30 protein-coding genes and 5 tRNA genes are annotated in these 48,566 nt (G+C 42.2%); 16 read left to right on the top strand and 19 right to left on the bottom strand.

The window, feature by feature from the left end:
- The first annotated feature begins 144 nt into the window (after positions 1–144).
- A complete protein-coding gene (gene yghU, locus AAEY99_RS18405; RefSeq protein WP_101087069.1) occupies positions 145–1,014 on the top strand; it encodes a glutathione-dependent disulfide-bond oxidoreductase in 870 nt (289 codons plus the stop codon).
- Between the two features lie 172 nt (positions 1,015–1,186).
- On the opposite strand, the gene AAEY99_RS18400 is transcribed toward yghU, so the two are convergent.
- The gene (locus AAEY99_RS18400; protein ID WP_335692002.1) at positions 1,187–3,202 is read right to left on the bottom strand and encodes an oxidoreductase; all 2,016 of its coding nucleotides are present in this window, start codon (positions 3,200–3,202) and stop codon (positions 1,187–1,189) included.
- A gap of 163 nt (positions 3,203–3,365) precedes the next feature.
- On the opposite strand from AAEY99_RS18400, the gene sppA reads away from it, so the two are divergent.
- Both sppA and ansA read left to right on the top strand, forming a co-directional pair.
- On the top strand, positions 3,366–5,210 hold the full coding sequence (gene sppA, locus AAEY99_RS18395) for a signal peptide peptidase SppA (protein WP_351011521.1): 1,845 nt from the start codon (positions 3,366–3,368) through the stop codon (positions 5,208–5,210).
- Positions 5,211–5,341: 131 nt separating this feature from the next.
- Positions 5,342–6,355 carry an asparaginase gene (gene ansA / locus AAEY99_RS18390; RefSeq protein ID WP_101087066.1) on the top strand — a complete coding sequence of 338 codons (1,014 nt, stop codon included), beginning with the start codon at positions 5,342–5,344 and terminating at the stop codon, positions 6,353–6,355.
- Positions 6,356–6,491: 136 nt separating this feature from the next.
- Here ansA and AAEY99_RS18385 read toward each other — a convergent pair whose 3' ends face one another.
- The 5 genes from AAEY99_RS18385 to AAEY99_RS18365 all read right to left on the bottom strand — a co-directional run bounded on the left by AAEY99_RS18385 (position 6,492) and on the right by AAEY99_RS18365 (position 10,985).
- Positions 6,492–6,773, bottom strand: a complete 282-nt coding sequence (locus AAEY99_RS18385; RefSeq protein WP_101087065.1) for a YeaC family protein — start codon at positions 6,771–6,773, stop codon at positions 6,492–6,494.
- Positions 6,770–7,087 (bottom strand): zinc ribbon domain-containing protein, encoded by a 318-nt coding sequence (locus tag AAEY99_RS18380; protein WP_162023230.1) that lies wholly within the window; start codon positions 7,085–7,087, stop codon positions 6,770–6,772. The genes AAEY99_RS18385 and AAEY99_RS18380 overlap by 4 nt, the downstream gene beginning before the upstream one ends.
- Before the next feature lie 56 nt (positions 7,088–7,143).
- Positions 7,144–8,268 carry a M14 family metallopeptidase gene (locus AAEY99_RS18375; RefSeq protein ID WP_162023231.1) on the bottom strand — a complete coding sequence of 375 codons (1,125 nt, stop codon included), beginning with the start codon at positions 8,266–8,268 and terminating at the stop codon, positions 7,144–7,146.
- Positions 8,269–8,374: 106 nt separating this feature from the next.
- The gene (locus tag AAEY99_RS18370; RefSeq protein WP_351011519.1) at positions 8,375–9,037 is read right to left on the bottom strand and encodes a response regulator transcription factor; all 663 of its coding nucleotides are present in this window, start codon (positions 9,035–9,037) and stop codon (positions 8,375–8,377) included.
- 157 nt (positions 9,038–9,194) lie between these two features.
- Complete coding sequence (locus tag AAEY99_RS18365; protein WP_351011517.1) at positions 9,195–10,985, bottom strand: DUF885 domain-containing protein; 1,791 nt, start codon at positions 10,983–10,985, stop codon at positions 9,195–9,197.
- Positions 10,986–11,337: 352 nt separating this feature from the next.
- Between AAEY99_RS18365 and yegS the strand changes: the two genes are divergently transcribed.
- Positions 11,338–12,267 (top strand): lipid kinase YegS, encoded by a 930-nt coding sequence (yegS, locus tag AAEY99_RS18360; protein ID WP_351011515.1) that lies wholly within the window; start codon positions 11,338–11,340, stop codon positions 12,265–12,267.
- Between the two features lie 53 nt (positions 12,268–12,320).
- On the opposite strand, the gene AAEY99_RS18355 is transcribed toward yegS, so the two are convergent.
- The 5 genes from AAEY99_RS18355 to AAEY99_RS18335 all read right to left on the bottom strand — a co-directional run bounded on the left by AAEY99_RS18355 (position 12,321) and on the right by AAEY99_RS18335 (position 19,466).
- Positions 12,321–13,640 (bottom strand): DEAD/DEAH box helicase, encoded by a 1,320-nt coding sequence (locus AAEY99_RS18355; RefSeq protein ID WP_351011513.1) that lies wholly within the window; start codon positions 13,638–13,640, stop codon positions 12,321–12,323.
- Positions 13,641–13,823: 183 nt separating this feature from the next.
- Positions 13,824–13,913: transfer RNA gene (locus AAEY99_RS18350), tRNA-Ser, on the bottom strand.
- A 231-nt stretch (positions 13,914–14,144) separates the two neighbouring features.
- Positions 14,145–14,768: a YchE family NAAT transporter gene (locus tag AAEY99_RS18345; protein ID WP_194956085.1), complete on the bottom strand. Its 624-nt coding sequence runs from the start codon at positions 14,766–14,768 to the stop codon at positions 14,145–14,147.
- An 862-nt stretch (positions 14,769–15,630) separates the two neighbouring features.
- Positions 15,631–17,691, bottom strand: coding sequence for a dipeptidyl-peptidase 5 (locus AAEY99_RS18340; RefSeq protein ID WP_502959513.1), 2,061 nt, complete (start codon positions 17,689–17,691; stop codon positions 15,631–15,633).
- 197 nt (positions 17,692–17,888) lie between these two features.
- On the bottom strand, positions 17,889–19,466 hold the full coding sequence (locus AAEY99_RS18335) for a fumarate hydratase (RefSeq protein WP_101087056.1): 1,578 nt from the start codon (positions 19,464–19,466) through the stop codon (positions 17,889–17,891).
- 138 nt (positions 19,467–19,604) lie between these two features.
- Here AAEY99_RS18335 and pabB point away from each other — a divergent pair, with 138 nt between their 5' ends.
- The 4 genes from pabB (at position 19,605) to AAEY99_RS18315 (ending at position 26,958) form a co-directional block, all read left to right on the top strand.
- Positions 19,605–21,050 carry an aminodeoxychorismate synthase component I gene (gene pabB, locus AAEY99_RS18330; protein ID WP_351011509.1) on the top strand — a complete coding sequence of 482 codons (1,446 nt, stop codon included), beginning with the start codon at positions 19,605–19,607 and terminating at the stop codon, positions 21,048–21,050.
- 479 nt (positions 21,051–21,529) lie between these two features.
- Positions 21,530–22,204 carry a glutathione S-transferase family protein gene (locus AAEY99_RS18325; protein ID WP_351011507.1) on the top strand — a complete coding sequence of 225 codons (675 nt, stop codon included), beginning with the start codon at positions 21,530–21,532 and terminating at the stop codon, positions 22,202–22,204.
- Positions 22,205–22,575: 371 nt separating this feature from the next.
- Complete coding sequence (locus AAEY99_RS18320) at positions 22,576–24,297, top strand: phospho-sugar mutase (protein WP_351011505.1); 1,722 nt, start codon at positions 22,576–22,578, stop codon at positions 24,295–24,297.
- 267 nt (positions 24,298–24,564) lie between these two features.
- A complete protein-coding gene (locus AAEY99_RS18315; protein WP_351011503.1) occupies positions 24,565–26,958 on the top strand; it encodes a TonB-dependent receptor plug domain-containing protein in 2,394 nt (797 codons plus the stop codon).
- 219 nt (positions 26,959–27,177) lie between these two features.
- Here AAEY99_RS18315 and AAEY99_RS18310 read toward each other — a convergent pair whose 3' ends face one another.
- The 6 genes from AAEY99_RS18310 to malQ all read right to left on the bottom strand — a co-directional run bounded on the left by AAEY99_RS18310 (position 27,178) and on the right by malQ (position 39,491).
- The gene (locus tag AAEY99_RS18310) at positions 27,178–28,905 is read right to left on the bottom strand and encodes a glycogen synthase (protein WP_351011501.1); all 1,728 of its coding nucleotides are present in this window, start codon (positions 28,903–28,905) and stop codon (positions 27,178–27,180) included.
- 9 nt (positions 28,906–28,914) lie between these two features.
- The gene (gene glgC, locus AAEY99_RS18305; protein WP_101087050.1) at positions 28,915–30,177 is read right to left on the bottom strand and encodes a glucose-1-phosphate adenylyltransferase; all 1,263 of its coding nucleotides are present in this window, start codon (positions 30,175–30,177) and stop codon (positions 28,915–28,917) included.
- A 99-nt stretch (positions 30,178–30,276) separates the two neighbouring features.
- The gene (locus AAEY99_RS18300) at positions 30,277–32,835 is read right to left on the bottom strand and encodes a glycogen/starch/alpha-glucan phosphorylase (protein WP_351011499.1); all 2,559 of its coding nucleotides are present in this window, start codon (positions 32,833–32,835) and stop codon (positions 30,277–30,279) included.
- The gene (gene glgX, locus AAEY99_RS18295; RefSeq protein ID WP_243756174.1) at positions 32,835–34,934 is read right to left on the bottom strand and encodes a glycogen debranching protein GlgX; all 2,100 of its coding nucleotides are present in this window, start codon (positions 34,932–34,934) and stop codon (positions 32,835–32,837) included. The genes AAEY99_RS18300 and glgX overlap by 1 nt, the downstream gene beginning before the upstream one ends.
- 59 nt (positions 34,935–34,993) lie before the next feature.
- Positions 34,994–37,231 (bottom strand): 1,4-alpha-glucan branching protein GlgB, encoded by a 2,238-nt coding sequence (gene glgB / locus AAEY99_RS18290; protein WP_192115011.1) that lies wholly within the window; start codon positions 37,229–37,231, stop codon positions 34,994–34,996.
- Positions 37,232–37,268: 37 nt separating this feature from the next.
- The gene (malQ, locus tag AAEY99_RS18285; RefSeq protein WP_351011497.1) at positions 37,269–39,491 is read right to left on the bottom strand and encodes a 4-alpha-glucanotransferase; all 2,223 of its coding nucleotides are present in this window, start codon (positions 39,489–39,491) and stop codon (positions 37,269–37,271) included.
- Between the two features lie 539 nt (positions 39,492–40,030).
- Between malQ and AAEY99_RS18280 the strand changes: the two genes are divergently transcribed.
- Positions 40,031–40,606: a CoA pyrophosphatase gene (locus AAEY99_RS18280; protein WP_192115013.1), complete on the top strand. Its 576-nt coding sequence runs from the start codon at positions 40,031–40,033 to the stop codon at positions 40,604–40,606.
- Positions 40,607–40,687: 81 nt separating this feature from the next.
- Here AAEY99_RS18280 and AAEY99_RS18275 read toward each other — a convergent pair whose 3' ends face one another.
- A complete protein-coding gene (locus AAEY99_RS18275) occupies positions 40,688–41,023 on the bottom strand; it encodes a hypothetical protein (RefSeq protein WP_011637624.1) in 336 nt (111 codons plus the stop codon).
- A gap of 181 nt (positions 41,024–41,204) precedes the next feature.
- Here AAEY99_RS18275 and asnS point away from each other — a divergent pair, with 181 nt between their 5' ends.
- From asnS to AAEY99_RS18260, 3 genes are all read left to right on the top strand, one after another.
- Positions 41,205–42,605, top strand: a complete 1,401-nt coding sequence (gene asnS / locus AAEY99_RS18270) for an asparagine--tRNA ligase (RefSeq protein WP_351011494.1) — start codon at positions 41,205–41,207, stop codon at positions 42,603–42,605.
- Between the two features lie 241 nt (positions 42,606–42,846).
- Entirely contained in the window at positions 42,847–43,311 is a 465-nt protein-coding gene (locus tag AAEY99_RS18265; RefSeq protein ID WP_351011492.1) for a hypothetical protein, read from the top strand.
- Complete coding sequence (locus tag AAEY99_RS18260; protein WP_351011490.1) at positions 43,286–44,464, top strand: methyl-accepting chemotaxis protein; 1,179 nt, start codon at positions 43,286–43,288, stop codon at positions 44,462–44,464. The genes AAEY99_RS18265 and AAEY99_RS18260 overlap by 26 nt, the downstream gene beginning before the upstream one ends.
- Positions 44,465–44,567: 103 nt before the next feature.
- On the opposite strand, the gene uvrB is transcribed toward AAEY99_RS18260, so the two are convergent.
- Positions 44,568–46,589, bottom strand: coding sequence for an excinuclease ABC subunit UvrB (gene uvrB, locus AAEY99_RS18255; protein ID WP_101087040.1), 2,022 nt, complete (start codon positions 46,587–46,589; stop codon positions 44,568–44,570).
- 1,588 nt (positions 46,590–48,177) lie between these two features.
- Here uvrB and AAEY99_RS18250 point away from each other — a divergent pair.
- From AAEY99_RS18250 to AAEY99_RS18235, 4 genes are all read left to right on the top strand, one after another.
- A tRNA-Asn gene (locus AAEY99_RS18250) sits at positions 48,178–48,253 on the top strand.
- A 33-nt stretch (positions 48,254–48,286) separates the two neighbouring features.
- Positions 48,287–48,362, top strand: a tRNA-Asn gene (locus tag AAEY99_RS18245).
- A 23-nt stretch (positions 48,363–48,385) separates the two neighbouring features.
- Positions 48,386–48,461 (top strand) — tRNA-Asn (locus tag AAEY99_RS18240).
- Between the two features lie 29 nt (positions 48,462–48,490).
- A tRNA-Asn gene (locus AAEY99_RS18235) sits at positions 48,491–48,566 on the top strand.

The raw sequence follows: 48,566 nt of genomic DNA, 5'->3' as shown, positions 1-48,566 counted from the left end.
GCGCTGTGGCGTTAAATCCAGAGCAACATAAAGAAGCTGCTTAACAATTTAGGCGACAACTGTCTTGAAAAACGCCGTAACCACATTGTGCTAAGCGCATTATCAATTTACTTAACCTGCTAACAGGTTGTACAAGGATATTTTATGACTAACCAATATACCCCGCCTAAAGTGTGGCAAAATAATAACAATGGCGCTAATAAGTGGGCGAACATTAATAGCCCTGAGTCAGGTGCAAGATTTGATAAAGTGCTGCCTGTCGGAGAGCATGCTTTGCAACTCTACTCTCTTGGCACACCAAACGGGCAAAAAGTAACTATCATGTTAGAAGAGCTACTGGCCTTAGGCATTAAAGAAGCTGAATATGATGCTTATCTGATTAACATCGGGGAAAAGGATCAATTCTCGTCAGGGTTCGTTGCCGTTAATCCAAACTCAAAAATTCCTGCTTTATTGGATAAATCAGCTAATGAAGACGAAAACGTGTTTGAATCTGCTTCAATTTTGGTTCATCTAGCAGAGAAGTTTAACCAATTCCTCCCTAAAGATGGCAAAGCCAGAACGCAAACATTTAACTGGTTGTTCTGGGCCCAAGGTTCAGCGCCATTCCTCGGTGGCGGCTTCGGTCACTTCTATGCTTATGCCGATGAAAAGCAGGAATATCCAATTAATCGCTTTGCTATGGAAGTTAAACGCCAGTTAGATGTGCTAGATAAACAACTGGCAAAAAACACCTTTATTGCTGGTGAAGAATATAGCATTGCAGATATTGCTATTTGGCCTTGGTATGGCAACTTAGTCTTGGGCAATTTATATGAGGCTGCCGAATTCCTAGAAGTAGAGACTTATACCAATGTTGTTCGTTGGGCTAAATTGCTTGAAACTCGTGAAGGGGTCCAACGTGGTCGTATCATCAATCGCTCTTGGGGCGAAGAATGGGAACAAGTTCCTGAGCGTCATTGCGCTGAAGATATTGATAAGGTTCTAAAACTGCGTCCTAGCACAGTAAAATAACTTAGTCGTCAACGTTTGGCGCTATTGTTTCACTGACTTATTTTGTTGCCATACTAAAAAGCCTTCTGCATTACAGAAGGCTTTTTTTGTTTCCGTATTTCAGTTCGAAACAACGACAGTTCGAAACAACGCAAATTGTGGACGTTATTTCACACTAGAAACTCTGTGACAATTAAATACTCATCGCGAGTTCTGCACCTTGGCGAATAGCGCGTTTGGCATCTAATTCAGCCGCCACATCTACCCCACCAATTAAATGTACAGGTAATCCTGTGGCTTTCATTTCATCAACCAAACTGCGATTCGACATTTGTCCGGCACACAACACCACATTATCTACAGCAAGAATTTCAGATTGTTCACCTATTTTAATGTGAAGGCCTTGTTCATCAAACTTTTCGTAGCTTACGCCGGTTTTCATATGCACTTGATGTTGCTTCAACACGCTGCGATGGATCCAGCCAGTAGTTTTACCTAAACCTTTGCCCATTTTGGTGGTTTTACGTTGCAGTAAATACACTTCACGACCAGGAATATGTTCGGCTTCTTCAGTTAACCCGCCAGCATTCTGATAGGTTTTATCAATGCCCCACTGTTTTAACCATTTATCGGGTTGCAAAGTGCTCGATTCTAATTCGCATAAGAAATGCGCCATATCAAAACCAATACCGCCAGCACCAATTAATGCTACCGTTTTACCCATTTCAACTTGGCCCGTTAATACTTGTTGGTAATCGACCACTTTAGGATTATCAAAACCCGGTAAATCCAACGCTCGTGGTACCACACCAGCGGCGATGACCACTTCATCAAATTTCTCATTGGCCAGCACTGCCGCATCCAATTTAGTGTTTAGACGCAGTTCAACGTTATGCAGTTTAATTTGGTTAATGAAATATCGAATAGTTTCACTAAACTCTTCTTTACCCGGGATTTTACGCGCTAAATTAAACTGACCACCGACTTCAGACTTGGCTTCAAACAATACCACTTCATGTCCACGAGACGCTGCGTATACCGAGAACGCCATTCCCGCAGGACCGGCGCCCATAACAGCGATACGTTTTTTACTGGTTGTTGGGGTAAAATTAATTTCGGTTTCATAACAAGCACGAGGATTAACTAAACAGGTTGCCCGCTTCATCGCAAAAGTATGGTCCAAACAAGCTTGATTACAACCAATGCAGGTATTAATCAACTCTGGGGTATTAGCTGCCGCTTTATTCACAAACTCTGCATCTGCTAAAAATGGCCGAGCCATCGATACCATATCAGCTTGACCTGATGCAATAATCGCCTCGCCAATTTCTGGGGTATTAATTCGGTTGGTGGCAATTAACGGAATCTTGACTTCTTTTTTGAGTTTTTCTGTTACCCAAGAAAAAGCACCACGCGGTACACTGGTCGAAATCGTCGGTACACGTGCTTCATGCCAACCAATACCGGTATTAATAATACTCACACCGGCTTGTTCAAGCGATTTTGCCAGCTGAACCACTTCATCCCACGTTGAGCCATTGTCGACTAAGTCGAGCATCGACAAACGGAACACAATAATAAAGTCACTGCCTACTTTCTGACGAATAGCGTTAACGATTTCAATCGGAAACTTAACCCGATTGTCATAACTGCCGCCCCATTCATCGGTGCGTTTATTGGTGCGCGAACTGATAAATTGGTTGATCAAATAGCCTTCAGAGCCCATGACTTCAACGCCATCATAACCGGCTCTTTTCGCCAATGCCGCGCTGGTAGCATAATCTTTAATTGTCGAACGCACTTGACGAGCAGACATCGCTGAAGGGGTAAACGGGGTAATTGGCGATTTTACTTTGCTCGGCGCTAAGCTAAAAGGATGATAGCTATAACGGCCCGCATGCAAGATTTGCATACAGATTTTACCGCCCGCGTCATGCACAGCATCGGTCACTATTTTATGTTTACCCACTTGCCAAGAAAAGCTTAATTGGCAGGCATGTGGCGCTAAACGGCCACGTAAATTAGGTGCGATACCGCCAGTAACGATTAACCCCACGCCACCTTGAGCACGCTCTTTATAAAAAGCTGCCAGTTTCTCAAATCCGCCTTTTTCTTCTTCTAACCCCGTGTGCATTGAGCCCATCAACACGCGGTTTTTCAGCTGTGTAAAGCCGAGATCTAAAGGTTCTAATAAGTGTGGAAACGACATTCAAACATCCTTTTTAAACAAGTGATTTAAACCAGCATACCCCGACAGTAAAGTTTGCTCAATCATTTAAACGCTCGTTTGTTAAAAACCTTTACAATTGAATTTCACATTTTTATTGATTTTCAGTTAGGATGACTACATTAGACTGATAAAGGAGTGGCAAATGTCCGCTAAACCCTCGTTTTTAAAAAGGATGTTTTTACTGTTATGGAATACAGTAAACGGTATCCGTAAGTTCATCATCAACGTTATATTTTTTGGTTTGTTGGCTGTCATCGCTGTAGTACTTCTCAACAGCGAAGATGAAATTGTCGTCGAAGATCAATCAGCATTAGTGCTGAACTTGTCTGGGAGCATAGTGGACCAAAAACATTATGTAGACCCAATAGAAATGGCATTTAGCCAAGGGCAAGCTAATGATCCAGAAGGTGAAATTCTATTAGCCGATGTACTTTATACTATTAATAATGCGACTCAAGACGCCCGCATTAACAGTATAGTACTGGACTTAGCGGATCTTCGTGATGCCGGTATTAGTAAAATGACCGCTATAGGTGAAGCATTAACCCAATTTAAAGCCGCCAATAAGTCAGTTATCGCTATGGCCAATGGTTATGATCAAAACCAATATTTTTTAGCCAGCTTTGCAGACAAAATATACCTTAATAATCAAGGTATGGTAGCGCTTGATGGCTTAAGCCGTTATCGCTTATATTACAAAGCTGCACTCGAAAAACTCAAAATTACCACTCACGTATTTCGAGTGGGTACCTTTAAATCAGCTGTAGAGCCCTTTATTCGCGACGATATGTCTGATGCCGATAAAGTCGCCAGTAAAGTATTGTTAAACGATATTTGGCAAAGTTATTCAACTATTGTGGCCAGTAACCGTCAAATAGCCCCAGATCAATTAGTGTTAACTCCAGATGAATTCCTTGCTCAGCTTGATAAAGCTGAAGGTGACAGTGCTCAAATGGCTGTCAACATGAAATGGGTTGACGAACTGGTTTCGGCTGATGCGTTCCGTGTCGCGATGATTGAACGTGTTGGCAGTGATAAAGAAGGTAAAAACTTTAAGCAAATTAGCTTTAATGATTACCGAGCGTTAACCGCACCTATGCCTAGCTTTGTTGAAAAAGACGCAGTGGCCGTTATCGTTGCTAAAGGCACGATTCTTAACGGTAAACAACCTGCTGGACAAATTGGCGGTGAAAGTACCTCTGCATTGCTAATGAAAGCACGCTTTGACGATAAGGTGAAAGCCGTCGTGCTTCGCGTTGATAGCCCTGGTGGTAGTGCATTTGCGTCAGAACAAATTCGTCAAGAAGTGTTAGCCCTAAAAGCAGCAGGTAAGCCTGTGGTTGTTAGCATGGGTAGTCTTGCTGCATCTGGCGGATATTGGATATCAGCCAGTGCCGACTATATTGTTGCAACACCAACAACCCTAACGGGTTCTATCGGTATATTCGGTATGTTTGCTACGTTTGAGCAAGCACTGAATCATTTTGGTGTGACCTCTGATGGTGTCGCAACATCTGATTGGGCCGGATTATCGCCTGCACGCGAATTAAATCCGCAAGTGGCTGCTGTTGTACAACGCCATATTGAACGTGGTTATCATGAGTTTATTTCTCTGGTAGCAAAAGAACGTCATATGACACTAGAGCAAGTTGACAACATTGCTCAAGGCCGAGTATGGACTGGTAAACGCGCATTAACCTTAGGTCTAGTTGATGAACTAGGTGATATGGATGTGGCCTTAGCCAAAGCAGCTGATTTAGCTAAAATGGACAAGTTCGACGTTAAATTGATTGAACAAGAGCTTAGCGCTGAACAACAACTGATGCAGCAAATCATGGGTGCGACTGCCGCTTATGTTCCAGACAGTGTTCGTCAAACCAGTTTCATTGAGCGCTTTGTTAAGCAGTGGGCTGGCGCATTTGAAACATTGTCGATGTTTGATGACCCTAATCATGTCTATATGTATTGCGAAAACTGTAATTACTAATTAATTATACGACCTCAATATGAATATTCTTCAAAAAAAGCCTGCTTAGCAGGCTTTTTTATTGGGGATCGACAAATAAACTCGTATAATTTCCACAATCTGCAATCGCTGTTAAAGAAGAGCCTACATACATGACAAAACGTTCCATTTACGTTGCCTATACTGGCGGTACCATCGGGATGCAAAAGACCGATAATGGTTTTGTGCCAGTATCTGGGTTCTTAACCGATTGTGTTCAGTCAATGCCTGAGTTTTATCATGAAGAAATGCCTGAATTCGTTATTCATGAATACAGCCCATTAATTGACTCATCCAATATGGCACCGCCGGATTGGCAATTGATTGCTAATGATATTCAAGCCAACTATGAAAAGTATGACGGTTTCGTTATTTTGCATGGTACAGACACCATGGCTTATACCGCATCTGCATTGTCATTTATGCTGCAAGGTCTATCAAAACCTGTCATTGTTACTGGTTCACAAATTCCGTTAGCTCAATTACGTTCAGACGGTCAAACCAACTTGCTCAATTCGCTGTATATTGCAGCCAACTACCCCGTTGCAGAAGTCTGTTTATTTTTTAATAACAAACTGTTTCGTGGTAACCGCTCAACCAAAGCCCATGCTGACGGATTCGATGCGTTTGCATCGCCTAATTTTCCTATGTTGCTCGAGGCAGGCATTAAAATAAACCTTAAAGCAGGGAAAATAACCAAACCAACAGGTGAGCCTTTAGAAGTGGTGACAATTAGTCCACAACCTGTTGGTGTGGTGACACTTTATCCAGGGATCTCCACTGACATTTTTAATAATATTTTACAGCAACCGGTAAAAGCACTGATTTTATTGACCTTTGGCGTGGGGAATGCACCACAAGATAAGAAGCTACTTGATACACTTAAACAAGCCGATGAACGCGGTATTATATTGGTTAATTTGACCCAATGTTTCCAGGGTAAGGTCAATATGCGCGGTTATGCTACAGGTAATGCTTTAGCACAAGCTGGGGTAATAAGTGGTGCTGATATGACCATTGAAGCGGCGTTAGCCAAATTGCATTATTTGTTGTCTATTGGATTAACGTCGGCGCAAATTAAGCAACGTATGCAGCAAAACCTTGTTGGTGAACTGACAACGGACTAGTTTAGGTTATTGATACTGTTACGGGGTTATTGTATTAACAGATAACAGCTAAATAAAAATGCGAGCTAATGAGCTCGCATTTTTTGATGTTATAATATCCATTATCTGATAACAAATATTATTTATTATCAGATAATTACAAATCAGCTTCTTTAAACTCGGCGATGGGCTCACCTTTAAACTGTTTTTTCAGCTCTGATTTAGACAGCTCATTAATGTTACCACCGGCTGCGATGGTAAAATGTTCGGTTTGCTGCAGCTTACGTGCTTGATACAACATCACTACTTGCAAAGTCGATTCACGCTGTGGCTGAGTTAATACTGTACCATCATCCCACTTACCTAACTCAGACGCAGACAATAAGCGCAGGTATACTTCTTCAGGCATTTCATCAATGACTTTATTGATATCGTTCATACTGATTTCCGTTTATGTAACACTATTCTGACTCGGGTAACAAGATAACCCGTAAAACCAATAACAAAACTTGCGATCGCGATATAAGAAGTTAACCCCTGTGCAGGCTCTCCTCCCCAAAACCACACCACAACTCCTGCGATAAATAATGTCAAAAAAATAAAGCTTTGAGTCATTAAGCTATTTGAACGCTCAATGTGACTGATAATCTTTAATGACTCAGTATTACCACTCAAATCGGTTTTACAATGCTCACATTGCTTAGCCAGACTTGAAATTCGCTTTTGACATTTAGGACATGCAACTAAGGCCATAATTCATTCTACCTGCTTGATTATCTGAAGATAAAAATTACCGCGTACTGTCGCGATTATAAATTATCAACCACCGCTAACATCGCAACTAAAGACGCTTCACCTAAATATACGCAACGCTCTGGAGACCAGCCCACAAATGGATCGGCTAAATTGGCATTGTCTTTAAATGGCATTTCTAAGGTGTTCGATAAACAACTGAACGTATTAGCAACCCAATTAGAACCTACCGTTAAATTAGCTTTACCTGGCTCATCTTTATCGTAACCAAACTCTGTTTGGAAATCCGCACTGGCAATGGTCAATGCACTGAGAAATTGCTGCTGTAATTGAGCCATCTTATCGTTGTAGCTTGGCACCCCTTCACAACCGGCAAGGAACACATAAGGCAGGCCTTCATCGCCGTGCACATCGTAAAATAAATCAACACCAGTTTGATGCATTTTATTAACGACATAATACACTTCAGGGCTTTTCTCTAAGCTCGGTGTTTGCCATTCACGATTTAAGTTAGTACCAACAGCATTAGTCCGTAAATGGCCGCGTGCGCTGCCATCAGGATTCATGTTTGGCACAATATAAAAATTGGCTTTGTCTAATAAGGCTTTAGATGTTGGACAATCACTATCAAGCAATTGATTTAACAAACCTTCAACTAGCCATTCAGCCATCGTTTCACCCGGATGTTGACGCGCAGTAATCCAAATATTCTTTTTATCTGGGTTAGCATCACCAATTTTTAGTAAGGTCATGTCGCGACCATCAAGGGTTAACCCAAGGTGCTCAAGACTCACAGCAGGATGTAATTGCACTTCACTGATCAAATCTAAATGACGTTCGTAGCTGTACGGTGCAAAATAAGCAATTTGAATGGCTTCACAATCTAGCTCAGCCTGGATGGTTAATTTTCCGTCGACATACTGAGTCGGTAATCTGAACCACGATTGGCGGTCATAACTGGCCACTGCTTGATAATCGTCCCAGCCAGCTGGATAAGAGGCACTACCTGCATTGAGGATGTTAAGGGTATATGTCTGGCCGACTTCCCCTTCTAAACGGAAATTAAACCATTGATAAAACTCACCACCAAAATCGGGACGAATGGCGAGTTGTATATCGTCATGTTTGTCTAGGTTAATGACGTCAATATTGCCGCCGTCAAAGTTTGCTGTAATCCGCATTAGATTATCCTTTATGTGCTTGCGCTTATTTTGGGCTTAATAACGATTGGTATCAGCCTTATTTTATGCGCCATAGCTTATCAAATGCGGCAATAGGTGTGAACCATTAAAAGCTAAAGCTGTAACCTTGACCGCGAACGGTATTAATCAATTCGCGTGGTAAATTGCGTTTAACTAATTTACGGCGTGTATTACTGATATGCATGTCTAAATTACGGTCAAAACGTCCAAGTTCCTTATGCAATACCCGTAGTTGCAGCTCTTCTTTGGTGACAACTTCACCTTGTCTATCAAATAAATATTTAAATAACCGATATTCCGTTTGGGTCAACACTAGCGACTTTTCTGCAAAACTAATGGTATAGCAGGTATCATCAAAGCCAATATAGTCATTAACCGCCTCATTAATTGGTGCTTGGGTGCGTCGATGGAGTACATTAAGACGTAACTGCAATTCGCGGATATTAATCGGTCGAGTGAGATAATCGTCGGCGCCTAACTCTAGCGCATTAATGCGCTCCAGTTCGCTGTTACTTTCTGCTAATACAATAATAGGCGTTCGGGTTTGTCGTGCAACGAGCAGCCAAAATGACTCCATTTTGGGAACCGAAAAATCTAATAATATGGCTTCAAGCTGCTCAGTTTCCATTTGGATCAACGCATCAAAGGCATTATTAACCCGATGAACACTGTAGCCCTGCTCATTTAGCTGTCGAGTTACGTCACTTTTATCGGAAAGGGTATGTTCAATGAATAGGATATTCTTCATGCTCAGCTACTTAATGATAACGATTACCATTAAGATTATCATACTGATTTAGCCAAAACCAGATTTAATCGACCCTGTAGCCCTTTTCATTAACAAAAAGGCCTGAAACTTCAGGCCTTGAGACATTTGTCACAATAATGAATGAGACATCATTGGTCTATTTATCTGTCATCAACTGTTTAATAAATTTAACCGGCGCACTACCGTAACTTAAAAACTGTTCATGAAACTGCTTTAAATCAAAGTTTTCACCCTGCTTAGCTTTAAGTTGTTCGCGGAAATCATAGATCTCACGATAGCCAGCGTAATAGCTAGTCAGTTGCACTTGACTTAAGGTCGCTCGACGCCACTTTCCTTCAGCTTCAGCGCGTTGTTGGAATGCTTCATTCTCGAGCAAGTCAATCACCTCTTGCTCACCCATTCCGTTAACCTGAATGCTGTAATCTAAAATAGTGTTACAAATGACCCGTAAATTCCATTTGTAATACATCAACCACATTTCAGGTTCAAAATTACCATAACCTTCTTCCAGCATCATACGCTCGGTATACACTGCCCAACCTTCAATCATGGCACCGTTACCAAATAAGCTTTTCACTAAACTAGGAGATTGGTTAGAAAAGACTAATTGTGTGTAATGTCCTGGGATAGCCTCATGAATATTCAGTACCTGTAAAATCCAGTGATTGTATTCACGTAAATAGCTTTCGGCTGACTCATCACTCATGTCATCGAGGGGCGAAACGTTGTAGTAAGTATTACCGCCTTTGTCATAAGGCCCTGGTGCACTGATAGAAGCACCCGCAAAACCGCGCATGTATTCAGGGGTTTCACGCACAATTAACGGTTTGTTAGGATCAAGAGTCACCAGTTGTTTATCATTGACAAATTTAATCAGTTCTGGAATTTGCTTACGCACTTCAGCAACAAAGTTTTCTCGTTTAACATGTTTGGTTGATAACACATCAATTAACTGCCGAATAGCTTGTCTCTCATCGTCTGGTTTTGGGGTATCGATATACTTTGACCAAATGGTATCGGTAATCTTAGCCATTTCTTGCTGAACATGATTTTTATCCGCTACGGCTTTGTCGTATAACTGTTTAGCGGTCATACCAGACTGAATATCGAAGGCGAATTTTTCTTCGTATAAGGTTTCACCAATACGGAAATCGCGGCCTCCATTTTCGGTTAGCTTAGTTTCAAGCGCGGTTAACCACTCAATGTGCTGTTTAATTGCTGCAGTTGCTGCATCAAAACGCTCAGCAAATAACGCTTTCTGCTCTGCGCTTAAGCCTGAATCAGTGACTTGCTGGGCTAACTCGGCAGACAATACTGAAAATGCGCCTTGATTTTGCATAATCGCTAATTGGGTATGCTCAAGTGTCGGCTCACTAATATTTTGTCGCGCGGCTTCATAATAAGCGGGCACATTTTCAAGACGTGCAATAACAGAGCCTAAGCGCTCATCTAACGGGGCAAAGTCTTCATTGATGATTTGCGCAAAACCACCGGCAACATTGTAATTAGATGGATCCCATTGCCAACCTTTAAAGCGTGTAATTTCCCATTGCATTGACTCAACTAAATTACTCAGTAATTTATAATCAATTAACTCGTTAGCAGATAATAACTGCGGATCGAATTGGGCTAGTGCCGCTTGCTGTTGCTTAACAAATTGCAGCGTTTTGTCGCGGCTAGCTTGATTAGGGATATCTAAATAGCCATCATTAACATGTTTGCCACTGTACAGAGCCCACGTTGGTGATAATGCCCACAGCTCATCAATAAACTGTTGTGAATATTTGTTAAAGGTTAATTCTGTCACGGTTGTAGTTGTGCTAGCCTCTGCAGTAACGGTCTTGGTTTGTGGACTTGGCTTAACCGAGTCATCGCCACAGCCGACCATGGCAAAAGTAACCGCCAAAGCAAGTAAAGATTTTTTCATGAGTTATCCCTTACATTGTTATTATTTTTTAGTGTGTTTACACTTATTTTTTATCGGTATCGCTTTCGCGAGTATAGATTTTGGCTGCCTATATATTTTGTGCTTAAATAATTTTTGGAACTTAACTATTTTGGAAACTTAACGGTTTTTGGAACGTATACTTTTTCTACATAGTGATGAGTAAAAAATCATCTTTAGACAATTATAATTAGTTAATCATGTTCGTCACGGTTTTGCAGCATGCAGACACCTTTTGTGACATAAAAATAGTGAATCGATCAACTACTTGTAGCCTAGAAACCGATTTTTAGTTACATAGCCGTGTCCATAATAATCAACAGAGGTCTTAACGATGCCTTCAACACATATCCGACTACTGCTTAATGGTAAAAAAGCCGCCAATGTCGACATCAGACAATCGGTTATCGCTTTACGTGAAAAAGGCCATACTGTTGATGTGCGGGTCTCTTGGGAAAGTGCCGATATGTTGCGTTTTATGACGGAAGCAATAGCCGATAATGTCGGCAGAGTGGTTATTGGTGGCGGTGATGGCTCACTTAATGAGGCTGTTAATGCCCTGATGCAACTGCCACAACAGGATCATATGCTCGAAATAGCCGTGCTGCCATTAGGCACGGCAAATGATTTCGCCACTGCGTGTGGCATTAGCAATAATATTCACTCCACTTTGGAACTGGCGATTCATGGTGACAGCTACCCTATTGATATCATCAGAGCCAACAATAATTATTTTATTAATGCGGCAGTCGCCGGTTTTGGCGCGCAAGTGACTGCAGAAACCCCAACAGAGTTAAAAGATTTTCTGGGCGGCGGGGCTTATACCTTAATAGGATTGGCAAAAGCATTAGGCTTTAAGCCTTATCAAGGCAGTATTACCACCGATAAAGGCACGCTCGATGGCGATATTCTGGTAGGCGCCATTTGCAATAATAAGCAAGCTGGCGGCGGACAAATGCTGGCGCCCAATGCGTTAATTGATGATGGCTTGATGGATATCACCCTGCTGAAGTCATTTTCAACCTTTGATATCCCGGTGGTGATAGATGAAATACAAGCCATGAGTCATGAAGCCAGGTTTTGTTATCATTTTCAAACCCGTTGGCTAGAAATTGATTTCCCTATCAAGTTACCGCTTAATTTAGATGGCGAACCCTATCCAACAGAGCAAATGCGTTTTGAAGTACTCCCAAAAGCCATTCAGTTTGTGTTACCGCCAGACTGTCCATGCCTTGAGAAATCCACACAAAAAAGCGGAAAGTAAATTCCGCTTTAATCGCCGATACAACAACTGAGTTAATCGTTTATCTAATCAGTTTAGATATTCCAGGGATTAGGTTTATTACCTTTCGACGAGGCTGGCGCTTTAGCTGTTTTGGTTTTTCTAAAGTCAGCTGAAGCCGTTTTCGATTTGCCTAAACTCAGCGTAGGTCGGTCTGTCGCTGAGGTTGATTTATGCTGACGATTTTTTGGGATAAAATTCAACACCGAAATAGGAATAGGCTTAGATGGTTCAAAACCGACTATTTCTTTGCGTTCAATTAAATGCCCCAAACGACTTTCAATCATACACAGGTTTTTAAAGTCATCATTGGACACAAAAGAAATAGCGACACCAGCAGCACCCGCACGACCGGTTCGACCAATACGATGAATGTAGTCATCGGCCGGATAAGGCAAGTCATAATTGATTACACGAGATAAATCGTCAATATCAATACCACGCGCCGCAATACCGGTAGCTACTAGGTATTTAATGTTACCCGATTTAAAATCAGCTAAAATTTGTTCACGCACCGGCTGGCTGCGGCCACTGTGAATACACTCAGCAGCAATATCACGCTTTTCAAGCTGACTGACTAATTTAGCGGCACCTTGCTTAGTTTCGATAAAGATTAGCGCTTGATTCCACTCTTCGGTTTTAATTAAATGACTTAATAAAGCTGATTTTTTATCTTTATCAACCGTCGTTAACCACTGCTCGATTTTCGGTGCTGAATCGCGATCAGCAATCACCGAAATTTCCACAGGACGCTTAATGGCCGTTTTCGCTAACGCACGCACTTGGTTTGATAATGTCGCGGAAAACAATAAACTCTGACGTTCAGAAGGTAATTTATCGATGATTTTATTAATATCTTCGATAAAGCCCATGTCGAGCATTCTATCGGCTTCATCAAGCACCAACACTTCAACTTTATCAAAGTGCACAGCACGTTGGGTATATAAGTCGAGTAAACGTCCTGGTGTCGCCACCAAAATATCCACACCATCAATTAAGGCTTGTTTTTGCGGCTTCTCATCAACCCCACCATAAATGGCGATAGAGGTTAACGATAAATGCTTGGCGTACTGCACTACGTTGGCGTGAACTTGCACTGCGAGTTCGCGAGTTGGGGTTAAAATCAACGCTCGAATACGTTTTGCACGCTGGGTTTCAGTGTCGGCTAAGCGTTCTAATATTGGTAATACAAAGCTTGCGGTTTTACCGGTGCCCGTTTGCGCCGCGGCAAGCAGGTTCTTACCCTTTAAAATAACCGGAATAGTCTGTTGTTGAATCGGTGTCGGCTGACTGTATCCCACTTCATGTAGGGCATTGACAATCGTGTCGCGTAATCCAAGTGTCGAAAAAGGCATGAAAGTGGGTCTCAGTAGTAAAACAAGAATAAAGCATTATAGAGGCTACGCATAACAAGCGCTAACACCTCGTTAATATAAAGTCATACTAGACCACGGCGAGACGAAGCATCAGCCAAATTGTCAGTATTGTATTAAAACACAAATGAAAAAAGACGTCCGAAGACGTCTTTTTTCATAATATGGCGGTGAGCGAGAGATTCGAACTCTCGTTAGGGATAAACCTAAACACACTTTCCAGGCGTGCGCCTTCAGCCACTCAGCCAGCTCACCAATTTGTGACTGACTTTTTATCCATACTATTAAAAGACATCAGATAAAAAGGCAGTACTTAATATTTAATTCTATTGAGTGGGATAATTACCTCTCAACAATACAAAACCACTTAATACTAACCGCGGCAGTGCTAATCGAGGCGTACTTTACGCAAATGATGATAGCGGGTCAAGCTAAAAATCCCCACTATCAAGCGTTTGCACAAATGCACAGCAACTAGCAAGCTAACTAACCTATTAAGGTAGGGAAAAGTCCTTTAACACCCGCGGCGATCACTTCAATGCCTAAAGACAACATCAGTAGACCCATTAGACGAGTAATAACGTTAATGCCAGTTTTACCTAATAGTTTAAACAGCATTGGCGCCATACGAAATAAACCCCAACTAACAAGACCTAAGATAATAATGGTTAAAAACATACCAATGTAGTTGGTTATTTGGTGATGCTCCGCCGCAAACACAATCACCGCACTAATGGCACCAGGACCAGCCATTAATGGCAAAGCTAAAGGGACAACTGCAACAGACTCCATGCCTGAAGACTCACGGTCTTCTTCTTGGTTGCGTTTCACTTCACTGATTTTACCTTGTAGCATCGACATGGCAATAATACAAATCAAGCTACCACCGGCAATACGAAAAGCCGATAATGAAATACTGAACATACTAAGAATGTAATGCCCTGCTATTGCCGTCACCAATAAAATGACCACTACGGCAAAGTTTGCCACCCGGTTGGTATGTCTACGCTCAACTTCAGTTTGATGGCTGGTTAAACTAACAAAAACAGGTAATAACCCTACTGGGTTAATAATGGCTAATAGTCCTAGAAAGAACTTGATATAAAGCATGAAATCCACTTGGTATAACCCTCTTGATATTACCTGTATTGAAGCTCGATTCTGAGGGCGCTAATGTAGCTGAAACATTGCCATTCCCCAAATGAAATTTTTTATATTTGATAGACCGTTTTACAATACAAAAACTAATGCTACGTTTATTATTTGTGTTTTTACATCACAATGACAGTTAACGTAAACACGCACTTTTAGTTATTTTATTTCACTATACAGTTCTAATTAGCATCAATATGATGATTTAACCTACAACATAACTTAAAATATTGTTTGTCTGTGGTTAACCTACATATTATTCAACAAAATAAGAATAGCCTTATGATGAAAAATACTAACGATAGCGGAGTTTTTATTTCTCCTAAAAGTATACATTTAGCCGGTCAGTTTATTTTGACAGTATATAAGTGTATTTTTTAGGTAAACAGTATAGATATCGATTCCAGCATCACCTTGACTAATGAATAACTCATTGCCTCTGGTAAAACTGCGATTGGCTTGACCCACAATATCTGAAGCTACAATAGCTTAGGCACAAAAAAGAGATGTTGCCAGTGGCAACATCTCTTTTAATTAACTCTGAAAGTAACTCTGCTGTGAAGATTAGGCCATTATTTCAATACTGACCTGCGTAAACCCTCTACAGAGAAACTACACACTATTTAACCTGAACTCGGGATAAGAGACAAATATATGATTATAAAGATCATAGTCATATACGTTAACAACTCTCAAACTTGTCATTTGTTTTACTAACAAGGCGAATTGACGCGTCAATAGCGGGTCTATTGCAAGTTAATTCAACAACGTTAGCAAGGCAAAGAGCTGTTTGAGAGACGTTTGTTATCCCAATTTCAGGTTATTTAGCTGTCCAACGATCCATCCAGCCTAGTACATTCTTGTACCATAGCTGTAGGTTATCTTGATTTAAGATCCAGTGATTCTCATCTGGAAATACCAATAGCTCTGAAGGAATACCTTTACGCTGCATAAAGGTAAATGCAGCAAGACCTTGGCCATAAGGTACACGGTAGTCTTTTTCACCATGGATGACGAGCATCGGCGTTTTCCAGTTTTCAACATAGTTTACTGGGTTAAACTTTTCATATAGCTCTTTGTTTTGATCGTATGGGCCACCGAATTCATATTCAGGGAACCATAATTCTTCTGTAACGTAATACATAGAACGCATATCAAACAAACCAGCATGGTCGACTAAACACTTGAAGCCATCGTTCCATTTACCTTGGAACCAGTTCATCATATAGCCACCGTAAGAACCGCCCAGTGCACATGCATTGTTAGCATCTAACCAAGGTTGCTGCGCGGTAACTGCTGCCATGCCTTTTTTAAGATCTTCAAGCGGTTTTCCGCCCCAATCCTTGCCAATAGAGTCGGTAAACGCTTGACCATATCCAGTAGAACCATGGAAGTCGACCATCACTACGCCATAGCCTGCACCCGCCCATAACTGAGCATTCCAGCGGCTACTGAAACTGTTACCAAATGAGCCTTGTGGGCCACCGTGTACCAGGTAAGCTATTGGGTATTTTTTACCTTCTTCATAGTTAACAGGTTTGATCCAATAACCATGAACAGTTTCGTCATTCCAACCTTTAAAGTTGAACTGTTCAAAATCACCAAACTTAATGTCAGCTAATTTTTCACTGTTGACGTTAGTTAGCTGTTTAAGTTGTTCACCTTCAAGTGACACACTGAATAAATCGCCAGGTTCAACTAATGATGACTTCTGGAAAATAAGACGATTACTGGTCACAGCCACTAGGCTGTTGCTGCCTTGGTTGTAAATAGGACGCACATCACCAAACTGAGTGTTCACTTCAAAAATGGTCACTTGCCCAAGATCTTGTGCTGTCACATACAAAGTACGACCATCGGCACTAAAATTTAATGAACTCGCACTGCGATCCCACAATGGTGCGACTTCTTTTTCTTGGCCTGTAACATTGTCACGTAACATAATGCGGGAGCGATCAGCTTCGTAACCCGCCTTGGTCATGGCTAAATAAGCAAGATAACGGCCATCGGCAGAGAACGTTGGCTGGGCATCCCATGCTTGGTTATCTGGGGTTAAGTTAACCGTTTCACCGCCAGCTACAGGCACTTGCCATAAATCGTAGTTAGTAGTCCAAGCTTGATCGCGGCTCGGCGCTTTCGCGCTATAAACAACGTACTTACCGTCTGCAGTAAAGGTGACTTCTTCCATACCAGAAAATGGCTTAGGCGGTGTTTCAGTGTCACGGCCCGCTGTCACGTTTGTCGCGGTGGTAATTTTGTTGCCATTAAGCGAGGCGACAAACAAATGATTACGTGCATGATCTTCCCAAGTGTCCCAATGACGTACCATCAACTGCTTGTATTGACGCCCGGTGCTTTTACGTTCAGCTTCGGCAGTAAACTTGTCTTTTGAACACGCTAAGTCTTTACACTCTGGAAATACCCGCAGCGTCATAACAACTTGCTTACCGTCGTTAGACAATTTGTAGCCATTGATATCTAACGGTAAATCAGTAACCGCGATAGCTTCTCCGCCATCAAGGGCCAATTGATACAATTGACTGGTGCCGGAGCGCGTGGCGAGGAAATAAATCGATTTTCCATCGGGCGAGAAGCTGACATCGTGTTCAGTACCGGCTGCCGAGGTAAGTTGCTTTGGCTTAGCATTTTTCTCGTTCAAATCGAGAAGATAAAGTTCGGAGTTGCCCTCGCCTTTATCATCAACCACTTTTACGCCGTACACCATGGTTTTACCATCATTTGATACGGCCGCTGAATGCAACTTATTTAAGTTAACCAGTTGCTGAACATTAAAAGCTGCGGGCTCTGCCGCAGACACTGATGTTGCCATGCCAGCAGCAACCAGTGCGAATAATACAGAAGACTTTTTCATTGTTATCATGTCTCAGTTGTTTAAATAAAACGTATTACGTTTAGGCCACAAATACAGCCAATATCAAACGTAATCATAAAATGTATATTGCAGACTAACCAAAGCAAAACGCTCAGGCAACAAGCCTTTTGTAAAAAGCTGTAAACCCGAGCGTTTAATCACATTGACACTTATCGCTTATGTGTAAGCACAATGTTATCGATGGCTTACTTATTAGCTTTACTGTTAGCGATATTAATTTTCCAAATCGCTGGGCCAGTTTCGTGCGCATTAACACCATTGGTATCAACCGCCACGGTTACAGGCATGTCTTGCACATCAAATTCGTAAATCGCTTCCATGCCTAAATCTTCAAATGCGACAACACGTGATTTCTTAATCGCTTTCGACACTAGGTATGCCGCGCCGCCAACAGCCATTAAATACACTGCTTTGTGCTTTTTAATTGAAGCAACTGTTTCAGGACCACGCTCAGACTTACCAATCATGCCCATTAGGCCTGTTTGGTCTAACATCATGTCAGTGAACTTATCCATACGGGTTGCCGTTGTTGGGCCTGCAGGGCCAACCACTTCATCACCGACTGGATCGACTGGGCCAACGTAATAAATAAACTTACCGGTAAAATCGACACCTGCTGGTAAACCTTCACCAGATTCAAGCAACATTTGAATCCGTTTATGAGCTGCATCGCGGCCAGTCAGCATTTTACCGTTGAGTAATAAGGTATCACCACTCTTCCAAGTTTCGATTTCAGCTTGAGTGACCGTATCTAAATTGACACGGTGAGTGTTTTCTCCCGCTTCACGAGTAATTTCAGGCCAATCAGACAAAGATGGTGGTACTAAATCGACTGGACCAGTGCCATCTAAATGAAAATGCACATGGCGCGTTGCTGCGCAGTTAGGGATCATCACTACTGGTTTAGACGCTGCATGAGTCGGTACAGATTTAATTTTAACATCTAATACTGTAGTGAGTCCGCCCAACCCTTGAGCGCCTATGCCTAAATTATTTGCGCGTTCAAAAATGTCTAAACGAAGCTTTTCTTCTGTGGTCTCTGCACCACGAGCCATCAACTCATGAATATCAACAGGGTCCATTAATGATTCTTTGGCCAGAACGGCCGCTTTCTCAGCAGTACCACCGATACCTATGCCTAACATACCCGGTGGACACCAGCCCGCGCCCATTGTTGGTAATGTTTTTTCTACCCAAGCGGCGATATCGTCTGACGGATTAAGCATGGCCATTTTGGATTTATTTTCCGACCCACCACCTTTAGCGGCAATCATCACTTCTATTTGATTACCAGCAACCATGTCAATATGAACCACTGATGGTGTGTTGTCTTTGGTATTTTTACGCGCACCGGCAGGGTCTGACACTATTGATGCACGTAATGGATTATCTGGATTGGTATAAGCACGACGTACACCTTCATCGACCATTTCTTGAACTGTCATGTCAGTTTTATCCCACTGAACAGACATACCAATTTTAACAAAGGTGGTGACAATTCCAGTGTCTTGGCATAAAGGCCGTTTGCCTTCGGCTGACATACGGGAGTTAATCAGAATTTGGGCAATGGCGTCTTTCGCGGCAGCGCTTTCTTCACGCTCGTAAGCTTTGGTCATTGCATCAACAAAGTCTTTGGGATGGTAATACGAGATGTATTGCAGAGAATCAGCAATACTTTCAATAAAGTCAGCTTGTTTAATCACGACAGCTTGACTAGATATAGGTGAATGAGTTGTAGAGTGAGATGTGGTATTCGTCGACATATGGGGTGCTCCAGCAGCCATTGCGGCCTAACATGGTTATCGTTTTTATTAGAATCGATTTAATATTAACTATTAAGACCAATATGATACTCTTTCCATCCTTTTTGGGCTACATCACATTTTAGATAAGGGTTATCGATGTCTGCGCGGGCAAAAAACGCACTCTTCATGCAAAAACTGGACTGGAAAATAGACACAAAGCAACTATTTTCACTGGTAAGCCACCAGCCATGGGCGATATTACTCGACTCAGCCAATGCTCCGCACCAAGATGCCAAATTCGACATCATCGGCTTTAATCCTATTGCAACGTTAACCAGCAGCGATGGCATCAGTCGATTTAGTGCCAAAGACTCGGCCATCAAAGCACTCAATATTAAAATAGATCGCCACGCCAACCCCTTTAACACATTAGCTGAACTGCAAGCGCGGTTATATCCTTCAGCGCAAGACAGCCAACATCCATTTAGTGTCGGAGCCCTGGGCGCATTTGGCTATGACCTGGGCCGGAATATTGAAAAGCTGCCACAAATTGCCATTAAAGATATTCATCTTGATGATATGAATATTGGTTTTTATGATTTTTCACTCGTCTACAGTTACGTTGATAAATCCTGGTATGCTTACCATTATGATGGATCTGACACGTTAAAAGTTGAGTTGAATTTAATTGAATCTAAAATACAAAAATCAGCCAGTAACGCGATAACATCAAGGCCTTTCAGATTAACTACGGCTTGGAGTAATCAGATAGACAGTCAGCAGTATCAACATAAATTTGCTCAAGTGCAGCAGTATTTATTGAGTGGTGATTGTTATCAAATCAATTTAACCCAACGATTTGAAGCTCAATATCAAGGAGATGAATGGCAAGCTTATTGTGCTTTATCCTTTGCAAACCAAGCGCCTTTTTCGGCATTTATGCGAGTTGATAACCACTGCATGTTATCTATCTCACCAGAACGTTTTATTAAACTTAACGATCAATATATCGAAACTAAACCCATTAAAGGCACCATGCCGCGCCATCATGATCCCATCTTGGATCAACAAGCCGCTAGCGCATTAATCACTTCCGAGAAAGACCGTGCCGAAAATGTGATGATTGTAGACCTACTCAGAAACGATATCGGTAAAGTCGCCGCCCCAGGCTCGGTTAAAGTGCCGACGTTATTCGCCATTGAAAGCTTTCCTGCGGTGCATCATTTAGTCAGTACGGTGACTGCCACACTTGCACCACACAAAACAGCATTCGATTTACTTAACGCCGCCTTTCCAGGTGGGTCAATTACCGGTGCGCCAAAAATCCGCGCAATGGAAATCATTGAAGAATTAGAACCGTCCAGACGTAACCTTTATTGCGGCAGCATCGGCTATATAAGCCAAAATGGAAACATGGACACCAGTATTACTATTCGTACTTTGGTCACTGAAAATAATCACATTTACTGCTGGGCAGGTGGTGGTATTGTTGCCGACTCCAATGGCGCTGCGGAGTATCAAGAAAGCTTTGATAAAGTCAGTAAAATATTACCTTTGTTGGCGAATCTAAATCAGCAACAAACAACTGTCGACAATCATTAATATACTGACGCTTCCCACTGGAGTGGATGATTGCGAGTAGATGATTGCGTGTAAAGAATAGTCGTTAGTAAGATTGTCACCAGCAGAATGGCGGTAATAGCATTAATTCAATGGTGCAAGCGCTTAGACGAGTTAAAAGTGAATAGTTGCTTATCTAAGTGGATAAGCCATGAAAGTACTCAAGCTAGGTTTATCTTACTCACAGCGCCCATATTGAGTACGCTTGTTAACTTCAGTTAATGAATTCTAGGCTCAGATTATCTTTTGTTATCAAAGGTCAGCAACCTTAATGCTTTCTAGAAATCATCGATTTTAATAGCATTACCTTATGCTTGAATCTGTTTTTTAATCCGTGTTTTTAAACCATTATTTATAATATTCACTCAAATTATCTCCAAGCATGAACGATCGCTCAAAAATATATTGAGCATTCGTTCAAAAACTGCTTAAATACACTTCTTACTTATTAAGGAGTTCACATGATTAAATTTTATTTCCATCCAGGCCCTAACCCAATGAAAATTGCCCTGTTCCTCGAAGAAACAGGCCTTGAGTTTGAACTCGTGCCAGTGGATACCTTAAAAGGTGAGCAACATAGCGCTGAATTTAAAGCGATTAACCCAAACAGTAAAACACCCGCCATTGAAGACAACGGCGTGCGTGTATTCGATTCTAATGCCATTCTTTTATACCTTGCTGACAAAACCGGTCAATTAGCTGCAACCCCGGAAAATCGTGGTGAGCTTCTGTCGTGGTTAATGTTCGTCGCCACTGGTTTAGGCCCTTATTCTGGTCAATGTGTCCATTTCACTCACCATGCACCAGAGAAAATAGATTACGCAACAAACCGTTATCAACGTGAAACTCAGCGCCATTACCAAGTACTTGACGCACATCTTGATAACCGTGAGTTTATCGTCGGTGATGAATTGAGCATTGTCGATATTGCTGCATGGGGTTGGGTTGATAAAATCGGCTATGTATTAGGCCAAGATGCCCTTGCCACTTACCCGAATGTTCAACGCTGGTTTAACAGCATCAACAACCGTCCTGCTGTTGAACGCGCCAGAGACATGGGTAAAGATATCCAATTTAAAGCAGAATTTGATGAAGACGCAAAACGTGCGTTTTTCCCACAAAATTATGCTGTCTAAGCAAAAGAGATTCTGAGCGCGTTATTTTAATCGCGTTATAAAAGGCTTGTGGATGATATCCATAAGCCTTTTTTGTATTGCCTATGTAGCCCCACTCTTGCTGTAACGCCACTGTGCACACTATAGGTTTCTATCTATACAATGTTTTTAAGTTTATATATAAAGCTTTAAAGTTGATTTACACGGTTTTTAGGTTTGATATTTAGCTGCAACTGGTTGTTTATAAGCTAATGATCGCGTTTATGCATGTAGATTAAGCGTATAAATCATGAATACAATTTGTTATTTTTATCCACTTTGACACGAATTTACTTGTTCTTGCGGCGGTATTTTCCTACTGTTATTGAAAATGATTATCAATGAGGTTACTCATGAATACCCATCTTCAACATCAAATCAACCAATGGCTCAATAACGATCCCGACCCACACACCCGCTCACAACTGCAAACGTTAATTGATAACGGCAATGAAACAGAACTAGCGGCACGCTTTGCGGGTCGTTTAGCATTTGGCACTGCAGGGCTAAGAGGCGAAGTGGGTGTTGGCCCTATGGCAATGAACCGTTTGGTTATCCGCCAAACTACTGCCGGTCTGGGGGCTTACTTACTCGAGCAAATCGACAATGCTGCCGAGCGTGGTGTCGTGATAGGTTACGATGGTCGTCATGATTCCTTTACCTTTGCCCATGATGCCGCAAGTGTATTAACCGCTATGGGCATTAACGTGCATTTAACCTATAAGGTTGCCGCCACGCCGTTAGTCGCTTTTGGGGTAAAACATCTTAACGCTGCGGCTGGCATTGTGGTTACCGCAAGCCATAACCCACCACAATACAATGGCTATAAAGTCTATTGGGAAAATGGCGCACAAATTATTCCTCCTCACGACACAGGCATAGCCGCCCAAATTACTCGGGCTGCCACTCTGACTATTCCCTTTTTAGCACTAGACGATGCTATCTCACAAGATAAGCTTACTTGGTTACAAGACGATTTCTATCAAGCCTATCGCCAAGGAATTCGTGAAGCTAAAGAGCTGCAATACCACAGCGGACAAGACAAGGTCAGTTTAGCTTACACCGCAATGCACGGTGTTGGTGCCGATATGGCTGAAACGGTATTAAATGATGCTGGTTTTACCCAAGTGTATTCAGTGGCGGCTCAACGTGAACCTGATGGCAACTTTCCTACGGTAAACTTTCCAAATCCTGAAGAAAAAGGCGCAATGGATTTGGTGATTGCAGAAGCCAAAAAGCACCATGCTACACTTGCTTGTGCCAACGACCCTGATGCTGACCGCTTTGCTGTTGCCGCTCGCACTGAAAATGGCGACTACCAAATGTTGACAGGCGATCAAGTTGGAGTGTTATTTGGTCATTACTTACTCAGCCATGCGCCTAAAAATCAGCAACTTACTGGTACTACTATCGTGTCCTCAAGCCTGTTGTCTAAAATTGCCACTGAGTTTGGTAGCCAAAGCTATACCACTCTTACCGGCTTTAAGTGGTTAATGAATGTCGGTATTGCCAAGCACCAAGCTGACAATCAGTTCTTATTCGCTTATGAAGAGGCACTCGGTTACACCATTGGTAACTTAGTGTGGGATAAAGATGGATTATCGGCATTAGTGGCCTTTGCCCAACTGACTGCAGAACTTGCAGATAATGGACAAACCATTTGGGATAAACTCGAGCAGATTTATCGCCAACATGGATTTCACCTTAATAAACAAGTGAGTATTGCCCTTAATGCTGACACGCCAAATATTGGTGCCTATTTACGCGAACATCCACCCGTGAAAATTGGTGAGTATGCGGTGATCTCGACCGACGATTTAAAAAGTCTACAGCGCACTGCCGCTGATGGCAGCAAACAAGCCATTGATTCACCTAGTAGCGATGTGTTGATTTATGCCTTAGAAGGTGGCGCTAGAGTCATTGTTCGCCCGTCGGGTACTGAGCCAAAAATTAAATGTTATTACGAAGTGGTTGAAACCATGACAAGCTCGGACACCTGGGCATCGGCACAAACTCGTGCAGAGGATGCCATGGCGACCTTCATTACATCGCACCAAACGAGCTTACCCAGCTAGCGGCTCATAAAGCGATTAAGTCTCATTAACAATACTTAAGCCTCATTAACAAAATAAATGTTAAACGCCTGTTACTAGTAGCAGGCGTTTGTTTATGGCTGTGGGTAGTTGTGACTACAATGGAGTAATTATCGCCTTTAACTAGATCAGAGTGTCATGAGATATGCCTGATTGAACTAACCAAGCCTATATTAAAGCGACCTATGTACCAGCGAAAATGACCTATAATGTTACAAAATTACTCATAACGTTATCGCAGGATTGCTAATGTATAAAAGTCTCGTTTCTTTGGCCGTTATTGCCAGTATTTCAGTCCCAGTAGCAATCGCTGCAGAAGAAGGTGAAAACCTAGAGCGCATTCAGGTTATTGGATCGCGTATTGCCCTTCGTACCGCCACAGACAGTGCAACCCCTGTCGATATTATTACTTCAGAACAACTTGAAGCAACAGGTATAACCGAAACCGCCAAGGCATTGCAGTTTGCTGCGCCCAGCTACAGCTTTCCATTCTCGTCAATTACCGATGGCAGCGACGCGGTTCGCCCTGCAAGCTTACGAGGCATGTCACCTGATCACACTTTAGTGTTGGTAAATGGTAAGCGTCGCCACGGTTCAGCATTGGTTCACTTAGCTGGCACTTTAGGCAAAGGTTCATCAAACGTTGACCTTAATGCCATTCCAATGACTTCAATTAAGCGGATTGAAATTTTACGCGACGGTGCATCAGCACTATATGGCTCTGATGCGATTGCGGGCGTCATCAACGTCGTGCTGAAAGACAGCGACGAAGGTGGCAGCATTGCCGCCCAGGTTGGCCAAACCTATGAAGGCGACGGTGAACAAGTACGCCTAGGCATTAATCAAGGCTTTAGTTTTAGCCAAGACGGCTTTGTGAATGTGTCTTTAGAAGCACATCAGAAAAATTCAACTAATCGTGCCGGTTTTGATCCACGTCAGCAATACCCGACCCTAGCAGATGGTAGCCTTGATCCACGTGAAGCCACATTCGATCGTAAAAATCATCATGTTGGCGACAGTGATTATGACAACTACGGTTTATTTGTAAATGCTGAGCAAGGGTTAGATACCAAGGGCAAGCTTTATGCCTTTGGTGGTATTAGCAAACGCAGCTCAACTTCAGGCGCTTTTTATCGTCGTGCGTTGGATTCTCGTAACGTTATTGAAGTGTATCCAGACGGCTTTTTACCACAAATTAGCCCAGAGATTATCGATTACTCTTTAGTCACCGGTTATGAGTTTGAGTTGGGCCAATGGGAAATTGATTCATCAGTTGGTTTTGGTAGCAACAGCTTTGAATACAATGTTGAAAACAGCATTAACGCTTCGCTTGGCCCTAACAGCCCAACAAGCTTTGATGCTGGTACATTGTCGACCAGTGAGCTGAATCTAAATTTAGATGCTTCAACCTACTACGATTTTGCCAATGACTCTGACTTACTCGTGGCAATGGGCATCACATGGCGCGAAAGTGGCTATCAAATTGAAGCTGGCCAAGAAGAATCGTATATCCAAGGCGATTACCAAGATAAATCGGGTGGTAGCCAGGGCTTTGGTGGTTTCACTAAAGAATCTGAAGTAGATGAAGACCGTACAAACCTTGGTTTGTACATCGAACTTGAAAACCAACTCACCGATGACTTTTATTGGGCGGCAGCCGTTCGTTATGAAGACTATTCAGATTTCGGTGGCAATACCAGTTGGAAATTGTCTGGTCGATATGAGCTAACAGACCGAGTGGCACTTCGTTTAACCACCGACACGGGTTTTCGCGCGCCAAGTGTACAACAGCTTTATTTTACCAACGTATCCACTTTCTTTGACCCTGATCCGATCACTGGTGAATTTATTCCTAGAGAGTCAGGTACCTTTAACCAGTTATCACCGGTTAGAGCTGAGCTAGGTATTCCCGATCTTAAAGCGGAAGTATCACACTCTTATAGTGCAGGTATTGTTTACACTGGCGACAATGGTTTTGCAGTGACATTAGATGCTTATGAAATCAATGTTGATGACAGAATCATTTTGTCAGGCTCTATCGACAAAGAAAGCTCACCCGCCATTGCTGCGATTCTTGAAGGCACCAATGCCGACTCGGCTCGTTTCTTTATGAATGCGGTTGATACTAAAACTCAAGGTGTAGACTTAGTTATCACTCAAGGTTTTGACCTTGGTGAATACGGCGACCTAAAAGCAAACCTTGCTTACTCATACAAAGAAACTGAAATTGAGTCAATTTCTTTGCCTTCAATCCTCAATGGATTAGAAGACGAGCTATTTGATAATATTGAAGTCGTTCGCATGACGGAAGCCAATCCGAAAAATACCGCTAACATCGGTTTTACTCATCAATATGATGACTTCACCACTAACTTACGTTTCAGCTATTTCGGTGAATATACCGTGGGTTATTCATCTAGTGAAGTAGAATACGGTGCGAGATGGACCACTGATTTAAGTACTCGTTACCGTGCAACCGATAACCTTTCAGTAACGTTAGGGGTACAAAACCTATTTGATACTTATCCAGAGAAACGCCCAGAGGATAATAATTTTAACGGCATATTTGTATACCCACTGACCAATACTCCGTTTGGATTTAACGGTGGTTACTATTACTTAGATCTACGTTATACCTACTAAAAGATTATTTATTAGTGAGTATTTTCAGCCGATAACCACGCTGAAACGCAAAAATGCCAATCATATTTGATTGGCATTTTTCATTACATCAAGCTGAACATAAAACGATTGGCTAATAACATTAGTTTAAGTTGTCTTGCTAACGGACTAATGCTTACTGACTGTATTTACTGACTGTATTTACTGACGTTGTTTACTGACGTTGTTTACTGACGTTGTTTACTGATCATTATCATTCGCTACATAGAGCTTTGCTAGATATTGCTTCGCGACATCGTCCCAGCTAAATCGCTTTTTGGCGGCATTATGCTTCACCTGTTGCCAAGTATCGCTGCCATATAACGCAAGAACTTGATTAACACGTTCAACCAGGGCTTGTCCTTGTGCAGCTAGCGTTTCACCATTAAACACCCAGCCGCTGACATTATCTGTAATCGTGTCGTTCAGTCCACCCACGCCATGAACCAAACAAGGTTGCCCTGCCCGCATTGCCAGCATTTGACTTATTCCGCATGGCTCAAATGAACTTGGCATTAAAAATAAACTGCCCGATTGATAAAGTTGCTCAGACAATGCTTCATCATAACCGTGTAAAAATAAAAAGTTATCATAACGCGCAGCTGTAGCTTGCAGAACCTTAGCAATATGCAGATCACCACTACCAAGCAACATAAACACCCCGTTGGGTTGTTGTCGCTTTAATGATTCAAGTACCGCTTCTAGTACTGTTTTTGCTGAGGAAAGGCTTTTATCTATTTGCGTTGCACTATACGGTTGCAACAAAATCAACACTTTTTGCTCAGTTAACCGACCTACTGATGTCAGTAAAAACCGTTGCTTGTCATCATCAAACGTTCGGCTATTTACCTCTAACGATCGCAGATGCTCCGCCAATACAGCATGCTTATACTGACTCATTCGCGTGAGCGCAATGGTGTCTAATACACTGACATTATTGGCCTTTGCTTGCCATTTGATAATCGCGTTTTCTGCTTGGTGCAATAACCCTGCATATCCTGTTTGATGATCAACATCATTTAGGGGCTTATCATCATAAACACAACCATTAATGATCCCAACGACATTACCTTGCTGCGCTTTAGTGGCTAAATCTAGCTCTAATCCTTCACCGCCAAAAAAGCCTTTATGATAATCCGATGGCATTAACACTTCGCGGGCATAACTGGGCGACACCAAGTGCACTTTATCACTCAGTACTATGCCCATTCGCATTGGATTAATGCAATTGTTGTAACGTGGATCAAATAAACTTACATCGGCAGCTGCATTCAATTTATCCATGTACTGTGGAAACCAATGGGCAAACGATGAATCATCACCGCTGAAGGGGCGGATCCCCTGTAAAGCCAAATTATGGATAGTGAACACACAAGGCATCGCCTGCAATGCCGAGAACTCCGCCACGCAGCCGCGAAGCATCGCCACCATTGCGGTGTGCCAGTCATGCAGATGCAACACATCGAAATAAGGTAATAGCCTGTTAACAAGGCATGTGGCAACACTCAATGAAAACAAAGCAAACTTGGTCGCATCTTCGGCAAACGGTCTGTCGGCTGAACCATTACAGTAAACCTGACCTTGATGGTTAAACAGCGGATGATCGAATAGATAAATTTGGGCGCCAGTATTATCTTGCTCACCGATATCGACCATTTCGTCTTTGTTTTGCGGCCTAGGCATCCGATACACAGATACCACATGACGCTCACCCGCAAAATCAACTTCAACATCAGCCATATGTGCGACACGATATTGTTGAGCTAAAAAACCATAATTAGGCATAGCGACATCGGCTATCACGCTGCATTGGCCTAATGCGGGTGGCAAGTCGCGGATAACATCCGCCATGCCACCAACTTTAGCGCCGTGCAGTGCATCGTTTTCTGCTGCCACCAGCAGTACTCGCTTTACACTCACAAGAGTCATTTACGGTCCTTATTCGTAACCAACAGGTAAACCCAACATTTTACGAGTTACTAAGGTAATACCTTTTTCGGATACCCTAAAACCTCTTGCCCTGTCGTGATCTTGATTATAACCAATCACCATGCCTTCTGGGATGATACAACCCCGATCTAAAATGGCATTTTGGATTTTACAGTTCTTTAATACCACCACATCGGGTAATAATACCGAGTCTTTTACCGACGAATAAGAACATACCCGCACTTCATCAAACAACACGCTACGTTTAACTTTTGCGCCGGAGATAATACAACCACCGGACACAATAGAATCAACCGCCATACCGCGTCTATCTTCATCATCAAACACAAATTTAGCCGGAGGTAATTGTTCTTGATAGGTCCAAATAGGCCATTTGGCATCATACAAATTCAATGCCGGCGTAGGTGATAATAGCTCCATATTGGCTTGGAAAAATGAATCTAAAGTACCCACATCGCGCCAATAAGCAGGTTCGTCTGGAACTGCACTAGTAAAAGGAAACGCGAACACATTATGCTTTTCTATGATTGCCGGAATGATGTCTTTACCAAAGTCACGGTCTGAGTTTTCGTTGTTCGAATCTTTTTTCAATTGATCGAACAAAAACTTGGTATTAAACACATAATTGCCCATCGAGGCTAAACACATTTCCGGATCGTTTGGTGTCGGTTTAGGCTCAGCCGGTTTTTCTTCAAAGCCAATCACCCGATTAGTGCTATCGACTTCCATTACCCCAAATGCTCCCGCAGCTTCGGCTATCGGCGTTTCTAAACAACACACGGTCATGTCGGCACCTGATTCTGCATGGGCGGCTAACAAGCCGGCATAATCCATGCGGTATACATGATCGCCAGATAGAATCATCACGTATTTAGGTATTTCATGGCGAATAATATCGATATTTTGAAACACGGCGTCTGCGGTACCTTGATACCAATTGCCTGATGTTTGTTGCGACGCCGGTAATATCTCAACCGATTCACCCAATTCCTTCTTAAAGTGGCCCCAACCACGAGTAACATGCCGAATAAGAGAGTGTGATTTATATTGTGTCACCACTCCCACGCGACGAATTCCAGAGTTAATACAATTCGATAACGGAAAATCAATAATCCTGAATTTACCACCAAAATATAACGCCGGTTTAGCGCGCCAGTCGGTTAATTCGTACAACCGAGAACCACGACCACCCGCCAAAATAAGCGCATAGGTATCACGAGTTAAATTACTAATATAACGAACATTACTCATAAGCAGACTCCATTTGACTATCAAAGATAGCCATCAATAAATAAGCATTGATCTACGACTTACTTGTTAACTAAGCGGCATAACACCGCCATCCCTGTATTACTTTTTCATCCAGATTTCGTCGCGGTAACCCGCTATAGTGTTGTCGCTTGAAAAACGCCCGCTTGCGGCGGTGTTTCTAATACTCATTTTTTGCCAACTATCTTGATCAAGATAGGTTTTTGCCACCTGTTCTTGTGCCAAGCAATAACTGTCAAAATCGGCAGCGGTCATCCATTGGTCGTTAGGGTCGACAATCGAGGCAATAATGTTGTCGAAAATACCCGGTTCGACCAAATTGAAATGAGCGCTTTTGAGCATGTCCATCACCCCATGAAGGGCTTTAGAATGTTCAACGATGTGCTGAGGTTGATAATTCATTCGGGCTTGGCTTACTTGGTTAGCATCTAAGCCAAATAAGAAAAAGTTCTCATCACCCACTTCTTCAAGCATTTCAATATTGGCACCATCTAATGTGCCGATAGTCAAAGCGCCATTCATCATGAATTTCATGTTACCTGTACCTGAAGCTTCTTTACCTGCTGTTGATATTTGCTCAGATAAGTCGGTACCCGGACAGATTTTTTCCATCGCACTAACGTTATAGTTAGGCAGGAAAGCCATACGTAAATACGGCGTCACCAGTGGATCAGAATTGACCATATGGGCGACATTGCTTGCTAACTTAATGATTTGTTTTGCCATGGCATACCCTGGCGCAGCTTTGCCACCAATTAATACGCAACGGGGAACCATATCTTGAGTATCGCCATTTAAAATTCGACGATATAAATGAATAACGTGCAGAATATTCAATAATTGGCGCTTGTATTCATGGATACGTTTTACTTGCACATCGAACATCATCAGAGGGTCAAATTCAATCCCACATTGCTGATGCACAAAAGTGGTTAACACTTGTTTATTCTCGAGTTTTATTTGCGCCCATTCCTTAACAAATACTTTGTCACTGGTGAAAGCATTTAACGCGGTAAGACGTGATAAATCGTTAATCCACTCATCGCCTAAGCGTCGGCAAATCAACTCAGATAACTTAGGATTACAATACGCGAGCCAACGCCTAGGGGTGACACCGTTGGTTTTGTTATTAAATTTGTGGGGCCACAGTTGATAGAAGTCATTGAATAACCCTTCTTTAAGCAACTGAGTATGTAACCCCGCCACACCATTAACCGAAAAACTGGCAACAATCGCTAAATATGCCATCCGTATTTGCTGCTCGGGGCCTTCTTCAATAATCGACATGTTGGCCAATTTTTGAATATCTGCGGGCCAATGATGAGCCACTTGTTCAAGATAACGTGCATTGATTTCGAAAATAATTTCGACAATTCGCGGCAACATATTTTTCATCATCGGCACAGACCAACGCTCTAGTGCTTCTGGCAATAAAGTATGATTGGTATACGCCATAGATTCACTAGTGATCGCCCAAGCGGTATCCCAACTCAAGCCATATTGATCAAGTAACAACCGCATTAACTCAGGTACTGCAATGCTCGGGTGAGTATCATTAAGTTGCAACACGTTATGAGTACTAAACTGGCTAAAGTCTTCACCAAATTGACCGACGTAACGGGCCAGCAAGTCTTGTAAGCTGGCAGACGACAAAAAGTACTGTTGTCTTAACCGCAATTCTTTGCCGTTAACACTCGAATCATTGGGGTACAACACCATGGTGATTTGTTCGGCTAGGTTTTTCGTCGCGACGGCTTCAGCATAATCACCTTCGTTAAACTCTGCTAAATCAAACTCGTCATTGGCTTCTGCCTTCCACAAGCGCAGCGTATTAATTCGGCCATTTTTAAATCCTGGGATCGGCACGTCATAAGGCACGGCCAGTACATTTTGAGTTTCCGCCCACACATGGTGTCGATGCCCTTGTTTATCGACATAGGTTTCGGTATGGCCAAAAAAGGGTACCGTCACAATACGATTGGCAATACGGACTTCCCATGGATTACCGTGTCGTAACCAACGGTCCGGACGCTCAACTTGGTAACCATCGACAATTTTTTGCACAAACATGCCATATTGATAACGAATACCGTAACCAGTAACCGACAAATCTAAACTGGCACAACTGTCGAGGAAGCACGCCGCAAGTCGTCCAAGCCCGCCATTGCCTAAGCCCGCATCTTGCTCAACTTGCTCAAGCTCTTCTAAACTAGTCGCGTATTCTGTCATGACTTGTTGCGCATCGGCGGTAATGTCTAAACTCAGTAATGCATTACCTAATGCTCGGCCCATCAAAAACTCTAACGACAAGTAAGCCACTTGTTTTTGTTGGTATTGATTATCTTTTATCCGTGTTTGACGCCAGTTATCCAGCATTTGCTCTTTAACACTTTGCGCCACGGCATTAAACAATTCATGTTGCTCATGTTCATCGCGACATAAACCATAACGAATATGTCTGGCTAACGAGGCTGCTAAACTGTCGCAAGGTTCACAAGGCTCTGCATGAGAACTGAGCTGATTATCTGCTGCGGTTTGTGTTGCGACTTGGGTTTTACTACTGGTCTTACTGTTAGCTTTAGCTCGACTGGCACGGGCAGTCGGTTTAGTCGCACTGGCGTTAGTTTTCGCTGTGGTCATCAATTGCTCCTTGTAAACTCGGTATGAAATAACATTAAACTACGGCTGATTAAATTGACTTGCTGACTGGCATCCACCACCGGCTCACTTTCTTGGGTATGCAATAAACAATGCCAATAACGAAAGTGAGGCAATTGCGGTAATGTAAAGGTATGTGGGGACTCATCGACATTGATCATCAACAATAAGGCTTCAGTGCTTTCAGCAACGGCGCCAACATCGGCATCACCTAAATTACCGGTTAAAATAACGCTTAAGGTGCGGGTATGATGTTCACACCAATGTGATTTCGTCATCGCTTCACCTTGGCGGTTAAACCACGCTAAACCGTTATCGAATAATGCTTCTGGTTTATGAATAAATGCTTGATGACACAACATCGGAAAGCGTTTACGTAAGGTGATCAACTGAGCGGTAAAATTCACCAACGACCAATCTATTTGCTGCCAGTCGAACCAACCAATCGGATTGTCTTGGCAGTAGGCATTGTTATTACCTTGTTGAGTTTGGCTAGATTCATCGCCAGCCAATAGCATCGGCACCCCCTGAGATAGCAACAAGCACGTTAATAAATTGCGCTTTTGTCGGTTGCGAATGGCATTGATGGCGACATCGTCGCACTCGCCTTCTATGCCATAATTACTGCTACAGTTTTCTTGATGTCCATCGCGGTTGTCTTCACCGTTGGCCAAGTTATGACGATCGTCATAACTGACTACATCATGCAAACTGAAACCATCATGACTGGTGATAAAATTGATACTGGCTGCTGGCCCGCGACCGTTATGTTCAAAAAAGTCACTCGAGCCATGAAATCGTTTAGCAAATTCAGGTAACAAACCACTGTCACCGCGCCAGAATTTGCGCATAGCATCACGGTAACGGTCATTCCATTCACTGAATGCCACAGGGTAATTGCCTAACTGATAACCACCAGGTCCAATGTCCCATGGCTCAGCAATCAATTTCACTTTACACAGCACAGGATCTTGAGTGATGGCGTCAAAAAATCCACTTCCTGGGTCAAAGCCATAGGCTTCTCGTCCAAGGCAACTGGCTAAATCAAATCTAAATCCATCCACGCCCATTACTTCAACCCAATAGCGCAGCGAATCCATTACCAGCATCAGTACTTGGGGATGATTAAGATTAAAGGTGTTACCACAACCGGTATCGTTAATGTTAAAACGCTTATCATTGGGTAATAAACGGTAGTAACTGGCATTGTCGATCCCGCGGAAACCATACGTTGGCCCTAAATGGTTACCTTCTGCAGTATGGTTAAATACCACATCCAAAATGACTTCAATGCCTGCTCGATGAAGTGTAGAAACCATCTGCCTAAATTCAGCAATGTCATCCGATGCAGACAAATAAGCGCTGTGCGGCGCCATAAAAGCAATACTGTTATATCCCCAATAGTTATTGAGGCCCTTTTCAATTAAAAATGGCTCATCAAAAAAACCATGCACGGGTAATAGCTCTATACAGGTTATGCCTAAGTTTTGTAAATAATCGATGATAGGTTGGCTCGCTAAACCTGCAAAGGTGCCTTGTTGCTCGCTGCTGACCTTGGGATGCTGTTGGGTAAACCCTTTTATATGGGTTTCAAATATAATGCTGCGCGCAAGGCTAATATTAAGCGGCTCAATTGGAATATCATTGACAAAGCCGCAATCAATAACCTGTGCTTTAGGCACATATGGCGCACTATCTTGGGTATCAAATGACAAATCTTCGTCCCTGGCTTCAATGTCATAACCATAAAGCGCAGGATGATATATCACCTCGCCCACCAGCTTTTTTGCATAGGGATCGAGTAACAATTTATGATGATTAAAGCGATGACCTAATTGAGGTTGATATGGGCCAAAGACACGATAACCATACAATAGCCCTGCTTGTGCATCAGCAAGATGACAGTGCCAAATTTGTCGAGTTTGATCGCTCATGATGTATTGCGCGACCTCAACTTCTCCAGTGGCATCAAAGATACACAATACGACTTGAGTTGCATGCGCCGAAAACAACGAAAAATTCACCCCGTTATCATCGAGTGTCGCCCCTAGTGGATAAGGATAACCGCTGGTCATATCCATAACATGCCCCTGTAAAGTTGAAACCATAGTGTCTGTACCCACTTATTCCGTCGACTCATCTAGCTTTCTGGTTCGTCAGTTCGTTCGTCCAGTTCTGGAGCCCAAATGCTGCAACCTAACGGAGGGACAGTAATGACAATACTGTGTGACATGCCCTGCCATGGCGTCGCTTGAACTTCACAGGGATTATCATTGACGACGTGACTGCCGCCATAGTGACGATGGTCGCTGTTGAGCATTTCGCTGTAGCATTGCTCCGCAGGTACACCCACTCTGAAATCGTGATAAACCTGTGGAGACATGTTGACCACAATCACGACATGTTGTTGCTTATCCATGCCAAAACGACAAAATACTAAAATGTTATTTTCAGCATTGTTGCAGTCGAGCCATTGGAAACCGTCGCTATGATGATCACGTTGATATAAGGCAGGATATTGTTGATAGCATTGATTGAGATCGCGCACCCAATCTTGCACACCTTGATGTGGTGCATAGGTTAATAAATGCCAGTCGAGGCTCTGGTTATGGTTCCATTCGTTGCGCTGGGCAAACTCGTTACCCATAAACAACAGTTTTTTGCCCGGATGGGTCCACATAAAGCCATAATAAGCGCGTAATGTGGCGAACTTCTGCCAGTCATCACCAGGAATTTTATGCAGTAACGAGCCCTTACCGTGAACCACTTCATCATGACTGAGTGACAAAATAAATTGTTCGGTAAAAGCATAAACTAAGCTAAAAGTGAGCTCTCCATGGTGATAACGCCTAAAAAGGGGATCGCAACTGATATAACGCAGTGTGTCGTTCATCCAGCCCATATTCCACTTAAAGCCGAATCCTAAGCCATTATTACTGGTGGCTTGTGTCACACCAGGCCATGCGGTGGACTCTTCAGCAATCATGTTAATACCAGGAAAACACTGATACATACGTGCGTTTAATTCTTGCAGAAAGCTGATTGCCTCAAGGTTTTCACGACCGCCAAACTCATTGGGGATCCATTGATCCGCTGTACGGCTATAATCGAGATAGAGCATTGACGACACAGCATCAAGGCGTAAGCCATCAAAATGAAATTCATCTAGCCAGTAATGCGCATTACTGTATAAAAAACTGCGCACTTCCGCGCGGCCATAGTTATAAATTAATGTATCCCAATCCGGATGTTCGCCTTTACGGGGATCGTCATGTTCATATAAGCAACTGCCGTCAAACCGTACCAAACCGTGAGGATCGCGAGGAAAATGAGCTGGCACCCAATCGAGTAACACCGCAATGCCTTGCTGGTGGCATGCATCGATAAAAGCTTTAAGGCCATTGGCATCACCAAAGCGATACGTCGGCGCAAATAACCCCACGGGTTGATAACCCCAAGAGCCATCGAACGGATATTCACTGATTGGCATTAGCTGTAAATGGGTAAAGCCCATTTCTTTGATATAAGGCACCAACTCGGCTATTAACTGCGAGTAATCGGTATAATCTTGGCCGTCATCCCCGTTGCGGCGCCATGAGGCTAATTGCACTTCATAAATAGACATAGGTTGTACATGTGGTTGATGACTTGCCCGTTCTGTTAACCATTGACTATCTTGCCAGTCATAGCCTTCTACTCGAGGTACTTTCGACGCATTATGAGGTGACGGTTGCATGGCGACCGCATAAGGATCGGACTTAATGACTTGATTGCCATGCATATCGCTAATGGCATATTTATAGTGCTGATCGGGTTCAACCTCGGCAATGAAAATATCCCACAGCCCACTGGCTGGATGATGGCGCAACACATGGCGCTTATTGTCCCATAAATTAAAATCACCAATCACCGCAACTTGCTTAGCATTTGGCGCCCAAACACAAAAATGAACCCCTTTTACATCGTGATGTTCACGCCAATTAGCGCCTTGAAAATGGTATGTTTGCAGCTGGCTTCCTTCGCCAAATAAATACACATCGTCAGGATTAAGTAGACTGTCAAATTGATATGGGTCGGTGATAAGCTGCTCACACAACGGATATTGCACCCGTAATAGATAAGCAAAATGGTTAACTCTGCGGCCCATTTTACCGGCAAATAAACCTTGTTCATTCACTTGCTCAAGCGTCGCCACTTTACGTCGATCTTTAGCATTCAACACATCAACACTGAGCGCACCAGGTATTAAGCAACGAACAACCAGCGCTTTATCATCATTAACACTGTGCATACCAAGCAGTGAAAACACATCGGTGTACTCACCATTTAATAAGGCCATTTCACTACCTTGTTGAAAATACGGGGTCGCTACTGTCATATTTAATGATCCATTAATGAGCAAGTTTATCGGATGACTATGTGTTTACTGCACTTGTGTTAACTGCACTGGCGTGAGTTCGGGACTTTCGCGCCGATGCTATCGCTTCAAGACGTTGCTGCACTTTAGGGCTTTGGGACATTTGTTTGATAGACAGGGGTAATCGGCGTTGCCAATTAGGGAACTCTTTCCAAGTACCGGGAATATTTACCCCGTGTTTATCAGCGACTAAATCACTTAATTGCACACTAAATAGTTGTGCATTGCCCTTAGCAGCAACGCGGATCCAAGCCAACAACACACTATCAAAATCTAATTGTTCGGCTGATGTCATGGGGGTTGGTAGCTCAAATGCTTGTTCGCGGATAAGCAAGTCAATCAATTGCTGTTTTTCTTGCTGACGCTGGTCCATGACCTGATGTAACTTGTCATCGGTTTCAATCAATTCAAGTTGACGTCGTAGGCGTAAATCCGCAGCAAACCACCACGCAGAAAGTGTCGGTACATCGTGATTAGCCAACATCATCAGGCTTTGACGTTTATAGTCTTGTGGTGGTTTGAACCCATTATGGTCTTTACAGAAATAAAATAATTCATTTGATAAAATGCCCGCTTGGTGTAAACACGACACAATCTCTGGTGGTACTATGCCTAAATCTTCGCCAATTACGATGCAACGAGCACGCTGGCTTTCTAAACAAACAATGGCGAGCAAGGTGTCCAGCGGATAATATACATAGCAACCTTTACCAAGTTCTTCATGCAGAGGCCACCACCACAAACGTAGTAATCCCATAACATGATCAATTCTCAGCGCGCCGCAGCTTTGCATATTACTGCGAACCAATTGGATAAAATGGCTAAAATTATGCTGCTTTAATTTCACGGGGTCGAATGGGGTTAAGCCCCAATTTTGGCCTTGCTCAGCAAAAGGATCTGGTGGTGCGCCGATACTGGCGTTATCACAAAACAAATCTGCATTGGCACTAATTTCAGCGCCATGACTCACCGCACCTACGGCCAAATCACGAATAAGCCCAATACTCATACCGCATTGTTTTGCATTCAACTGACAAGCTTGTAATTGTTCATCGGCGACAAATTGCAGATACAAATAAAAGCCAACATCTTGAGTGAAATATTTAGATGCTAATTCCACTTCGACGGTAACAAACTGCATCAACGCAGCTTCATCTTGTACAACAAACTCTTTATAGGCCTTGTATCTTGGGGTTTCTAGCTTGATGTGGTGAGAACAAAATATTTGATACATTTTCTCGAATGCTGCGTATTTAAGACTGTGCACTTCATCGTAATTAATAAGATGTGCTTGATTCAGTACTAACCTTTTTTGCTGCCATTTTTGTGATGATAACTGCCCATTAAGGGCTTTATATTCATGAACGGCTTCAATTTGTATGTACAAGGGGTTTAACCGACGGCGGTCTGTTGGACTGTATGGACTGGGGTTATCTGGCTGGCTTATGTCTACTGCATGTAATGGATTGAGAAGAATAAAATCAGCACCAGCATGGGCAGCATACTCAATAAGCTCAGCTAAATTGCCAAAATCACCAATGCCCCATTGCGCATCATTACGCAATGCATACAGTTGCGCATTAAGCCCCCAAGATTGCTTACTGCTGTTAAGTGGTTGCACTAAGCGACCTTGATAAGCCGTAGACGGTGCAACCATCAACTGTCCATGTAAGGTATCTTTATGCTGAGGATCGTTAATAAACGCTAAATCGAGTTGGTGATAACCTAAATGTAATTTAGCTTTATCAAGCATTAAACGATATTGGCAATAACGTTGATCATTAATATGATATTCGCCAGCAATAACACAATCACTCACATCGGCATTCACCGAAATTGTGTCAATATTTTCACCGCTGATGGTCACCACAAACTCAGATGAATAATACTCTGGCAGATAGACATCAACATGAGGCTTATCAATAGTACACCACTGAAAACCATGTAGCGGTACCAACCAAGGCTGTACATCGAGTTGCGCTATTCTGGCGTCTATCTTTGGTGGTGATAAGTGCTGCTGAGTAAAAGCCCGTACATCGAATAGTTGCTGGCCAGGCTTATTCATACCATGAAGGTGCTCATGTTGATCAAACGACGATTGCAACAACATTGTGGTTAAAATGCCCTGCCTGTCCTTAGCAGGTATGTGAACAAGATTACCGAAACAATCGATAAACTCTGCCCCAACGCCTTGCAAATATAGCAACTTCTCTAGTCCCATATTTGTCTTCCTCGCGATAATTAACTGCATTAATTCCAGCAGTTACCATGCCAGTTCATCATAACAAATTGACGACAGATTAATTGCAGTAAGATTACAATGGCTATTCATTAAGAATCATATAGTTACTAAAGAAAGGTTAAGATTGTATTGCTCGTTTAATACGCTTGTTTTAAGTTTGTTTTTTGCACAAAAATAGTGCACAACAATCAAATCAGTGCATATTATCTATGGATTTCAAGTGGAAGCGCCTTAAAAGAGGCAGTTGATATCATTGCTATTATGATTTTGTATTGCCAATAGCTTAAGTCTTAAAACTGCTCTGGCTCAATTACCCTATGTAGATGTTTAAGCCTTATAACGCCACTGTTAACAGTGATGCTTGTTACTGAAATAGAATAGCCAATTAATACTTCTGTTATGCTAGCAGTATCGCTATTGTCAGCGGTGGGGTGATAATCTCTTCGTTCCAAAGTACCACGCAGGGTTGATTCCAGATCACAACATCCCTTGTCATTAACAGGATACACACGTAATAAATGAATAAACACGAATTCACTTTGCGCTACAACTTACATTGTTTGCGTTCGACAATTGCTTCTGCGCCCCCGTCGTACCTTGGCCGCGAAGCCGCGGTATTAATCCCTGTGATCGAAATAGAGCAACAATTACATATTATTTTAACCCGACGTCCGATGCATTTACGTCACCATCCTGGGCAAATTAGCTTTCCTGGCGGCAAAGTTGAGCCAAATGATATTAATGCCATCCACACCGCGCTGCGCGAAGCTCACGAAGAAATTGGCTTATTGGCAGATAATGTGGATATTTTAGGTGTGTTTCCAGCTCATAAAACCTTTACTGGTTTCGAGATCACCCCTGTCGTGGCAATGATAAAGCAGCCATTTGAACTGATTCTCGATCCCGGTGAAGTGGATGATTGTTTCTCAGTACCATTGAATTTTTTTATTGAGCGCAGTAACCGTCATAAAATGTTTCATTATCGCCACGGCGCACATTATCAAGTGCACTTTATGCCATTTGAAGACAAATTTATTTGGGGGGTAACGGCAGCCATCATAGATTTACTGTGCCACCATATAGCAGATAACTAATCACTGTAGGCACATGACGTAAACAGCCAATTGATGGTTGATTAGCTTAGAACTATTGTTCCAAGCATCATCAGCGTTATTCTACACCACGTAACGAATATACAAACCGGCTGCGAGTGATACCAAAAACAACAATGGAATATTGACCCAAAAACCAATTCGAGTGGTGGCTTTTGCATAAAAGTTTACCAGCAGATTCAAAAAGCTGACCCCAGCACACCACCATATTAAGTATTCTAATTTAATGGTTAACTCAGGGTCCCAGTTTAATCGTACCGATGCGCCTTTACTCAAAAAATAACCTACCGCACGATCAGGTCTGGCTTCGCCAAAAATAATCAATGCATAAATGGCTAAGCTCCAGCCTAATAACGACAAAACGGTCAATACAACCTGTATAATTCCTAAACGAGACATGGCCTTTCCTTGGTTTACGAGAGAATATAAAGGCTAATTAGCCATATATTTAACCGACATACTCAAAAGTATCACATTAATCACCCTAGAATAGCGTTTTCAGCTTGAGAAAAGCCACCAGCAAGGTAAGATAAACCCCAATTTTATATTTATATTCTATACGTTGGAGAATAAAGCAACAATGAGCATTGCATCTGTCGCTTCTGTATTTAAAGGTGAACACGCCGTTGGTTCGCAAGTCACTGTCCGTGGCTGGGTAAGAACTCGTCGTGATTCAAAAGCGGGTATCTCTTTCTTGGCCGTGTATGACGGTTCATGTTTCGACCCTATTCAAGGTGTCTTGCCTAATAGCCTAGCCAATTACAATGACGATGTATTGAAATTGACTGCTGGCTGCTCTGTCGTAATGACGGGTGAAGTAGTTGCCTCTCCTGGCGCTGGTCAAGCATTTGAATTACAAGTCACTGAAATAGTGGTTACGGGTTTTGTAGACGATCCAGATACTTACCCAATGTCGGCCAAACGCCACTCTATTGAGCATTTACGTGAACTTGCCCATCTACGCCCGCGTACTAACATTATTGGTGCAGTAGCCCGTGTACGTAACTGTTTATCGCAAGCGATTCACCGCTTCTATCACCAAGAAGGATTTATCTGGGTATCGACCCCGTTAATTACCGCTTCTGACTGTGAAGGCGCTGGCGAAATGTTCCGAGTGTCTACTTTAGACATGGAAAATCTACCTCGCACAGCTGAAGGTAAAGTCGATTACGATAAAGATTTCTTCGGTAAAGAATCATTCTTAACCGTGTCGGGTCAGTTAAACGCTGAAACGTATGCTTGTGCGTTATCGAAAGTATATACCTTTGGCCCAACGTTTCGTGCTGAAAACTCGAACACCACTCGCCATCTTGCAGAATTCTGGATGGTTGAGCCTGAAGTGGCATTCGCAACGTTAGATGATGCGGCTGAGTTAGCAGAAAAAATGCTTAAATTCGCATTTAGCGCAGTGCTTGAAGAACGCATGGATGATTTAAACTTCTTTAACGAACGTGTTGATAAAACCGTGATCGAACGTTTACAAGCTTTCGTAAGCAGTGATTTTGCTCAAGTAGATTACACTGATGCGGTTGAAATCCTTAAAAACTGTGGTAAGAAGTTTGAATTCGCAGTTGAATGGGGTATTGATTTACAATCTGAGCACGAACGCTACTTAGCTGAAGAGCATTTTAAAGCGCCTGTTGTTGTTAAGAACTACCCGAAAGACATTAAAGCTTTTTATATGCGCTTAAACGATGATGGCAAGACTGTTGCCGCTATGGACGTGTTAGCACCAGGTATTGGTGAAATTATCGGTGGTGCGCAACGTGAAGAGCGTTTAGACGTGCTTGATAAGCGTTTAGCTGAAATGGATTTAAGCCAAGAAGATTACTGGTGGTATCGTGACTTACGTCGTTATGGCACCGTACCTCATTCAGGTTTTGGTTTAGGTTTCGAGCGTTTAGTGTCGTATGTTACTGGCGTTAACAACATTCGTGATGTTATCCCATTCCCACGCGCCCCACGTTCAGCCAGTTTCTAATTATTTCGATAATATGAAATGACATAAACGCGCCATTTGGCGCGTTTTTTATTAGCTTTACCATATGGTTTTTAGGATATATCAGTATCAGTATTTTAATTTATAGTGTTCAAACTGACTAAATCCATAGATTTATTAGAGAGAGATCTGATAACAATGCAATGAAAATGACACATATTATATGACACGTTATTCTATACATATTGCAAGCTGTAGCACTTATTAAGTCAAAGGTATTTCTATGAATATAAAGTTCTCAATTAAGAGAATGCTCCAAATTACCATTATGCTAACGTTAACTGCGTTGACACTATTAGCTTGGGTTATGAGTGTTCAGCAATCACGTATACATGTAAATGTTAAACATGAAGAACAACAAGTTAATGCCATATTTGCCTTAAAAGATACTCGTTATTTTGTCGTGCAAATACAGCAATTCCTAACAGATGTCGGTGCAACAAAAAGTGATGAAGCAAAGTCAGAAGCACTCGAAAGTAAGCAAAGCGCCCTAGAACATATTGAAAAATTGATTCAATATGCTCCTGAATTTACCGTTCAGGCACAAAACATTAAACGCCAAGTTAATTCATTACATGATTCAGGCATAAAAATGGCTGATGCCTATTTGACTCAAGGAACTGATGCCGGCAATTTATTAATGAAAAGCGCTGGTGGTTTTGATGATGCGGCTGGCGATATTAGCTGATAACTTAGATCTATTGGCTCAAAAACTCGATCAGCAATTTATACTCACCGTTAATGAAACTCTCAGGGCAACCACTACCGCTGCTAGAGTGCAATTATGGGGAAGCATTGGCATAGGATTGTTTATTGTGATCATTATGATAGTGCTATACCAACGTATTTTAACACCACTTAAAAAACTTGATGATTCAATGCGCAATGTGGCCTCTGGCGCCAAAGATTTAACCGCAAGGTTAGATGATAGCAGTGATGATGAAATTGCCAAAGTTGCCGCCAGTTTTAATGCGTTTGTTGGTAATATTGGCGAATTAATTACTGACTTTAATCATAATACCCAACAATTAGGTACAACAAGCGACCAATTAACTTCGGCTAGTAACGAAACGTTGAGTGGGATGCAGCGACTACAAAGTGAAACTGAACAAGTCGCTACCGCTATGAATCAAATGCAAGCCACCGTCATTGAAGTTGCCAATAATGCAGAGTTAGCCGCTCAAGCAGCTCAAGAATCTGATGCACAAGCACTGCATGGTGACAACATTGTCAAGAAAACGATTACTTCGATTGATCATCTTGCTAAAGGGGTTGAACAAGCCGCTAATGCACTCTATCAATTGCAAAAAGATGCCGATAATATTGGCACTATCTTAGAAGTCATTCGAGGCATTGCAGATCAAACCAACTTACTGGCTCTGAATGCTGCTATTGAGGCTGCGCGTGCAGGAGAGCAAGGACGAGGTTTTGCTGTTGTCGCTGATGAAGTACGCACCCTAGCAAAACGAACTCAAGATTCGACTAACCAAATTCAGCAAATGATTGGCCAATTACAATCAGGCGTAAAAGGAGCCGTGACAGTAATGGCATCGAGTCGAGAGCAAGCCATTAACAGTACGGAGCAAGCGGCGCAAGCTGGTGATGCGCTGAGCAAAATTACTCAGTCTGTGGCGACAATAGCCAATATGGCGACTCAAATAGCGACCGCAGCAGAAGAACAAACTGCAGTAAACGATGAAATTAATCGTAATATTGTCAATATTAGCGATGAAGCTCGTTTGACAGTGACCAATGCCCAGCAATCAAATACTGCCAGTATCCAAGTTGGTCAGTTATCACAACAGTTAAGAGCTCAAATTGGTCAATTTAAAATCAATTAACTGACGCTACAATGTCATTTAGAGAACATTCTCAGCCAGTTTTTCATATTTTCATTGATAAACTGGCTATCTATTTTCACCTAAAATTATATTTTTCAGTAAATTAACTGTTTACAATGATCAGGTCACGTAAATGTTTGACGTCATCACGCACGGCAGCAGCTTGTTCAAACTCTAGGTTCTTAGCGTGTTCATGCATTTGTTTTTCCAATTTATCAATTTGATGACTCAAATCGGCAATACTGGTGTATTTCGCTCGCTCTTCTGCCACTTCAGCAAATTTAGAGTGATTTTTACGAGTACCTTTACTGAAGTTAGTGTCACCTACATCCATTACATCGGTAATACTCTTCACTACTCCACGAGGCACAATACCGAGTTTAAGGTTATGTAGGTGTTGCTTTTCACGGCGACGCTCTGTTTCCCCCATGGCTTTAGCCATTGAGTTTGTTATTCGGTCCGCATATAGAATAACTTTACCGTTAACGTTACGAGCAGCACGGCCAATGGTCTGAATAAGTGATCTCTCTGAACGTAAAAAGCCTTCTTTGTCTGCATCTAAAATGCACACTAATGACACTTCAGGCAGATCTAGCCCTTCACGTAATAAGTTAATGCCAATCAGTACGTCAAAACGTCCCAAGCGTAAATCACGAATAATTTCAACTCGTTCAACGGTATCAATGTCCGAATGTAAATAACGAACTTTAACCCCATGCTCGTCAAGGTATTCACTCAGATCTTCAGACATCCGTTTAGTTAATGTGGTCACCAGCACACGCTCATTAACCGCCACGCGTTTGTGGATCTCAGACAAAAGATCGTCAACTTGAATGCCCACAGGCCGAACTTCCAATACAGGATCGAGTAATCCGGTTGGCCTTACAACCTGCTCAGCAATCTCGCCGGTACTTTTTTCAAGCTCGTATAAACTAGGTGTAGCTGAAACAAAAATGGTTTGCGGCATTAATCGTTCAAACTCTTCAAACATTAACGGCCGATTATCTAGTGCTGATGGTAATCGAAACCCATACTCTACTAAGTTCATTTTCCTGCTTCTATCACCTTTGTACATAGCGCCAATTTGCGGTACCGTCACATGTGACTCATCAATAATCAGTAGACCATCTGCAGGTAAATAATCTAATAATGTTGGTGGACCTTCTCCAGGCGATCTGCCTGATAAATATCGAGAGTAGTTTTCAATCCCGGAGCAATATCCTAGCTCGACCATCATTTCTATGTCGTATTGAACTCGCTCAGTGATCCGCTGAGCTTCAATCAATTTATTGTTATCGAGTAGATATTGACGACGTTCTCTGAGTTCTTCTTTAATATCTTCAGTTGCCGCTAAAATTTTCTCTCTTGGTGTCACATAATGCGTTTTGGGATAAATGGTGGCACGCGCTATTCGTTTGTTAATCTGTCCGGTCAAGGGATCAAACTCACTTAAGCGTTCTATTTCGTCGTCAAATAATTCTATTCGAATGGCTTCGCGTTCAGATTCTGCTGGAAAAATATCTATCACTTCACCGCGAACTCGATATGTCCCGCGTTGTAACTCAATGTCATTGCGTTTGTATTGTAATTCACTGAGCCGAATGAGGATGTCACGTTGGCCCATAAAATCGCCTTGACGCAAATGCAATAACATCTTCATATAAGAATCAGGATCGCCTAAACCATATATGGCTGACACAGAGGCAATAAGCACCACATCTTTACGCTCTAATAACGCTTTAGTGGCCGATAAACGCATTTGCTCGATGTGGGCATTCACCGATGCATCTTTTTCAATAAAGGTATTAGAAGCGGGTACATAAGCTTCTGGTTGATAGTAATCATAATAAGAAACAAAATATTCAACCGCATTATGCGGAAAAAACTCTTTCATTTCGCCATAGAGTTGCGCGGCAAGTGTTTTGTTAGGCGCCATAATAATGGTTGGCCTGCCCATTTGCTTAATCACATTCGCGATAGTATAGGTTTTACCTGACCCTGTTACGCCTAATAACGTTTGGCTAGCAACGCCAGACTCTAAGCCCTCTACTAATTTTTTTATTGCTGTAGGTTGATCGCCGGCGGGTTCGAATTTGGACTCTAGGGAAAATACTGACTCTGACACAACATGGTTTCCTATTCTATTGAACCAATTATCATATACCTAAACACAGGTTAATGGCGATACATAATAGTACTAAACCTCTGGTGTTTTTACTTAAGGCAGTAACTATATTGAAGGAAAAATTGCAGAATATTATTTAATATTGGTGTGTTTCATGCAGATCATTCTCTGTCACTTGGTTCTTCAATATGACAGCATAATGATCGTAATATGAAAGTTATAAACAAATCGATTCGATCAGTATTTGAGGCCACAAATGCGCTAAAAATCGAGCTTAAAGCACAATTTAATACACAATCTACTATTCAAAGAGATTACAATTTTGCAATTGACAGAACAGTGAAAAAATAAAGTTGTTGATTTTTGTATCTGTTTGATTAAAAACAACTTAACTTATCGCTAAATATTTGTACCAATTTAAGTCCGACTCAAGCGCAACAAGGGTTAGCCGCTTATTTACAGTAGAAGTCCACAAGTTTATCCACAGATTTAGTGGATAAGTCACAAAAGCCCAATACTACTGCGGGGTAGCGACCAAGTGAGTTTCATAAAAACGTAAGAAAATTGTGATGAAATTTAATTACATTTGCACATTAATACGAAAGATAGCGACAATAGTTCAGTTGCTGTTTTAAATTTGTAGTCGCCTCATATATTAGCAACGCCTTGAACACCGATCAACATTGCGATCAGTGAGCGCTGACGCTAGTACACATTCAACAAATACCACCTCCCTCGTATCGCTAAACATGGTTGACTCAGCCCAAGCTATGGCTGGTGAATATTAGCCATACTCAAATTGATTATTTTCAGGCAAGTCTTAGTATTTAGTGATAACTGCACTATAGGACTCATCAAGGTGTCGACAATATAGCTATAATGCTACTGGTGGTAGCTGGGTAATCTCAACGGCTAAAAACAACAATGTACAACAATGTATTACTCGGTTTAAAAGCTCGTTTGCGCTATGTATCGATGCTTTGCTGAGTTAAATATCATTAACATACTTTGACTCAAGAAGCTGTCGATAAAAACATAACTTAATCTCATAACTCAATCTCATAAGATCAACCTTAATTTAGGATAATAAAGAATTATCACATCACAAAGTTTGCACTATCAGTTTGCTTAAAGTGACATTGACTTGCAATAAGCCCCCTTTTCACATGTAAAATCTGCTTAATGAGTGCAACAAATAGTAAGTTTGATATTGCTGACTTGCCAAAAATCCGTTTTTACCGATCTATACAATCTCTGTATCCCGAATTGAACTTATATCAACACGGTTTTCAGTTCCGCCATAAAACCACACCGACGAGATAGCCGAAAAAACACAACGATAGACATCAAAAACATGATGTATACAAAAATATTGTCTTTATAATCGTGGAAATGAATGTTGAGAGTAAGTGATTCATTTTGTTTTCATTGTTTAAAAATCGACACAAATGCCCAAAAGTCGTTCACGATGTGTGTTTGGTAACCAATTAGTCACATAAATGCGTTTTTTTTTATAACTCGAGTTGACTCAGTTACCAGAGCGTTTTACTATGCGCTCCGTTCTCAGCAATACATTGCTAAAAACGCTTCCCCAGTAGTTCAGTTGGTAGAACGGCGGACTGTTAATCCGTATGTCACTGGTTCGAGTCCAGTCTGGGGAGCCAATTTAGTATGCAGAGTTGAGATGTAATCGTAATTCCCCAATAGTTCAGTTGGTAGAACGGCGGACTGTTAATCCGTATGTCACTGGTTCGAGTCCAGTTTGGGGAGCCATCGTTTACTGTTATCGAAATAATTCCCCAATAGTTCAGTTGGTAGAACGGCGGACTGTTAATCCGTATGTCACTGGTTCAAGTCCAGTTTGGGGAGCCATCGAGATAACACATTTGAAATAATACGCTTCCCCAATAGTTCAGTTGGTAGAACGGCGGACTGTTAATCCGTATGTCACTGGTTCGAGTCCAGTTTGGGGAGCCA

Source organism: Shewanella sp. S1-58-MNA-CIBAN-0166 (assembly GCF_040310085.1).
Lineage (GTDB): Bacteria > Pseudomonadota > Gammaproteobacteria > Enterobacterales > Shewanellaceae > Shewanella.
Note: the sequence above shows the minus strand (reverse complement) of the source record. Positions and strands in the feature narration are given on the sequence as shown.

Excerpts from the sequence above, each read along its gene's own strand:
- AAEY99_RS18265 (WP_351011492.1), top strand. The coding sequence starts at position 42,847 with ATGAATATAAAGTTCTCAATTAAGAGAATGCTCCAAATTACCATTATG.
- glgB (WP_192115011.1), bottom strand. The coding sequence starts at position 37,231 with ATGACAGTAGCGACCCCGTATTTTCAACAAGGTAGTGAAATGGCCTTA.
- ansA (WP_101087066.1), top strand. The coding sequence starts at position 5,342 with ATGACAAAACGTTCCATTTACGTTGCCTATACTGGCGGTACCATCGGG.
- sppA (WP_351011521.1), top strand. The coding sequence starts at position 3,366 with ATGTCCGCTAAACCCTCGTTTTTAAAAAGGATGTTTTTACTGTTATGG.
- AAEY99_RS18310 (WP_351011501.1), bottom strand. The coding sequence starts at position 28,905 with ATGACTCTTGTGAGTGTAAAGCGAGTACTGCTGGTGGCAGCAGAAAAC.
- AAEY99_RS18335 (WP_101087056.1), bottom strand. The coding sequence starts at position 19,466 with ATGTCGACGAATACCACATCTCACTCTACAACTCATTCACCTATATCT.
- AAEY99_RS18300 (WP_351011499.1), bottom strand. The coding sequence starts at position 32,835 with ATGACCACAGCGAAAACTAACGCCAGTGCGACTAAACCGACTGCCCGT.
- yegS (WP_351011515.1), top strand. The coding sequence starts at position 11,338 with ATGCCTTCAACACATATCCGACTACTGCTTAATGGTAAAAAAGCCGCC.
- pabB (WP_351011509.1), top strand. The coding sequence starts at position 19,605 with ATGTCTGCGCGGGCAAAAAACGCACTCTTCATGCAAAAACTGGACTGG.
- AAEY99_RS18315 (WP_351011503.1), top strand. The coding sequence starts at position 24,565 with ATGTATAAAAGTCTCGTTTCTTTGGCCGTTATTGCCAGTATTTCAGTC.
- AAEY99_RS18340 (WP_502959513.1), bottom strand. The coding sequence starts at position 17,691 with ATGATAACAATGAAAAAGTCTTCTGTATTATTCGCACTGGTTGCTGCT.
- AAEY99_RS18260 (WP_351011490.1), top strand. The coding sequence starts at position 43,286 with ATGATGCGGCTGGCGATATTAGCTGATAACTTAGATCTATTGGCTCAA.
- glgC (WP_101087050.1), bottom strand. The coding sequence starts at position 30,177 with ATGAGTAATGTTCGTTATATTAGTAATTTAACTCGTGATACCTATGCG.
- yghU (WP_101087069.1), top strand. The coding sequence starts at position 145 with ATGACTAACCAATATACCCCGCCTAAAGTGTGGCAAAATAATAACAAT.
- malQ (WP_351011497.1), bottom strand. The coding sequence starts at position 39,491 with ATGGGACTAGAGAAGTTGCTATATTTGCAAGGCGTTGGGGCAGAGTTT.
- AAEY99_RS18400 (WP_335692002.1), bottom strand. The coding sequence starts at position 3,202 with ATGTCGTTTCCACACTTATTAGAACCTTTAGATCTCGGCTTTACACAG.
- AAEY99_RS18320 (WP_351011505.1), top strand. The coding sequence starts at position 22,576 with ATGAATACCCATCTTCAACATCAAATCAACCAATGGCTCAATAACGAT.
- AAEY99_RS18370 (WP_351011519.1), bottom strand. The coding sequence starts at position 9,037 with ATGAAGAATATCCTATTCATTGAACATACCCTTTCCGATAAAAGTGAC.
- AAEY99_RS18275 (WP_011637624.1), bottom strand. The coding sequence starts at position 41,023 with ATGTCTCGTTTAGGAATTATACAGGTTGTATTGACCGTTTTGTCGTTA.
- AAEY99_RS18280 (WP_192115013.1), top strand. The coding sequence starts at position 40,031 with ATGAATAAACACGAATTCACTTTGCGCTACAACTTACATTGTTTGCGT.
- AAEY99_RS18325 (WP_351011507.1), top strand. The coding sequence starts at position 21,530 with ATGATTAAATTTTATTTCCATCCAGGCCCTAACCCAATGAAAATTGCC.
- AAEY99_RS18365 (WP_351011517.1), bottom strand. The coding sequence starts at position 10,985 with ATGAAAAAATCTTTACTTGCTTTGGCGGTTACTTTTGCCATGGTCGGC.
- glgX (WP_243756174.1), bottom strand. The coding sequence starts at position 34,934 with ATGGATATGACCAGCGGTTATCCTTATCCACTAGGGGCGACACTCGAT.
- AAEY99_RS18385 (WP_101087065.1), bottom strand. The coding sequence starts at position 6,773 with ATGAACGATATCAATAAAGTCATTGATGAAATGCCTGAAGAAGTATAC.
- asnS (WP_351011494.1), top strand. The coding sequence starts at position 41,205 with ATGAGCATTGCATCTGTCGCTTCTGTATTTAAAGGTGAACACGCCGTT.
- AAEY99_RS18345 (WP_194956085.1), bottom strand. The coding sequence starts at position 14,768 with ATGCTTTATATCAAGTTCTTTCTAGGACTATTAGCCATTATTAACCCA.
- AAEY99_RS18380 (WP_162023230.1), bottom strand. The coding sequence starts at position 7,087 with ATGGCCTTAGTTGCATGTCCTAAATGTCAAAAGCGAATTTCAAGTCTG.
- AAEY99_RS18375 (WP_162023231.1), bottom strand. The coding sequence starts at position 8,268 with ATGCGGATTACAGCAAACTTTGACGGCGGCAATATTGACGTCATTAAC.
- AAEY99_RS18355 (WP_351011513.1), bottom strand. The coding sequence starts at position 13,640 with ATGCCTTTTTCGACACTTGGATTACGCGACACGATTGTCAATGCCCTA.